The following is a 49589-nucleotide window of genomic DNA, read 5'->3' as shown; positions in this document are numbered from 1 at the left end:
GGAGGGCTCCGGTCATGCCCCGATGGACGAGGGCATGAGCGGTCAAGCCCGGAGGAGGCAGCGGAGCATAACCACGGAGGGCTCCGGTCATGCCCCGATGGACGAGGGCATGAGCGGTCAAGCCCGGAGGAGGCAGCGGAGCGTAACCACGGAGGGCTCCGGTCATGCCCCAATGGACACTGCAATCGTGAGGTTCCGGGGTAGAACGGCGCACCGGGCGGGCATCCGCTGGATCGGAGCCGCACTATGACGATCAGGACGCAGGCGACGGGCCGGGGGGCCCGCCGGGTGCAGGCCGCGGAACGGGTGAAATCGGGTGCGGCGCAACGGGCCTACGCACGCCGGCGTAATCGGGAGGGCGGGACCGACCTGCCGGGTATGCGCCGGGGCCGGCGCAGCGATCCGATGCCGCGCGGCCGTATGTCCTTCGTGGCCACCATTATCGCGCTGCTGGGCTGCGGCCTGGCGTTGACGCTGCTGCTCACCACCCGGGCCACCGAGGACAGCTATCAGCTCGGCGATCAGCGCCGCGCCAACCAGAAGCTGTCCGACGAGCGGGACGCGCTGCAACGTGAGGTGGCCTCGGCCGATTCGGCCCCCGAATTGGCCAAGCGCGCAGCCGAACTGGGCATGATCCCGGCCAAGGATCCGGCCCGGCTGGTGATCGGCCCGGACGGTCAGGTCACGGTGGTCGGCAATCCGCAGCCGGCTCAGGGAGCGCCCGCGCCGCCGCTCAACACGACGCCGTCGGCCGCCGCGCAGCCGCCGAAGCTGCAGCAGGCCCAGGGCGAGCGGGTGATCCCGGTGACCACGCCGCCCGCCCCGCCGACCACCACCGCCGCGAATCCCGTTCCGGCGGCGCCGGTCACGACTCCGCAGAACCCGCAGGTGCAGGCGAACGGAGCGCCCCGATGAGCCGCACCGCGGCGCCGGCGAACGGGGTTGGTCGATGAGCCCTACCCGCGCGGGGCGCGGGCGCGATTCCGGCCGGGGCCGGTCCGATTCCGGTCGAGGGCGGGTCGCCGCCGCCGGCCGGAGCCGGTCGGGTTCCGGCCGCGCCGGTTCGGGGCCGGGACGTCGGTCCGGGCCGCGGCCCGCTCCGGGACTGGACTCGGGCACGCGATTCCGGTTCGGGGTGGGCCGGTTGGTCATGCTGGTGGCGCTCGCGGTGGCGGCCATCCAACTGCTGTGGGTGCAGAGTGTTTCCGCGCCGAAGCTGTCCGCGGAGGCGGCCAGCCAGCGCACGGTGAAGCTGGCCGATCCCGCCACCCGCGGTCCGATCACGGATCGCTACGGGCGGTCGCTGGCGTTCACGATCGCCGCCAAGGCACTGACCTTCCAGCCGGTGCGGGTTCGCAAGGATCTCGCCGACGAGCATGAGAAGAATCCGAAGACCGCGCCGGATCCGGACGACCGGCTGGCGGCCATCGCCAAGTACGTGCACGAGAAGCTCGGCAATGACGCGCCCGAGAAGGACATCCTGGCCAAGCTGAAGAGCGATGAGCCGTTCGTGTACCTGGTGCGCAATGTGGATCCGCGGGTCGCGGCCGATATCAACCTGGAGTTCCCCGAGGTCGGCCAGGAACGCCAGGACATGCGCGAGTATCCGGGTGGTTCGCTGGCCGCCAATGTGATCGGCGCGACCGGCTGGGACGGGCACGGCCAGATCGGTCTGGAGTCCTCCATGGACGCGCTGCTGGCCGGATCGGACGGCTCGCAGACCTACGACCGCGGCTCCGACGGCGCGGTGATCCCGGGTTCGTGGCGCGACCGCCAGCCCGCGGTGAACGGCTACGGCCTCGAGCTCACCCTGGATTCGGATCTGCAGTACTACGTGCAGCAGCAGGTGCAGCAGGCCAAGGACCTCTCGGGCGCGAGCGCGGCCTCGGCGGTGGTGCTGGACGTGCACACCGGCCAGGTGCTGGCCATGGCCAATGACAACACCTTCAATCCCGCCATGGGACCGCAGTATTGGTCCACCACCGATCTGGGCAATCCGTCGGTGCAGGAGGTGTACGAGCCGGGCTCGGTGAACAAGATCGTCACCGCGGCCGCGGCCATCGAGTACGGCCTCACCACTCCCGATGAGGTGCACCAGGTTCCGGGCAGCATCTTCATGGGCGGTGTCACCGTGCACGATGCCTGGGACCACGGCGTTACCCCCTACACGACCACCGGGATCTTCGGTAAGTCCTCGAACGTGGGCACCCTCATGCTGGCGCAGCGCGTCGGCGAGGACCGCTATTTCGACATGCTCAAGAAGTTCGGCCTGGGCCAGCGCACCGGCGTCGGCCTGCCGGGTGAGAGCGCGGGCGTGGTGCCCGCCCGGGACCAGTGGTCGGGCTCCACCTTCGCCAACCTGCCCATCGGCCAGGGTCTTTCGATGACGACCCTGCAGATGACCAGCATGTACCAGGCCATTGCCAATGACGGGGTGCGGATTCCGCCGCGCATCGTGAAGGCCAAGATCGCCCCGGACGGCACCCGCACCGAGGAGGAGCCGCCGGAGGGCGTCAAGGTGGTCACCCCGCAGACCGCGCAGACGCTGCGCCAGATGTTCCAGGCCATCGTGCAGAAGGATCCGCGCGGTATCCAGAGCGGCACCGGCATCCCGGCCGCCATCGAGGGCTATCAGATCGCGGGCAAGACCGGCACGGCTCAGCAGATCGATCCGAATTGCCGCTGCTATTCCAGCGACCGCTACTGGATCACCTTCGCGGGCATGGCCCCCGCCGACAATCCCCGCTATGTGATCGGCATGATGCTGGATGCGCCGGTGCGCAGCTCCGACGGCAGCGGCGGCGGCTCGGCCGCGCCCCTGTTCCACAGCATCGCCTCTTGGCTGTTGCAGCGCGACCGCATCCCGCCGTCGCCGCCTGCCAAACAGCTGATTCTGCAGGCGAGTTAGAGCGGGGAGCGGATGGTTGTGACGCCCACCGCCGCCGGTGTGCGCACCGGCGGGTGACCGAACTCCGCCGTGCCGATCGCGCGGCGATCGAACACAGGTAACCTGACACGTCGATCCGGTCATCCGGACCGATTCATGCATATGACCGCCCTGGAGAGGAGCTTCGTGCCCGCGCAGTCGGTTCCGCGCAGCGGAGATCGAGCAGAGCCGCCGAGCGGAGATCGGGCACCGCAGGTGCTTCGGCCCGCCGCGCCGCCGACCACCGCCCTGCGCACGGTGGCGGAGCTGACGGGCGCGCGGCCCGCGGAATTCGCGGCAGCACTCGAGGACGTCCAGGTCACCGGTATCGAGCAGCGCTCGAACGCGGTGCTGCCGGGTGATCTGTTCGCCGGTCTGGCCGGAGCCCACGCGCACGGCGCACGCTTCGCCCACGACGCGGTCGAGCGCGGCGCGGTCGCGGTGTTCACCGATCCGGCGGGCGCGGAACTGATCGGCGAGATCGCCGTCCCGGTGCTCGTGCACGACGCGCCTCGCGCGGTGCTCGGCGAGTTGTCCTCGGCCCTTTACGGTGATCCGTCTCGCAAACTCCGCATCGTCGGTATCACCGGTACGTCCGGCAAGACGACCACGTCGTATCTGGTGGAGGCCGGGCTCGCCGCGGCCGGGCTGCGCACCGCCCTGATCGGCACCATCGAGACCCGTATCGGCGGCGTCCGGGTGCCCTCGGCGCTCACCACGCCCGAGGCTCCGCAGCTGCACGCCATGTTCGCGCTCATGGTCGAGCGGGGTGTGGACGCGGTGGTCATGGAAGTCTCCAGTCATGCCCTGGCGCTGGGCCGGGTGGACGGGGTGAGCTTCGCGGTCGGCGCGTTCACCAACCTGTCCCAGGACCACCTCGACTTCCATGCCGATTTCGAGGACTATTTCGCCGCCAAGCGCCGCCTGTTCATTCCGGACGGCCCGGCCTCGGCCGCCGCGGCGCGCCCGTCGGTGGCCGCGCGCACGGCTGTGATCTGCGTCGACGACCAGTGGGGCCGACGCCTGGCGGACGACGTAGCCGACTGTCTCGCAGCCGGATCCGGTGATACCACCGGCCGCCTGCGCACCGTGGCGACCCGGCCGGGCGTGCCCGCGGACTGGACCGCCGGCGCGGCCACCGCCGGGTCCGGCGGCACCCAGGAGTTCACCGCTTCGGGGCCGGATGTCAATGTGGATGTGCGGCTGCGGCTTCCGGGCGCGTACAACATCGCCAATGGAATCCTGGCGGTCGCCCTGTGCGCGGCGGCCGGGGTCGAGGCGGAGACTGCCGCTGCGGCGCTCGGCACGGTCGATGTGCCGGGCCGCATGCAGCGGGTGGATAGGGGTCAGGAGTTTCTGGCCGTGGTCGATTACGCGCACAAGCCCGCCGCGATCGAATCGGTCGTGGCGACCCTGCGCACGTGGTTGGCCGAACAAGGGGAGGGCCGTCTGGCCGTAGTGGTGGGCGCGGGCGGTGATCGCGATGCCGGCAAGCGGCCCCTGATGGGTGCGGCGGCGGCGCGCGGCAGCGACCTGGCCATCATTACCGACGACAATCCGCGCAGCGAGGACCCGGCCGCCATCCGCGCCGCGGTGCTCGCCGGTGCCGAACAGGTACCGGTCGCGGAACGCGGTGAGGTCCGGGAGGTTGGGGACCGGGCGGCCGCGATCAAGACCGCCGTCGACTGGGCGCAGCCCGGCGACGTGGTGCTGGTCGCGGGCAAGGGACATGAGACAGGGCAGGAGATTTCAGGCGTGAAGCATCCGTTCGACGACCGCGAGGTACTCGCGGCCGCCCTGTCGGAAAAGACGAGGGACCTGACGCTTTCATGATCGAGATGACTTTGCGGGAGATCGCGGAGGTCGTCGGCGGCACGCTGCACGACGCCCCCGATCCCGAGGCGAAGGTCACCGGCTCGGCCGAATTCGATTCGCGCCGTATCGGTTCCGGTGACCTGTTCCTGGCGCTGCCCGGTGAGCGCGCCGACGGCCACGACTTCGCGGCGCAGGCCGTCGCGCAGGGCGCGGTCGCGGTGCTGGCCGCCCGGCCCGTCGGGGTGCCCGCCATCGTGGTGACACCCCGCCCCGGGAACACGCGGGCCATCGCGCTGGCCCACGACACCGACGGCTCCGGCGCGGCGGTGCTGTACGCGCTGGCCGCCCTGGCCCGCGTCAGCGTGGACCGGCTGGTCCGGGCCGGGAACCTGACGGTGGTCGGGGTGACCGGTTCCTCGGGCAAGACCTCCACCAAGGACCTACTGGCGGCGGTCCTCGCCCCGCTGGGACCCGTTGTGGCCCCGCCCGGTTCGTTCAACAACGAGCTCGGCCACCCGTGGACCGTGCTGCGCGCCGACGCCGGCACCCGCTTCCTGGTGCTCGAGCTGTCCGCCCGCGGACCCGGGCACATCAAGGCCCTCACCGAGATCGCCCCGCCGAGCGTGGGCGTGGTGCTCAATGTCGGTACCGCGCACCTGGGCGAGTTCGGCAGCCGCGAGGTCATCGCGCAGACCAAAGGCGAACTCGTCGAGGGCCTTCCGGCCTCCGGCCTGGCGGTGCTGAACGCCGACGACCACCTGGTCGCCGCGATGGCCGAACGGACCGTCGCCCGCGTGGTGACCGTCGGCCACGCCGCGCAGGCCGATGTCCGCGCCTCCGACGTGGTGCTCGACGATCGGGCCCGCGCACGATTCACCTTGCACGCCAACGGCGAATCGATCGAGGTCCAGCTGGCCGTGCACGGTGAGCACCAGGTCGGCAATGCGCTGTCCGCGGCGGCTGTCGCCCTGGACCAGGGCGCGGACCTCGCGACCGTCGCGCGGGCGCTGTCCGGCGCGGCCCCCGTCTCGGCCCGCCGCATGGACGTGCGCACCCGTGCCGACGGTGTCACCGTCGTCAACGACTCCTACAACGCCAACCCGGATTCGGTGCGCGCCGCCCTCAAGGCGCTGGTCACCATGTCCAAGGCCGGGACCGAGCCGCGCCCCAGCTGGGCGGTGCTCGGCGAAATGGGTGAACTGGGCGAGGAATCCGTCCTCGAACACGACCGGATCGGCCGCCTGGTGGTGCGGCTGGACGTGGACCGCCTGATCGTGGTCGGCCAGGGCCGCCCCGTGCGTGCCCTGTTCCAGGGTGCGGTGCAGGAGGGCTCCTGGGGCGAGGAGGCCATCCACGTGCCCGATATCGAGTCCGCCATCGCCCTGCTCGACGAGGAATTGGAGCCGGGTGCGGTGGTGCTGGTGAAGGCCTCGAAGTCGGTCGGCCTGTGGACGGTCGCCGAACACCTGATCGGTGCGGAGCAGGAGGCCGCGCGATGACCCAGATTCTGCTGTCGGCAGCCATCGCGCTGACCGTCTCCATCCTGCTGACCCCCGTAGTGATCCGCTACTTCGCCAAACAGGGCTTCGGACAGGAGATCCGGGTCGACGGCCCGGAGAGCCACAAGGCCAAGCGCGGCACCCCCACCATGGGCGGCGTCGCCATCATGATCGGCATGTGGGCCGGCTACCTCGGCTCGCACCTGATCTCCATGACCTACGGCGAGCCGGGCCCCTCGGCCTCGGGCCTGCTGGTCATGGGCCTGGCCACCGCGCTGGGCTTCGTCGGCTTCACCGATGACCTGATCAAGCTGCGCAAGCAGCGCAACCTGGGCCTGACCGCGGCCGGCAAGTACATCGGCCAGCTCACCGCGGCCGTCGTCTTCGGCGTCCTGGCCCTGCAGTTCAAGAACATTCACGGTCTGACCCCCGGCGACAAGCGCCTGTCCTACACGCGCGACATCAATACGCTGTCCATGAGCGTGGTGGTCTTCCTGGCGTTCGTCTGCCTGCTGGTGGTGGCCTGGTCCAACGCGGTGAACCTGACCGACGGCCTGGACGGCCTGGCCGCCGGCTCGATGAGCCTGGTGCTGGGCGCGTACATGATCATCACCTTCTGGCAGTGGCGTAACTCCTGCTCCGCGCACGCGGTCGCGGGGTGCTACCAGGTTCGAGATCCGCTCGATCTGGCCCTGGTCTGCGCCGCGGGCGGCGCGGCCTGTATCGGCTTCCTATGGTGGAATGCCGCGCCCGCCAAGATCTTCATGGGCGACACCGGCTCGCTGATGCTGGGCGGTCTGCTCGCGGGCTTGTCCATCACCACCCGCACCGAGCTGCTCATGGTCGTCATCGGCGCGCTGTTCGTGGCCGAGGCCGCGTCGGTGGTGCTGCAGGTGGCGGTCTTCCGCGCCACGCGCAATCGCCTGTTCAAGATGGCACCGTTCCATCACCACTTCGAGCTGAGCGGGTGGGCCGAGACTTCGGTCATCATCCGGTTCTGGTTGCTGGCCGGTATGGCCTCGGCGATCGGACTGGGCCTGTTCTACAGCGAATACCTCTCTGCGGCAGGGTGAGTGAGCAATGTCCGAACATTCTCCGAGGGTCCTGCGATCGCCGGGGCCCATGCTCGAATTCCTACGTGGCCGTGATGTGCTGGTGGCCGGTTGGGGCGTCTCCGGACGCTCGCTGATCGAGCCGCTGCAGGACATCGGCGCGCGCCCGGTGGTCACCGACGGCGGCGAGAAGGCGCTCGCCGAGGCCGCCGAACTGGGTCTCGGCACCGCCACCAGTGCCGACCTGCTCAAACCCGATGCGCTGCAACGCTTCGCGCTGGTGATCACCAGCCCGGGCTGGCGGCCGGACTCCCCGGTGCTGGTCTCGGCCGTCACCGAGGGCATTCCGGTGTGGGGCGATGTCGAGTTCGCCTGGTGGGTCGATCAGGCCCGCATCTACGGTCCGGTCCGCAAGTGGCTGGTGGTGACCGGCACCAACGGCAAGACCACCACCACCCAGATGACGCACTCCATCCTGCGCGCCGCCGGGATTCCCTCGGTGGCCTGCGGCAATATCGGCCTGCCCATCCTGGACGCGCTGCGCCGCACCCCGGGCCCGCAGATCCTGGCGGTGGAACTGTCCTCCTTCCAGCTGCACTGGGCGCCGTCGGTGCGCCCGGAGGCCGGCGTGGTGCTGAACGTGGCCGAGGATCACCTGGATTGGCACGGTGGCCTGGACGCATACGCCGCCGCCAAGGCGCGCGCGCTGACCGGACGGGTCGGCGTGGTCGGCCTGGACGACGCCGTCGCCGCGGCGCTGGCGCGAAAGTCCAAGGCGCGCCGCACCGTCGGCTTCCGCATCGGCGTCCCCGCCGACGGCGAGCTGGGCGTGGTGGACGGCAAGCTGCTCGACCGCGCCTTCACCAAGGCCGCCATCCTGGCCGAGGTCGGTGACATCAGCCCGCAGGGACCGGCCGGTGTGGCCGACGCCCTGGCCGCCGCCGCCCTGACCCGATCCATCGACGTGGCACCGCAGTTCGTGAAGGAGGGCCTGCAGGAGCACAAGGTCGGCCCGCACCGGGCGGCCTTCGTGCGGGAGCTGTCCGGCGTGGAATTCGTCGACGACTCCAAGGCCACCAACCCGCACGCCGCGCGCTCCTCGATCCTGGCGCACCCCAGCGTGGTCTGGGTGGCCGGCGGTCAGCTCAAGGGCGCCAGCGTCGAGGACCTCATCGAGGAATGCCGCGAACATCTCGTCGCGGCCGTGCTGTTCGGCCAGGACGCGGCGGCGATCGCGGCCGCACTCGCGCGACACGCGCCCGATGTGCCGGTCGTGGAGCTGAATTCGGGGGACGATGCTCGGATGGGTGACCCCTTCACCGAGATCGAGCCCGAAGCGGTGATGGCGCGCGCGGTGCGCGTGGCGGCCGGCTTCGCCCATCGCGGCGATACCGTGCTGCTGGCCCCGGCCGCGGCGTCCCTGGACATGTTCGCCGACTACACGCACCGCGGCCGCAGCTTCGCCGGCGCCGTGCAGGCCCTGGACGAGAAGGACATCGGGAGAACCGAATGACGACGGCGACGCCGCGGCGGGCCGGGAACCAGACCCAGCGACCGAGAATCGGATGGTTCGGGGCCTGGCTGGCCCGCCCGCTGGCGTCGTTCCACCTCGTGGTGGCGATCGCGGTGCTGCTCACCGTGCTCGGCCTGGTCATGGTGCTCTCGGCGTCCAGCGTGGAGTCCTACGCCGACGGCGGTTCGGCCTACAAGCTGTTCATCCAGCAGGCGGTGCTGGCCGCCTTCGGCGCGGTGCTGTTCTATATCGCGCTGCGGATTCCGATGCGGGTGATGCGCCGGCTGTCGTTCCCGGTCTTCGCGCTGTCGGTAGTGCTGCTGGTGCTGGTGCTCATCCCCGGCATCGGCAGCGAGGTGCAGGGTTCGCGGCGCTGGTTCGACCTCGGCGTGGTGTCGGTGCAGCCCTCGGAGATCGTGAAAGTCACGCTGGTGGTGTGGGGTTCGCACCTGCTGGCCTCCCGGCAGACCGAAAAGGCCGGGTACAAGGACATTCTCATGCCGCTGGTGCCCGCGGGCCTGCTGGTGTGCTTCCTGGTCGTGCTGGAACCCAACCTGTCCACCACCATCGCGCTCGGCATCGTACTGACCTCGCTGCTGTGGTTCGGCGGGCTGCCGCTGCGCATGTTCGTGACCATCGCGGTCTCGGGCGGCGTGGCGGCGGCGATCCTCGCGCTCTCGGCCGGCTACCGGTCCGACCGCATGCGCGCCTTCTTCAGCCCGGGCGACGACCCGCAGGGCATCGGCTACCAGGCCAGGCAGGCCATGTACTCGCTGGCCGACGGCGGCATCTGGGGTCGCGGCCTGGGCCAGTCCCGGGCCAAGTGGAGCTATCTGCCCAACGCGCACAACGACTTCATCTTCGCCATCATCGGCGAGGAGCTGGGGTTCCTCGGATGCGCGCTGGTGCTGGGGCTTTTCGCACTGTTCGTCTACGCCGGGTTGCGGATCGCGACCCGCTCGGTGGATCCGTTCATCCGGCTGCTCACCGCCTCGGCCACCACCTGGATCACCTGTCAGGCGCTGATCAATGTCGGCTATGTCGTCGGTTTGCTGCCGGTGACCGGCCTGCAGCTGCCGCTGGTGTCGGCGGGTGGTTCCTCGCTGGCCATCACGCTGCTCATGTTCGGCATCATCGCCAATGCCGCCCGGCACGAGCCCGAGGCGGTGGCGGCCCTGCACGCGGGCCAGGACGGCCGCTTCAGCCGGCTGCTGCGCCTGCCGAAACCCGAGCTGTACTCGCCCGCGCGGGCGCAGGCCTCCCGGGCCCGCACCAAGGCGAAGGCGAAGGCGAAGGCCAAGGTGAAGTCCGCCCCGCAGCGGCGCGCGCTACCCTCGGGTCGGGGCCGGGGCGGCTCGGAGTCGTCGTCGCGGCGGTCGATAGATTCGGATTCGGCCCGGCGCACCAGCCGCTCCACGGAGTCGTGGCGCAGCACCCGGGCCTGGGAACCCAACTATCCGATGAAACACGCGAGGGAACGGGGTAATTCGAGGTGACAGTGGAGCGGCCGGACAGTGATGTGGGAACCGCCGAGGCTCACACCGACCTACCCGACCATCTGCAACGCGTGCACATGATCGGCATCGGTGGTGCCGGTATGTCCGGGATCGCCCGAATTCTCCTGTCGCGTGGCGGCATGGTCTCCGGCTCCGACGCCAAGGAGAGCCGCGGCGTGCTGGCCCTGCGGGCGCGCGGCGCCCAGGTGCGCATCGGCCACGACGCCGGCGCCCTGGACCTGCTGCCCGGTGGGCCCACCGCCGTGGTGACCACCTACGCTGCCATCCCCAAGACCAATCCCGAACTGGTGGAGGCGTATCGGCGCGGCGTGCCGGTGCTACTGCGTCCGGCCGTGCTGGCCTCGCTCATGCAGGGCCACAAGACGCTGCTGGTGTCGGGCACGCACGGCAAGACCTCGACCACCTCCATGCTGGTGGTGGCCCTGCAGCACTGCGGATTCGACCCGTCCTTCGCCGTCGGCGGCGAACTCAACGAGGCCGGCACCAACGCCCACCACGGCACCGGCGGCATCTTCGTGGCCGAGGCCGACGAGAGCGACGGGTCGCTGCTGCAGTACGCGCCGGACGTCGCGGTGGTCACCAATATCGAGTCCGACCACCTGGACTACTTCGGTACGGACGAGGCCTACGTCCAGGTCTTCGACGACTTCGTGGACCGGCTCGAACCGGGCGGCCGCCTGGTGGTGTGCGTGGACGATCCGGGCTCGCTGGGCCTGGCGCAGCGGTCGGTGGCCCGGCTGGCCGAGGATCCGCGCGGCATCCAGGTGATCGGTTACGGCTCCGGCGATTTCGCCACGTCCGGTGTCCCGGTCGGCGCGCAGCTGCTGTCCTGGGAGCCGCGCGATGTCGGCGGCGTGGCCGTCTTCCAGCTCGCCGACGAGCATGCCCCGCGCACCCTTCGCCTGTCGGTGCCCGGCCGGCACATGGCGCTCAATGCGCTGGGCGCGTTGCTGGCCGCCCGCGCGACCGGCGCCGATATGGGCGAGATCATCCAGGGCCTGGAGGGTTTCGGCGGGGTGCACCGGCGCTTCCAGCTCACCGGACGCGAGAACGGCGTGCGCGTCTTCGACGACTACGCCCACCACCCGACCGAGGTGCGCGCGGTGCTCTCCGCCGCCGCCGAACTGGTCGCGCAGGAGGCGCGCGACGGCGCGCGCTCACGGCCGGGCCGGGTGATCGTGGTGTTCCAGCCCCACTTGTACAGCCGCACCGCCACTTTCGCGACCGAGTTCGGCGCGGCGCTGTCGCTGGCCGACGAGGTGGTGGTGCTCGATGTGTACGGCGCGCGTGAAGAACCGCTGCCGGGTGTGAACGGCGCGCTGGTGGCCAACGCGGTCACCAAACCTGTGCACTATCAGCCGGATATGTCCCGGGTCGGCAAGCAGGTGGGCGCGCTGGCGCGGCCCGGCGACGTGGTGATCACCATGGGCGCGGGCGATGTGACCATGCTGGGCAGCCAGATTCTGGACGGGCTGCGCGCGCGACCCTCACACGGGCGGTGAGCCACCGTGAGCTCGGGTGGGGGAGCGGCGGATCGGCGGGATCCGGCCGCCGGCGATAGCTACGACGCGGACGATTACGACACCGAATCCGGTGCGGCAGCGGACAACAGCGCCGAATCCGCGGGCGAGAGCGCGGTGGCCCGGCGGGCCCGGCTGCGCCGTGGGCGGGTCCGCCGCGAATCGCGGATCGTGACGGCGTGGCAATCGCGCCGGGTGCGGTGGGGCGCCCTGGCCGGGGTCGTGGTGCTGATCACGTTCGGACTGGTCGCCTGGTTCACGCCGTTGCTGTCGGTGCGCACGGTTCAGGTGGAAGGGCTGAGTGCCGTTCCGGAACAACAGATTCAGGACGCGTTGCAGGTGCCGGACGGTCTGTCCATGATGCGGCTGGACACCAATGCCATGGCCGAACAGGTGTCGCAGCTGCCGAAGGTCCGTTCCGTCCGGGTGCAGCGGGTGTTCCCGTCCACGGTCCGGGTGACGGTGGTGGAGCGCACCCCCGTGCTGTACTTCGACAGTCCCGACGGCGCCCATCTGCTCGATTGCGACAGTGTGGAATTCGCGATCGAGCCGCCGGGACCGGGGATACCCAAACTGGTGACCGATCATCCGGGCGGATCGGATCCGGTGACCAAGGCCGCGGTGGCCGTCATGGCCGCGATTCCGATTCCGCTGCGCGACCAGGTCGGCGTGGGAGCGGTTGTGGCCCGCTCGGTTTCGGATATTGCCCTGGAGTTGCGTGATGGCCGTACCGTGCTCTGGGGCGGAACCGGGGACTCCGCGCGCAAGGCCGCGGTGGTCGGACCCCTGCTTTCCCAGCCGGGCAAGGTATTCGATGTTTCGAGTCCGAATCTGGTCACGGTAAAGTGAGCGATACCCATTGGGCTGCCGAAATTTTCGGTGGTTTGCCGGAAGGGCACCGTCGGTTCCGATCCAGGGCCGGAGGGCAACCGTCCACGATACGATGCTCGGGTGGGTCGGACGAGTCGAATCACACAAGATTCTGATACTCGGTTCGGCGCGCCTGCGCCCGTAACGCGGTGGCTGCGAATACCGTTCGGCACCAGTCGGATACTTGACATAACGCTGAACCTATGGTTGAGGGTTTATCGGACCGAGACCATAGTGCCGGTATTTTGCGAGTAGCCGAAGACGACAAGCTGTTTCAGATCGAAGGAAGGCGAGAGCCCATGACGCCCCCGCACAACTACCTTGCTGTGATCAAGGTCGTCGGTATCGGCGGCGGCGGCGTGAACGCCGTCAACCGGATGATCGAACAGGGACTCAAGGGAGTCGAGTTCATCGCCGTCAACACCGACGCGCAGGCGTTGTTGATGTCGGATGCGGACGTGAAGCTCGATGTCGGCCGGGAACTCACCCGCGGTCTGGGCGCCGGCGCCGATCCGGAGGTCGGCCGCAAGGCCGCCGAGGATCACAAGGACGAGATCGAGGAAGTCCTCAAGGGCGCCGACATGGTCTTCGTGACCGCCGGCGAGGGCGGTGGCACCGGTACCGGCGGCGCGCCCGTCGTGGCCTCCATCGCGCGCAAGCTCGGCGCGCTCACCATCGGTGTTGTGACGCGGCCGTTCTCGTTCGAGGGCAAGCGCCGCAGCAACCAGGCCGAGGCCGGCATCCAGGCGCTGCGCGAGTCCTGTGACACCCTCATCGTCATTCCGAACGACCGGCTGCTACAGCTCGGCGACGCGGCCGTGAGCCTGATGGACGCCTTCCGCTCCGCGGACGAGGTGCTGCTCAACGGTGTTCAGGGCATCACCGACCTGATCACCACCCCGGGTCTGATCAATGTCGACTTCGCCGACGTCAAGTCGGTCATGTCCGGTGCGGGTTCGGCCCTCATGGGCATCGGCTCCGCCCGCGGCGAGGGCCGGTCGGTGAAGGCTGCTGAGGCAGCGATCAATTCGCCGCTGCTGGAGGCCTCCATGGACGGCGCGCACGGCGTGCTGCTGTCCATCGCGGGCGGCTCCGACCTCGGCCTGTTCGAGATCAACGAGGCCGCCTCGCTGGTGCAGGAGGCCGCGCACATCGAGGCCAACATCATCTTCGGTACGGTCATCGACGATTCCCTCGGCGATGAGGTCCGCGTCACCGTGATCGCCGCCGGCTTCGACGGCAGCGGTCCCTCCCGGCGCATCGAACCAGCGGTCAGCCGGTTCACCAATACCAGCGGCACCGCGAGCGCCAGCGCCGGAAGCGTCGGCCGCTCACACGAATACACCTCGGCCCGCACCCCCGAGCCCGCTCCCGCGCCGCGTCCCGAGCCCGCGCCGGCCCCACAGCCGATCGCCGAGCGTGGCCCGGCTCCGTCCTACAGCGCGCCCCGGCCGGCCGTGGACCCGACGGTCGCGGGCAACAATCGCGGCCACATCCAGCCCCCGGACGCCGATGACGACGACGTCGACGTCCCCTCCTTCATGCGCCGCTGACGTTGCGCCCCTGACGGATTCACCCATCGCGCCCGTTCCGGCTTCCGGAGCGGGCGCGATGTCGTTCCCGGGCGTGATGCGGTTCCCGGGCGGTGGTGAGTTCGGGGTTGCCCGCCGGTGACTACTACCCTCGAAGGCATGACAGGAGCGGCACCGGTATTTCGGACCAGACGGGTTGTGACGACGCGGGCGGGCGGGTTCTCGGCCGCGCCGTACGACTCGTTCAACCTGGGCGATCACGTGGGTGATGATCCGGAGGCGGTGCGGCGCAATCGGGTTCGGCTCGCGGAGAACATCGGACTCGCGCCGGACCACCTGGTGTGGATGGAACAGATCCACGGGCGGAACGTGGAGATCGTGGACGGGCCGCGGACCGAGCCGGTGCCTGCCACCGACGCGCTGGTGACCACCCGGCGCGATCTCGCGCTGGTGGTGCTGACCGCCGACTGCGTGCCGATCCTGCTGTCCGACGACGAGGCCGGCGTCATCGCCGCCGTGCACGCGGGACGGATCGGCGCGCGGATCGGGATCGTGCCGCGGGTGCTGGAGGCCATGATGTCGGTGGGTGCGAAGCCCGAACGCATCGGCGCCTTCCTCGGCCCGGCGGCCAGCGGTCGCCAGTACGAGGTGCCCGCCGCCATGCGCGCCGATGTCGAGGCGCATCTGCCGGGCAGCGCGACCACCACGGCCAAGGGCACGCCGGGCCTGGATCTGCGCGCGGGCATCCGCCGGCAGTTGGAGGCGGCCGGTGTGGGCGCGGTCGCGGTGGATCCGCGGTGCACCATAGAGGACCGGACGCTGTTCTCGCACCGGCGCGACTCGCCGACCGGCCGACTCGCCGGTGTGATTTGGATGTCATCCGAGGGAGTTTCAGAATGACCGAAAGCTTCACCGCCGCACAGGGATCCGATGCGGCGCAGGTCACGTCCGGCGGTGGTCGCGTCGGCGAGCTCGCCACCGCCCTATCGGCACTCATCGGGCGAATCGACGCAGCGTGCGCGGCCGCGGGCCGGGCGCCGGGGTCGGTGCGCCTGCTGCCGGTCACCAAGTTCTTCCCCGCCTCGGATATCGAGATCCTCTATGGATTGGGCCGCCGCGAGTTCGGCGAGTCCCGTGAGCAGGAGGCGGCGGGCAAGGTGGCGCAGCTGCGACACCTGTCCCAGATACGCTGGGAGTTCATCGGACGGCTGCAGCGAAACAAGGTGAAATCCGTTGCACGCTGGGCCGATACCGTTTACTCGGTGGACAGCGAGCGGCTCGCGAGCGCCCTTGACGCCGGTGCGGAGGCCGCGCTGGACGACGGATCCCGCACGAACCCCTTGCGCGTGCTGCTCCAGGTGTCCCTGGACGCGGACCCGTCCCGCGGCGGCGCCCGCGACGCGGCCCTGCACGCGCTCGCCGATCAGGTCGCCGCCTCACGATCCTTGCAGCTCGCGGGCCTGATGGCCATCCCGCCGCTGGACGTCGAACCGGATGCCGCCTTCGAGCAACTGGCCCGCATCCACGCCGCATTAACAACCGTCCACCCCGATGCGAAAGAACTATCGGCGGGCATGTCCGGCGACTTGGAGTCGGCCATCCGCCATGGATCCACCTGCGTGCGTGTCGGTACAGCCCTGATGGGCGCACGACCGATAACCTCGGCGTAGCAAAGAAACCTCACCAGTCACATTTGAAACATATGCTTGGTGGCAGACGAGGACTGAGCAGGACAACACCCCAGGCCAACCGGGGCCGAAGGAAGGTCGACCAGATGAGCACGCTGCACAAGTTCAAGGCGTACTTCGGGATGGTTCCGCTCGAGGATTACGAAGACGATTACGTCGACGACCGCGGAGCCGCCCGGAGCGCCGATGAGCGTGGCCAGCGTCGTCCCCGGCCCTACGCCGAACGCGAGCGTGACTACGACCGATACGGCGAGGACCGCTACGACGACGAGCCCGCCTACGAGCCGTCCTACAAGGCGCCCTACAAGCCTGGGTACAGCGTGTCCCGCCGGGACGACTACGCCGACGATCTCCGCGAGCGCGATCACCGCGACCGCTACGACGCCGACGACCGTTACGACTCGCCCCGTCGTCCCACCCGCATCGACACCGCCCCGTCCAGCCGCACCCGTTCCATGGGCGGCAGCGCGCCCGCGGTGCGCGGCAGCACCCGCGGCGCGCTCGCGATGGATACCGATGCGGAGCGGCGCATCGAGGAGCTGCGGGAGCAGGAGCGCCGGATCGAGGCGGCCCGCCGTCCCCAGATCTTCGAGGACGGAGGCACCTTGTCCAAGATCACCACGCTGCGCCCGCGCACCTACGCGGAGGCCGCCATCATCGGTGAGCGCTTCCGCGACGGCACCCCGGTGATCATGGATCTGGTCGAGATGAGCAACTCCGACGCCCGCCGCCTGGTGGACTTCGCCGCGGGTCTGGCCTTCGCGCTGCGTGGTTCGTTCGACAAGGTCGCCACGAAGGTGTTCCTGCTCTCACCGGCCGACGTGGATGTCTCCGCCGAGGAGCGCCGCCGGATCGCGGAAAACGGCTTCTACAACCAGAAGTGACCCCAACTCTCGGGGATTGTCAGGGCCGCGCCCTGAAACCCGTTCGGAGGCTGTGCCTCCCGGGCCCCGAGGGAAGGGCCGGCCGCCAGGGGTAGCGGTCGAGGCGCCGATCACCGGCGTGGAGCTCAAAAGTAAACCGCGGCAAGGAATTGCGTCGCGTCAACGGGGGTTGCGAAATAGTCGCGGGGGAATGGTGGGGGAGTCTTGCGCCCGAGTTGTCGGGTATCCGAGTGCCACGATGTGTGGCGGTGCTGTCCGGGCGGGGTCCCGAAGCGGTCATACCGCATGAGTCGGGCTGTGACCGGGACGATCCGTGTTTCTATTTTGCCGATCATGGAATCTAGGGCACAGTGGTGCGGTGGCCCTGTTCCAGGTGTTGAACCTACTGCTGTTCCTCTTCTGGCTGCTGCTGATCAGCCGAGTCATCGTCGAGTTCATCCGCAGCTTCGCGCGGGACTGGCGGCCGACGGGCTTCGTGGTGATCATCCTGGAGGTGATCTTCACGGTCACCGACCCTCCGGTGAAACTTCTGAGGCGTTTGATACCCCCAGTGAATCTTGGGGGAATTCGGCTCGATCTGTCCATTATGGTCCTGCTTTTCATCGTGTTCATCTTGATGACGATCACGGGCCAGGCAGGGCAGTCGATTGCTCAGGTATGACAGAATGGGCCGAAAGAAAGCTTGCCCAGATCTACCGCTAGATCTCCATACGAAGCGTGAAGGGATCGTTCCATGCCGCTGACCCCCGCCGATGTTCATAACGTCGCGTTCAGCAAACCGCCGATCGGGAAGCGCGGCTACAACGAGGATGAAGTCGATGCCTTCCTCGACCTGGTCGAGCAGGAGCTCTCACGCCTCATCGAGGAGAACGCTGACCTTCGCCAGCGAGTTGCCGAGTTGGACGCGGAACTGGCTGACGCCAAGAAGAATCGCGGCCCCGCGGTCCAGCCCGTGAAGGCGCCCGTCGCGCCGGAGCCCATCAAGGCCGCTCCGCCGCCGCCCCCGGCCCCCATGCCGGCTCCGGTCCCGGTGGCCGCCGTCAAGCAGGAAGCTCCCTCCGCGGACGCGAATCTGCAGGCCGCCAAGGTGCTTTCGCTGGCTCAGGAGATGGCCGACCGCCTCACCTCCGATGCCAAGACCGAGGCCGAGCAGCTGCTGGCCAACGCCCGGGCCAACTCCGAGCGCCTGGTCAGCGACGCGCGTACGCGCTCCGAGGCGATGATCGCCGACGCCCGCCAGAAGGCCGAGGCCATGCTGTCGGACGCGCAGACCCGCTCGGATTCCCAGCTGCGCCAAGCGAAGGAGAAGGCCGACGCCCTGCAGGCCGACGCCGAGCGCAAGCACACCGAGATCATGGCCACCATCACCCAGCAGCGCAGCGTGCTGGAGAGCCGGATCGAGCAGCTCAAGACCTTCGAGCGCGAATACCGTGTGCGCCTGAAGTCCTACCTGGAATCGCAGCTGGAGGAGCTGGAGAACCGTGGTTCGGCGGTCCCGGTCGACGGCGGCGAGTTCGGCCAGGATGCGTCCGGCAACGGCGCACTTCTCAAGGGCAGCAAGTAAAGTCGTAGATACGGCCAGCGATGCCAGGTCGCGCGGGAGGAACTCCCGGGTGGCGCGGTATCGCCGCCAACCTTTCGAGTCCTCCGATAGCCACCGCTATCGAAGCCCAGCGAGGGGGTGGTGTACTTGCTCGTGGTGACGCTCGCGCTCGCAGCCGTGGGTTTCGGCTTGCTGGTGACCGCACTGACCACCGGTTCGGTGATCTGGGCATGGGGCTGCATCATCGTGTGCGTGATAGGCGCGGTGCTGCTGCTCGTCAGTGCGTTGTCGCTGCGGACCGATGACGAGGACACCTCGTCCCGGACGGGCGGAAGACATGCGAAGCACTAGTGGGGCGGGTCCGCGGAATATCCGCTGGACCCGCCCCGCTAGACTGTAGAGAGCTATACGGCGTTGATCCGGCCATCACCGGGGAGCTTTCGGAAGAACGGCGGGTGCCTGCGTTCAGCAGTGAACGACAGGGTCTGCTCACTAGAACCGAACGGGTGAGCCCGTCACAGCTCACAACGAGAGGCTCGGTCCTGCAAGGGTTTTCGTGATCCTGGGGTCGGGCAAGCGGGGTGGTACCGCGGTTACGGCGCACCGAGCGCCGGCATCGTCCCCGTGCCCACTGTGCTGGCACGAGGAGACTGAGAGGCCGCTATGGCGGACGCTGCTTTTGAAGACGACACAGCCACTTCCCGAAGCGGATATCCCCGCGTTGACCTGAGCCGGACCTCCGGTCAGGTGTCGTTCCCCGAGCTGGAGCAGCGGGTCCTGGACTACTGGGCCGCCGACGACACCTTCCGTGCCAGCATCGAGAACCGTTCCGATGCAGAGGAATTCGTCTTCTACGACGGCCCGCCCTTCGCCAATGGGTTGCCGCACTACGGTCATCTGCTGACCGGATACGTGAAGGATTTGATCCCGCGTTTCCAAACCATGCGCGGCAAGAAGGTGGAACGACGATTCGGTTGGGATACTCACGGCCTGCCCGCGGAAATCGAAGCGGAGAAGCAGCTCGGTATCACGGACAAATCACAGATCGATGCCATGGGCCTCGCGGAATTCAATGCCGCGTGCAAATCCTCGGTACTTCGCTACACGAACGAGTGGCGTAACTATGTGACACGCCAGGCCCGGTGGGTCGACTTCGACAACGACTACAAAACCCTCGACCTTGACTTCATGGAATCGGTCATGTGGGCGTTCAAGTCGCTGTACGACAAGGGCCTGATCTATCAGGGCTTCCGGGTGCTGCCCTACAGCTGGTACGAGCAGACCCCGCTGTCCAATCAGGAGGCGCGCCTCGACGACTCCTACCGGATGCGGCAGGATCCGGCGGTCACCGTCGACATGGTGCTGCGGGTCCCCGCCGAGCACCCGCTGCACGCCCTGGACGGCGCCAATGCCCTCATCTGGACCACCACGCCGTGGACGCTGCCGTCCAACCTGGCGATCGCGGTACACCCCGACATCACCTACGCTCACGTCGAGGGCAAGGATGGCAAGCGGTATGTGCTTGCCGCCGAGCGGGTCTCGCACTACACGCGCGAGCTGGGCGAGGAACCGACTGTGCTGTCCGAGTATTCGGGCGCGGCGCTGGAGGGCCTGCACTACCTGCCGCCCTTCGACTTCTTCCTCGGCCACCCGAACGCGCACCGGGTGCTCAACGCCGACTACGTGACCACCGACTCCGGTACCGGCGTGGTGCATCTGGCGCCCGCGTTCGGTGAGGAGGACATGGATGTGGCCTCCGCCAACGGAATCGAGGTCGTGCAGCCCCTCGACCCGGGCGGCAAGTTCACCTCCATGGTGCCGCCCTACGAGGGCCTCATGGTCTTCGACGCCAACCCGGTCATCATCAAGGACCTCAAGGCCGCCGGAAAGCTGTTGCGGCACGAGACCATCGAGCACTCCTACCCGCACAGCTGGCGCTCCGGCCAGCCGCTGATCTACATGGCGGTGCCGTCCTGGTTCGTGGCGGTCACCACCTTCCGGGACCGCATGGTGGAGCTCAACAAGCAGATCACCTGGGTTCCCGAGCACATCCGCGACGGCCAGTTCGGCAAGTGGCTGCAGAACGCGCACGACTGGAACATCAGTCGCAACCGCTACTGGGGTGCGCCCATCCCGGTGTGGATCTCGGACGATCCGGCCTACCCGCGGGTGGACGTGTACGGTTCGCTGGATCAGCTGGAGCAGGACTTCGGCGTGCGGCCGAGCGATCTGCACCGGCCCGGCATCGACGAGCTGGTGCGCCCCAATCCCGATGACCCGACCGGGAAGTCGATGATGCGGCGCACGCCCGAGGTGCTGGACTGCTGGTTCGAGTCCGGCTCCATGCCGTACGCGCAGGTGCACTACCCGTTCGAGAACAAGGAGTGGTTCGAGGGCACCGCCACGGAGTCCATGGACGGCTCGGCCACGGAGTCCATGGACGGCTCGGCCACAGTGTCCATGGACGGCTCGGCCACAGTGTCCATGGACGGCTCGGCCACAGTGTCCATGGACGGCTCGGCCGTCGCTGCCGCGCACAGCCCCGGCGACTTCATCGTCGAGTACAACGGCCAGACCCGCGGCTGGTTCTACAACCTGCACATCCTCTCGACCGCGCTGTTCGATCGCCCGGCCTTCAAATCGGTGGTGGCGCACGGCATCGTGCTGGGCGACGACGGCCTCAAGATGTCGAAGTCCAAGGGCAACTACCCGGACGTCAACGAGGTCTTCGACCGCGACGGCTCGGACGCCATGCGCTGGTTCCTCATGGCGTCCCCGGTGCTGCGCGGCGGCAACCTCATCGTCACCGAGCGCGGCATCCGCGAGGGCGTCAGCCAGGCGCTGCGCCCGCTCTGGAACGCATGGACCTTCCTGCAGCTCTACGCCTCCAAGCCGGGTACCTGGCGTACGGACTCGCCGAATGTGCTGGACCGCTACATCCTGGCCAAGCTGGCGCAGACCCGCGACGTCATGACCGACGCCCTCGAGATCTACGACATCGCGACGGCCTGCGACGAGCTGCGCACCTTCGCCGACGCGCTCACCAATTGGTATGTGCGCCGGTCGCGTTCGCGCTTCTGGGAAGAGGACCGCGACGCCATCGACACCCTGCACACGGTGCTCGAGGTGACCACCCGGCTGGCGGCTCCGCTGCTGCCGCTGCTGACCGAGGTGATCTGGCGCGGCCTCACCGGCGAGCGCTCGGTGCACCTGGCCGACTGGCCGAGCGACACCGACCTGCCGCACGATGCCGAACTGGTGTCGGCCATGGACGAGGTCCGCACGGTCTGCTCCACGGTACTGAGCCTGCGCAAGGCCCAGAACCTGCGCGTGCGCCTGCCGCTCTCGGAGGTCACCGTGGCCGCCGCCGACGCGGAACGCCTGCGGCCCTTCGTGGATTTGATCGCCGACGAGGTGAACGTCAAGAAGGTCGACCTCACTACCGATGTGGCCGCGCACGGCCGCTTCGAGCTCGTGGTGAACGCCCGCGCCGCGGGACCGCGCCTGGGCAAGGAGGTCCAGACGGTCATCAAGGCGGTCAAGGCGGGGGAGTGGAGCGAGGCCTCCGACGGTACCGTCTCCGCCGCCGGTATCGCCATGCTGCCGGAGGAGTACACCCAGCGCCTGGTCGCCGCCGAACCCGAATCCACCGCCGCCCTGCCCGGCAATATCGGTCTGGTGGTGCTGAATTCGGTGGTCACCGAGGAGCTGGAGGCCGAGGGCTGGGCCCGCGACCTCATCCGCGACCTGCAGGAGACCCGCAAGTCCCTGGGCCTGGACGTCTCCGACCGCATTACGGTCGTGCTCGACGTCCCGGCCGAGCGCCTGGGCTGGGCGGAGACCCATCGCGACCTGATCGCGGGCGAAATCCTCGCCACCACACTGTCTCTCGGTGAGGTGGGTGCGGATGCCCCCGAGGTTGTCGGCGGCGTGAAGGTCTCGATCGTCAAGGCGTAGCCGAAGAGACAAGGGGCGGAACCGAACCGGTTCCGCCCCTTGCCCCTGTCACGTCAGGAGCGGGGACGCAGTCCGTCGAGGATGGGGTCCACCAGTTCCGGGACGTCGAGGACGTCGCCGACGCCGAGCAGGAACCGCAAGTAGACCGGGCCGTAGAGCATATTGGTCATGGTGAGCACTGACAGATCGTCACGGATCTGCCCAGCGCGGATGGCGGATTCGAGCCGGAGCGCACCCTTCTGTGCTCGGGGTTCGACGAAGGTCTCGCGGACCATCCGCATGAGCTTCGGGTCGTTCTGGGCCTCGGCGATGACACCGCGGTAGACGCAGCCCACATCGCCGGCCAGCATTCGGGCGAGGCCGCCGATCTGTGCCTTCAGATCGGCGGCGATGTCACCGGTGTCGGGAAAGTCGGTGGCCGAACCGATCTGGTCATTGATGGCTTCGAGGGCGATCGCGCCCTTGGAGGGCCACCAGCGGTAGATGGTCTGCTTGCCGACGCCGGCTTTGGCGGCAATGGCCTCGATGGTGAGTTTGCCGTAGCCATTCCGCACGGCGAGTTCGAAGGTCGCGTCGAGGATCGCCTGGTGGGACTTGGCGCTGCGCAGTTCGGGATTGGGCGGCTGGGGCATGGGTCCATCGTACCGCTGAACGAGACGGAACGTCTCGTCTTGACAGGTGCCGTACTGGGGGCTAACTTCTCCATGAGACGAGACGGACCGTCTCGCCGACTATCGCGAATACGGTCGCTAGGAGCGCGCAATGACCACTCTCACCACTACCCCCGCCACTGTCGCTGCCACGAATGCCGCTGCACCCATTGCGGTTCCGTCGGTGCATCGGCGCGCGCTCATCACCTGGATGGCCGTGTACCCGACCATCACCATCGCTCTGGCGCTGCTCGGCCCCGAGATGACGAGCCTGCCGGTGTTCGTGCGGACCCTCGTTCTGACCGTGATCGTGGTGCCCACTTCGGCCTACGTCCTGATCCCGATGCTGATGAAGGCCAACCACCACCTGACCCTGCGGCTGCACCGCTGATCGCCGGTGAACGCCGCATCACTGGCCAAAAGCAAACTCAGAGCGCCTTCCCGGGATTCGAGGGACGGGCGCTCTCGGTTTTTCGGGATCCAATCGCCTGTGCAGGTGTTTTCTGAGGTTTGTGACGAGGGCTCGCGACACGCCGACTCGGTTCCCTTGTGACGCATGTTGCGTGTGCGCTAGAACGGCTATCAATTAGCTAATTGTCTTGCTCGGGATGTTGCCGCGGTATCGCCGATGGAGGGGCACGCATATGACTCGAAGGCAGGTTCACCGTTTCGCATCTTTCGTCACGACGATCTCGGCCCTGGTGCTGACCGCCGCGCTCTGGGCGGGCCTGACGCACGCGGACACCGGCTCTGCGTCGTCGGGGTCGGGATCCGGGTCCGCCTCCGGCAGCGCCAGCGGGTCGGCCTCGGGCAGTGCGAGCGGTTCCGCGCAGCTGCCGGTGGCCAGTCCGCGGGCCATGGCCGCGCTCGCGCTGGCGACCACCCAGACCGGCAAGCCCTATCGCTGGGGAGGCACCGGCCCGAACGACTGGGACTGCTCGGGCCTGGTGCAGTGGGCCTTTCGCAGCGTCGGCATCGATATGCCGCGCACCACCTGGCAGCAGGCCGCCGCCGGACTCGAGGTGCCCGTCGGCGCCATGCAGGTCGGTGACGTTGTCGTCCTCAACGACGACGCCTCCCACGTAGGCATCTACGCGGGAGGCGGCAATGTGCTGAACGCGTACGACTGGGGTGTGCCCGTCGGCCTGACTCCGCTGAGCCAGTTCGACATCTACACCATTCGCCGCTTCTACTGAATCGCCTTACTCGACAACCAGTTCCACGGGGATGTTGCCGCGGGTGGCCTTGGAGTAGGGGCAGACCTGGTGGGCGGCCTCGACCAGTTCGCGGCCCTTGTCGTTCTGCAGCTCCTCCGGCAGCTCGACGTGCAGCGTGACGGAGATGCCGAAACCGGTCTCCTCGTCCTTGTTCAGGCTGACGTCGGCGGTCACCGAGGTGTCGCCCAGCTCGATGCCCTGGTTGCGGGCGACCGCCTGCAGCGCGCCGGCGAAGCAGGCCGAGTAGCCCATCGCGAACAGCTGTTCCGGGTTGGTGCCGTCACCGCTGCCTCCGGCCTCCTTGGGCTGGGCCAGCTTCAGGTCGAGGTAACCGTCGGAGCTGACAGAGCGGCCCTCGCGGCCGACGGAGGTAGCGGACGAGGTGAAGAGCTTAGCCATTTCGAAATCTCCCTAGACAGACTTGTCTGTTCAGACGAGACTCAGCGTAGACAGATCTGTCTGCTATCGTCAATACCGAAGCCCGATGAGGGGAAGGAGTGCAGGTCAGCCATGAGCGAAGCCCGTGATCGCCTGCTGGACACCGCGACCCGGTTGTTCTATGCCGAGGGCATCCACACCGTCGGCATCGACCGCATCATCGCCGAGGCGGGAATCGCGAAGGCTACCTTCTACCGACACTTCAAGACCAAGGAAGAGCTGGTCGTCGCCTACCTGGTGCGCGAATACGCCCGCCAGCGCGAGGTATTGGAGGCCATCCCCGGCGCCGGCACCGACTCCATCGTCGGCATCTTCGAGCGGCTGGGCGAGCTCAGCTGCGGACCGGGCTTCCGGGGCTGCCCGTTTCTCAATGCGGCCGTGGAGTTCCCGAATCCGGAGCACGCCGTGCGCAAGGTCGTCGACGACTATCGCGGCTGGTTCCGGGATCTGATGGCCGACCGGCTGCGCGCCGCGGGGCACACCGACATCGACGATGCGGCCCGGGCGCTGCTGCTGACCCGCGACGGCGTGGCCATCAGCGGGGGTGTGGGAGACGACGAGACGGTCCGGGTGGGCATCCGGACCGCCTTGTCACAGTTGGGTATTCGGTAGACCGGCCTCAGACGCCGACCGCCTCCTCCATCTCCTCCCGGGCCGCCATCGCGGACGCGGCGGACGGGCCATTCTCGACGGGCTCGGCGGCGTGGCGCGGCGCCGATTGTGCTGCGGCCTGCCGCTTTTCGGCCAGGCCCGCCACGATCATGAGCAGCACGCCCGCCGCGAACCAGAGCGCCAGGCTCGCCATCCGGCCGCTCAGTCCGGTGCTGTCGAAGTAGAGCAGGCTGCGTGCGCCCTCGACGAAGCCCGCGCCGTTCCAGAAGTGGTGCAGGGTGCCGAAGAAGTCGTTCTGCAGCCACGGGCTGTAGACGCCGCCGGAGCTGGTGAAGTTCAGCATGACGAACAGCACCATCAACGCCAGGGTGGTCCAGCGCGCGAGGAAGGTGTGCAGACCGATGCCGATGGTCAGGATGCCCGCGGAGTACAGCCACGACATGCCCCAGACCGCGCCCAGGTCGTGGTCGACCACGTGGAAGACCGGGCCCGCGAGGGCCAGGCCGATCAGACTCACCAGCAGCGAGGTGACCAGGCCGATCGCGCCGCGCAGCCACATGGGCAGCCCCGCGCCCGCCGCGCCGATGGCGGCGACGCTGCCGTAGGAGCCGATGCTCAGGGCGACCAACAGGAAGAAGATGCCCTGTGCGGTGGGGTCGCCGGAGCTGGGGGTGGTGACGTCGGTGACGGTCAGTGGTGCGTTCTGCAGCCCGGCGACCTGGCCGAAGACGGCCTCGGCGGCCATGGCGGTGGTGTCGGATCCGGCCTTGGCGACCAGCAGTTCGGGTCGCTGGGCGTCGGGGACGTACGCGCCGGCCAGGTCGCGGTGGCGCAGCTGGCTCACCGCGTCGTCGCGGGTGGGCACGGTGATCACGTCGAGGGCATTGCCGCCCTTGTCCTTCAGGGTCTGCGCGAGCACCTTGACCTGCGGGCTGTCGCCGACGATGGCCACCGCCAGGTGGTTGGGCGCGGGCTGGTGGAACGCGCCCAGGTACGCCAGCCCCATGCCGAGGCACATGAGCAGCGGGGTGAGCAGGTGTACGGCGACATGCCGGATCTGATGCGAGGCCATGGATTCTTCTCCAATAGTTGGTAAATACAACCAAGCTGTGGGTTGTAGTCTACAACCATGAAGAGCGCCGACGCATTCCCCGGCCGATCCGATGCGATCGAGGTCATACAGCGTGAACTCACCGCCTTCGCTCGGCGCGCCCGCGGGCGAGCGGCCGAACTGCATCCCGAGCTGTCGCTGGTGGCGTCCAGCATTCTCGACCTGGTCATCGAACGGAACGGGTGCCTTGCCGCGGATCTGGCCGGGCACTTCCACCTCGACAAGTCCACGGTCAGTCGCCAGGTGGCCGCGCTGGAACACGACGGCTACCTGGCCCGCGAGGTCGACCCGGCCAACCGCCGCAACCTGGTCCTGCACGCTACCGCCGAGGGCACACGGGTGGCCCGTGCCGCGGCGCGCAGCCGCAGCGCTGCGTTCACCGAACGGTTCGCCGACTGGGACGACGCGGATGTCGAGCGGCTCGCGTCCTATCTCGTGCGCTACAACGCCGCCGACCGGGGCTAGCGGCTTCGTCGGAAAGGCATCGAGGGCCGGAACCGGTCGCGGCTCAATCCGTTTCGGGCAGCTGCAGGCCCTTGGCCAGCACCGGCCACGAGGCGCGCAGCGCGTCCTGCCAGTAGCCCCAGGAGTGCGTGCCCGGCTTGGCGATGTCGAAGGTCGCGGGAATGTCCAACTGGTGCAGGCGGGTCTTGAGATTGCGGGCGCACCAGTCGCTGGCCGCCTCCAGAATGCCGCCGACCAGGATCTGTTGCGGCAGACCGCCGTCCGCCGGACCGAGGCTGCGCACATCCGCCACATTGTCGTGGCGGCCGGGCAGGCCGGAACCGTTGGAGACGTAGATCCCCAGGCCGCGCAGCGCCTCGGCGTGCACGTAGGGGTCGTTGGCAGCCCACTCCGGATCGTCCATGGGCCCGTACATGTTCACCGGATTGCCGCCGCCGATGGAGACCACCAGGTCGGTGAACTTCTGGCCGACCGGATCACTGATCTGGGCGCACCCGCTGTAGGCGGCGACGGCCCGGTACAGGCCGGGCGCGGCGATCGGAAGCTGCAGCACCGAGGTGCCCGACATGGACATGCCCGCGATGGCGTGAATCCCATTGGTGGCCAGGGCCGCGTCGACCAGCGGTGGTAGCTCCTCGGTGAGGAAGGTCTTCCACATGGGCTGACCCAGCCGGGGATCGGGGCTGCGCCAATCGGTGTAGTAGGTGAACGCGCCGCCGATCGGCATCACCACGTTCACGTTCTTGTCCATGAAGAACTGGGTGGAATCGGTATTGCGCTTCCAGGTCGCCGTGTCCTGGCCGCCGCCCGCGCCATTGAGCAGATACAGCACCGGGCGCGGCTCGGAGGTGTCGGCGGGACGCTGTACCTCCACCGGGATATCGGAGTCCATGGCCGCCGAGTGCACGTGCAGCGTCAGGTTCCGGGAGTCGTGCACCTCGAAGGTGGTGATGGCGGAGCCGTCATCGGACACCGCGGTACCCGCGAGGCTCGCCGTGCTGGTTATCGGGTCGGGTGGGGCGCCGAAGGCCGGACCAGCGGGTACGACCATGGTGAACGTAGTGACAAGAGAACAACTTGCCGCCGCGAGCAGTGCCGCCCGGGTGCCCAATCCGCCTAGCAAAACCGACCTTCGATCCAGAGGGGTATCCCGACCCACCGGCATGATCGCCGAAACCTGCCCCCATGTTTCGGGTTTCGACAAATTCGGTCTGGCGTGGTTGGGCGCACGGCACCTGTGCGCCGAACCTGGCGGCCTGTGGTGCGGCGGCGGCCTACTCGGCGACGAGCTGGCGCAACAGCGGACCGTACTCCGGATGTGCCAGCGCCGAGGCGAATTGCGCGGTCAGATAGTCGGCCGGGTTGCCGGTGTCGTACCAGCGCCCGCGAATCACCTGGCCGTACACCGGATTCTCGGCGGCGAAGACATTGATGGCATCGGTCAGATACACCTCGCCGGTGCGGTGGGTGTACCAGTGGTCTACCTGCTTGCGCAGTTCGGCGATGATGCCCGGGGTGACCACGTAGCCGCCGATGGCGGCGAAGGAGGACGGGGCGTCGTCCGGCTTGGGCTTCTCCTTCAGGCCGCTGATCCGCATCAGACCCTCGCCGACCGTCTCCTCGACCACCGGGACGCCGTAGCGCTGCGACTCGGACGGATCCATCGGCATGAGCGCCAGCACCGGCGCGTTGGTCTTCTCGTAGGCGTCGATGAGCTGCTGGGCGCGCGGCACCTCGGCGACGAAGACGTCATCGGGCCACAGCACCAGCATGGGCTCGTTGCCCAGGTGACGGGCCGCGTTCAGCACCGGGGTGCCGTTGCCGTAGGGGCCGTGCTGGTCCAGGTAGGTGATGTGGCCCTGCCGGCTCAGCTCACCGACCTCCTCGACCGCGTCGGCGAAGGCGGTCTTGCCGTCGGCGCGCAGCTGGGCGACCAGGGCGGGGTTGGGGCGGAAGTGGTCCTGGATCAACGATTTTCCGGCGCTGACCACGATGGTGATGTCGGTGATGCCGGAGGCCACGAGCTCACGGACGGTGTGTTCGATGACGGGCTTGTCGCCCACCGCGAGCATTTCCTTCGGGATCGCCTTGGTCAGCGGCAGCAGGCGCGAGCCGATACCCGCTGCGGGAATCACGGCCTTGCGAATCGTCATGGACGAATCATCACACATCCGGCAGGTCGTGCCTGTCGGTAGTCGCTTGTAGATTTCCCGGTGTGAATACGTCTGCCGACCCCGCGAACCGGGACATCGTGCCTGGTGGGGTCGGTTGTGCAGGGCCGGAGGGCAGGCGCGGCGGGCCGGCCGGGGCGGGGGCGGACACACAGCAAATCGACAGCGGATCCCGAGCTACGGGACAGCGGCGGTGGGTGCTGCATATAGATATGGACGCGTTCTTCGCCTCGGTCGAGCAACTGACCCGCCCGACCCTGCGCGGGCGGCCGGTGCTGGTGGGCGGCATGGGCGGGCGCGGCGTGGTGGCGGGAGCCAGCTACGAGGCGCGGGTGTTCGGGGCGCGCTCGGCCATGCCCATGCATCAGGCGCGGCGGCTGGTCGGCGGGTCGGCGGTGGTGATCCCGCCGCGCGGGGCGGTGTACGGCGAACTCAGCGGGCAGGTCTTCGACACCCTGCGGACCCGGATCCCGGTGCTGGAGACGCTGTCGTTCGACGAGGCGTTCGGGGAACCGGCGGAACTGGCCGGGGCCACTCCGGCGCGGGTGCTGGAATTCTGTGAGGAGCTGCGGGCGGCGGTGCGGGAGCGCACCGGGCTGGTGGCCTCGGTCGGGGCGGGCAGCGGCAAGCAGCTCGCCAAGATCGCCTCCGGGCTGGCCAAACCCGATGGGGTGCGGGTGATTCCGGCGGCCGAGCAGGACGGGTTCCTGTCGGCGCTGCCGGTGCGCAGACTGTGGGGGATCGGGCCGGTGGCAGAAAGCCGCTTGCGCTCACTGGGAATCGAGACCGTGGGGGCGCTGGCGGCGCTGCCGGAATCGGAGGCGTCCTCGATTCTCGGGGGCAGCATCGGGGTGGCGCTGCATCGGCTGGCCCGCGGCATCGACGACCGCCCGGTGGCCGAGCGCGCGGAGGCCAAGCAGATCAGCGCGGAAACCACCTATGAGACCGACATTCTCACCCTCGCCCAGCTGCGTCCGGCCATCGACGCCATGGCCGCCTCCGCCCATCGGCGGCTCACCACCGACGGCCGCGCGGCCCGCACCGTGGTGCTCAAGCTCAAGAAGATCGATATGAGCATCGTGACCCGCTCCTCCACGCTGCCCTACGCCACCGAGGATCTCGCCACCCTCACCGCCGCGGCTCAGCGGTCCGCCCTCGACCCGGCCGAGATCGGGCCGATTCGCCTGGTGGGAGTGGGTTTCGCCGGACTATCGGAGATTCGTCAGGAATCGCTGTTCCCCGAGTTGGATCAGACGGTCGACGCCGATGGCGCGGTCTCCGAGGAACCCACCTTCGCGGTGCCCGGTGGCCCGGATCCGGTGGTGCCGCCCGCGACCCGCTCCTTCGCCATCGGAACCTGGTACCCGGGACTCGATGTCGAACACCCCGAATTCGGGCACGGCTGGGTGCAGGGCGCGGGCCACGGGGTCGTGACCGTCAGGTTCGAAACCCGTTCCACGGGACCGGGTCCCGCCCGCACATTCCCCGCCGAAGACCCCGCCCTCACCCGCGCCGACCCGCTGGGCAGCCTGCGCTGAGCCGGTTCCGGCGCCTTCCGGGGATCCGGGAGCTGGGCCCCGTCCTCCTTACTTTTCGGGGTATCGGGGCTTGTCCGTCGTTGAGCCCGAATGCGCGAATTATGAGGATTCAGCCTGAAAATGCCGCGCCATCCGTCGCGGACGCGGCTTCTGAGACGCCGCGTTGGTAGTGTCGCGTGTCGTGCAGCGCCGCCGGTCGGGTGTAGCTGGCACGTTGTCGAACGGACCTACTCGAACGCAAAGGACGAGCAGTTGAAGCTTCAGAAGACTGGACGCATCGCCGTCGCCGCACTGGCTGTCGTGACCGTACTCGGGCTGTCTGCGTGTGGGAGCGGTGACAAGAAGGAGAGCAAGCCCGCCAAGGTCACCACCTCCAAGACCACCGCGGCGCAGACGAGCTACCCGCCGGCCCCGACCGCGGCGGACCTGAACACCGCGCTGCAGAAGGCGCTGGATCCGAGCATCCCCGACTCGGAGAAGCTCGACATGATGCAGGGCGTCACGGCCGACCCGAGCCTGCCCAACCGGCTGGCGGAGGCCTACAAGCAGAACAACGCCACCATCACCGTCACCAACGTGACCGACCTCGGCAACGGCACCATCACCGCCGACGCCCAGATCGCGATCAACGGCGGCGCGCCGCAGCAGGCCGTTGTGCCCTTCGTGGCCGAGGACGGCAAGTGGAAGGTCCAGAAGGAATGGATCTGCAACGCGCTCTCGCTGGCCAACCAGACCTCCCCGGCCTGCAGCTAGTCCCGTGTGACCGGTCCGGCATCGAGCGGCGGATGCCGGACCGGGTTTCGCCTGTCCCACAACGGTTTTTGTCAAGAAGACGGCGAAACCTGTCAGGGTGGCGTTAATTCGCGGCCGTGGATCTGTTGCCCGGGGTTCACCAACTGTCATCGTCGATCTCCCATCCATCGGCGAAAGGGCAGTAGTGGCAACGAAAGTCGGTGTTACACCCGCGCAATTGCGCGGTGCCGCAGGGCGGATGCGCGCCCTCGAGGATCGCGTCGACGGGATTCTCGCCACACTCGAGCGCTCGCTGGCCCAGCGTGGTATGGCCTGGGGGGATGACAGCTACGGCAGCGCCTTCGCCGACGGCGCACAGGGGTACAGCGCCGCGCATTCCAATCTGCATGACGGAATCCGCAATATGGCAACAACATTGGGCTCGTATGCGCAGGGGCAGGACGAGGCCGCCGACTCGCTCGAGCGGATGGACCACGGTAACGCGAACCGCTACCGGTAGGCCGGATGTCCATCGACATGCCGGGCGAGCTGCAATGGCTCGGCTGGGTCGCCGGTTCGGCATGGCCGCAGGGCGACGAAGATCAGATGTGGGGCATCGCCGAGGACTGGCGGGCCGCCGCGAGCCAGCTGCGCGATCTGCTGCCTGATCTGGAGACCGCCAAGAATGCCACTGTCGACGCCTATCCGTGGGGTGACGGCCTCGACGCCATGACCGCGGCCCTGAACAAGCTCGACTCGGGCCCGCAGAGCTTCGAGGCGCTCGCCGACATACTCGATCAGGTCGCCGAAGCAGCCGACCAGCTGGGCACCGAGATCGAATACACCAAGATCATGGTCATTTCCTCGCTGGGCATGCTCGCGATCGAAATCGCCATCGCCTGGTGCTTTCCGCCCACCGCGCCCGAGGAAGAGGCGGCCGCCACCCTCATCACGCGCACGGCCATCCGGCTGCTGGGCGAGCACACCGTCACCACCATCGTCCGCCTCGCCGAGAAGCTGGGGGTCGCGGCGCTCGTCCGGTTCCTCGCGAAACACGTTGTCATCAGCACTGTTCTGGGCACCGGGCAGGACGTGGCCATTCAGGGGCTGCAGATCGCCGAGGGACATCGCGGCGGCATGGACTGGAACCGGGTCGCGATGACCGCGTGGACGTCGGCCGCTGCGGGCGCGGTCGGCGGGCCGGCCGGTGAGATCTTCGGCAAGGCCGCCGGCAAATTGCCGTTCGTCGGCAACCCTTTCGGCAACGCGGTCCGCGGTGCCCTGGTCGGTACCGGCGCCGGCATCGCGGGTGCCCTCGCCTCCTGGTTCGCGGGCGGTCTGCCCGAATACCTGCTCCACGGCAAGACCGACAACTGGAGCTGGGATCCCCGCGTGATCACCAGCGCCACCTCCTACGGCGTGCTGACCGGCGGGACCAAGGGTTACAAACTCCCGACCGTCTCCTCCGGCGCACATCCCGCCACCTTCGAAGCGCCCACCGGCCCCGGTCTGAGCCACAACGCCGGCGGTGACGGAAGCGCCCCCATGCCGTCGGGCGACCCCGCCGCAGCGCAACTCCACCCCCAGTCCGCGACCACCGGCACGGACCCCTCCACGCCCGATCCGGGGCACCAGTCCACCCGATCAACCCGAACCGCCCCGGCCACCGCCCCCGTAACCATGAGGGGGGAAGCGCCGAGCCCCCTCACCAACCTCTCGTCTTCCGGATCCGGCCCGCACTCCGGAACCCCGTCCGCCACGGGGTCCGGCTCACGGACGGGCAATTCGTCTGCGTCCCAGTCCGGTTCGCGTGGCGGCACCCCCGGCGAGCCCGGCACTCGCCGGGGGACCTCGTTCGGTGGCGAGCCGGGTCCGCGTGCTGGTACCCCGTCCGGCGGCGAGTCCGGTCCGCGTGCGGGCAGCGCGCCAAACCCGGAATCTGGTGTGCGTGGCGGGAATTCGTCCGGCGCCGAAGCTGGGCCCCGCGCGGGTTCCACCGCGACCGGAACCCCCGGCGGACGCGCGGCCGACCCCCGGGCTGCCGGTACGCAGACGCCTGACCCCGCGAACGCCTCGCACCCGGCGTCCGGTGGAACCGCCACTGAACCGCGTACCGGTTCCCCCACGGCCGGAGATGGCTCCACACCGGTCCCGACCCGCACTGAACCGGTGGCCGGGCGCGAGTCCGCGGCTGAGCCGGTGGCCAAGTCGGGGTCCGAGGCTGAGCCGGTTGCCGAGCCGGGGTCCGGGGCTGAGCCGGTCGCAAAGCCGGAGTCCAGGGCTGAGCCGGTTGCCAAGTCGGAGTCTGGGACAGAACCGGTCGCAAAGCCGGAGTCCGAGTCGGGACCGAGGCCCGCGTCCACTGTCGAGCCGACGGTCGGGTCCGCATCCGAGAGTCGACCGGAGTCGGGCGGTGCCGCCGGGCCGGAGGCGGGTACTCGCGAGACCGGCGGGAACCCGGAGACCGAACCTCGCGGCGCGGCCGACACCGCGCTGGATTCGCTTCGGGAGCAGGTGCGTTCGCTGGGCGTCGATCCGGAAGGGATGAGCCCGGAGCAGCTGCGGCGGGCCGGTATGAGCGCGTTCGTGCAGCGACTGTCCGAACTGGAAGGGGAGTACGACCACCTGAACCAGCGCGGGCTGGGCCCCGCAGAGCACTTCACGATCAAGGACCAACTCGACCAGCGCATGCAGGACCTGCTGGGCACCCGCAAGCAAATGACCGACGATTTTGGTCGCTACCATGCCGCGGTCGAAACTGCCGCCGCCCCTGCCCATTCCGAGCCCCGGCCCGAGCCGGGACGGCAGCTCGAGCAGACCGGGCCCGCCCAGGTTCGCCCGGGCGAGCCGCAGTCCGAACCCGCACCGGCTCGGCCGCAGAACGAATACGCGTCGCGCACGCCAGGCGAGCGTCAGCCGGCGTCCGAGGCGCAAGGTAGTGGAAAACCGGAGTCGGACAATACACCCGAGCCGCGGCCACAGTCCGAGCAGGGCGGCGAGTCGGGCGGTACACCCGAGCCGCGGCCACAGTCCGAGCGGAGCGGCGGATCGGGTAGTGCGCCCGAACCGAAGTCGCAATCCGAACAGGAAGGCGATCCGGGACGCGCGCCGGGGCCGCGACCACAGTCCGTGCACGGACCGGAGTCGGGTCATGGGCCGGACCCGGAGTCCGCGCAGGGGGCGGACTCCGGCCGCGGGCCGCGGCCGAATGCGGAGTCGGACGGTGCGCCGAACGCAGAATCCGTTCGACCGCAGCCGAGTACGACGCTGGGGTCGGCGGAAGCGCCGCGCCCGGCCACTTCCGGATCCGAGGCCCGGACCGCTCCTGAACGTTCCGCTCCAGCCGAGCCACGGCCCGCGCCTGAGCGGCGCGCGTCGGCCGAGCCGCACGTGGCATCGGGACTGAAGGGCGAGCCGCAGCCGACGTCCGCGGGCGGCGGGGAGCGGCCGGGCGAGCGGCCGCGTACGGCGGACGCCGCGCTGGATTCGGCTCGCGCGCTGCTGCGTTCGCTCGGCGTCGACCCGGAAGGGATGAGCCCGGAACGGATGGGCCGGGTCGGTATGGACGCGATCATGCGCCGTACCGCCGAGCTGTCCGACGAGCAGGCCCGCCTGAACGAGGCGGGCCGGGGCCCAGCCGAGTACTTCGAGGCCCGCGAAGGCATCCAACAGCGCATGCGCGACCTGGGTGACACCCGCAGGCAACTGCGCACCGACCTCGACGATTACCGCCGCGCCGCCCAACCTGAAACCCCCACCGCCCCAGTCCGTCTCGCCCCGGACCCCCGCCCCGCCACGGAAACCCGCCCGAACCCCGCACCCGAAGCCGCGCCGAAGCCCGCGGCCGAGCCGAGCGTGAAGCCGGCACCCGAGTCGGGTGCGAAGCCCGAGGCCGAGCCCGGCGTGCAGCCTGAACCTGAGCCCGGGACGAAGTCGGCGCATGAGGGTTCGGCCGAGTCGGCCGAACCGAACTCGGGCTCCGAGCCGAAGACCGCGCCCGACTCGAAGTCCGCGTCTGCGCCGAAGACCGAGTCCGAGTCGGGGGTGAGGCCTGATTCTGGGACTGAGATGGGCGCTGAGCCGGAGTCCGCAGGGCCGGGTGGGTCCACGCCCGACCCGGCATCGGCGGCTGAGCCGAAGGGTGCGCACGAGCGGGAATCCGCGGGGACGAAGCCCGATGGCGACACCGGGGCCGGGGCGAAGTTGGAGGCGCTGCGGGAGCAGGTGCGTTCGCTCGGGGTCGATCCGGATGGGATGAGCCCGGAGCAGTTGCGGCGGGCCGGGCTGGAGGCCGTGGTGCGTCGGCTGTCGGAGCTGGATGGCGACTACGGGCGGCTGATCGACGACTTCGGGCAGTTCAATGAGAAGTTCGGCGGCGAAACCGGGGAGGGTACAACGCATTCGGCACCCGATCCGGCGGCCGGCCGAGGCACCGACCCTGGGCATGTGCCACTGGACCCGTCGGCCGGTTCCCAGCCGACGCACATCGTCGAGCGGCAGCGCGCGGCGGATGCCGCGCTGGACGCGGTTCGCGCGCTGCTGCGTTCGGTTGGCGTGGACCCGGAAGATATGAGTCCGGAGCAAATGCGCCGGGCCGGTATGGACGAGATCTTGCGCCGCAGCGCGGAGCTGGATAATGACCGGGCCCGCCTGGACTCGGGGAAATTGAGCCAGTCCGAGGTGATCGAGGTTCTCGCGCGGATGAGGCAGGGCGCCGCCGAAATGCGGGATTTCCGCAGGCAACTGCGGGCCGAGCTGGACAACTACCACCGCGCGATCGCGCCCGGGTCGCGCCCGGACCCGACGCCCGGGCACACGACAGGCGCACCGGTGGGAAAGACTCCCGCCAACCCCGGGCCCGGGCCCGCCCGTCCCGTGCACGGCGAGGAATCGGCCTCGACGAAACAGCCTGCGGAGGCAGAGAACTCCGAACCCACTCAGCGGTCGGGAGCAAGCACAGAGCCCGGCGGCGAGCAGCGGTCCGGCGAGAACGAGCAGCCGGACCCGGGCGGAAACCAGGAGCCGACAAAGGAAACCGAGCCGCAGGAGAGCGACAAACCGACGCAGCGGATCGAGCCGAAGAGCAGCGAGGAGTCCGGGCAATCCGAGGCGACGGGCGCTGGGGAGAACGAGAACTCGCAGCCGCCCGGCGAGGCTTCGTCGTCGGCGAATCCGTCTGCGGCGGGCCAGAATTCGCAGCACCCGCAGCCGACCGGTGCGGGCGGGGCGAATGCCGTCGGCGAGGCGCACGGCCAAGGGCACGGTGACGATGATCCGCCGGACACGACGTCGATGATCCCGTACACGCCTCGGTACCTGTCCTACGACCCGATCCCGGAGTACACCGCTCCGGCGCCCCCGCCGGACGGCGTGTGGGAACCCGAGGAGCCGCCGAAGCCGACCCCGCCGCCCCATCCCCACCCGCCGAAACCCGTACCCCCGCACCCACCGGGTGGCGGTCACGGGCCGGGACAGGGACACCCTCCGGGCCACGGACACGGTCCCGGCCACAACCCGGGGCACGGTGGTGGGTCGCGTCATGGCGGCGAGCCCGGCCGTGGAGGTGGTGGTAGCCCCGGGCGTCGGACCGATCGAGGGTCGGATGAGGCCGGGCCGCCGCTGGAGCAATGAGTTCGACAGGATGACGCGCCGGGACCTCGGCGCGGTCCCGGGCGGGCTGTGCTCCGGGGAATGATCCGAGTCAGCAGGCAGGACTTCGTGCACGGTCCGGGTCCGGCCTGGAGCGGCGGGCCGCAGCAGGGTGAGGTTGGTGGGACCGGCGGCCGTGCTGTTGGTGCTCGCCGCGACCGGGATTCGCTCTTCGGGCCCCCGCGCCGCCATGTCCGACGCGTTGGCCGGCGGTACCTGCGTGCTCTCGAGCGCGCCGGATCGCGGCGGTGACTGCGCTCGGGCCCTGGACGTACTCGGCAGGGGGTGCGGACGGTGGCTGCGCCGGCCTGCTGTGCTGAACGCGGTACAGCGGTTCGCGGTGGTCTGGATCGGGCGGGGAAATGTGAGCTGTCACACAGTTAATGGGGCGGGAGCATGGAGATTTGAGCGGGTGGGGTGGTGTGTTGGGTGTTCGGGGGAAAGAAGGTGTGGAGGGGGGAGCGGGGGAAGATGACTTCCGCTTAGGATCGGCGGTCGTGACCGACGTGTTGGAGAAGGCGGGGCAGGATGCCGCCGGGAGTGCTGGTGCTGAACCCGAGAGAAGGATTCGAGGGGGCTGGGCGCGGCCGACCGCTCTGATCGCCGGTGTGATCGCGGTGCTGGCGGCGGTGGCGGTGCCGTTGCTGCCGGTCCGGGTGGACCACACGACATTGACTTGGCCGCAGGGGAATTCGGCGCAGAGCATCGAGGCTCCGCTGGTGACGTACGCGCCGTTGAACTTCGACGCCACCATTCCCTGTTCGGCTGTGACGCAGCTGGGTTCGAAGGGCGGCACGCTGGCCGCCACCGCGCCCAATGGTGCGCCGGATCTCGAGAAGTACGGCTTCGTGGCCCGGGTCACGGCGGCATCCGCCACCGATGGTGTGACCACGCCGGGCAAGCTGGAAGCGGTCCTGCATCACAAGACGCTGGTGAGCGTGCCCGTCGACGAGCTCGGCGCGGGTTGCGCGCTCACCGTGCACTCGGATTCCACCTCCTCCACCGCGACGTTGAGCGGATCAACGGTCGCCCCGGTCACCCTGAACGGTGACTACCGGCCGCAGCTGGTCGGCATCTTCAGCGACCTGACCGTCTCCGACGGCGCCAAGGTCACCGCGCAGGTGGACAGCCGCTTCACCTCGACGCCGAGCACGATCAAGCGGATCGCCATCTGGACCGCCATCCTCGGCACCCTCATCGCCCTGTTCGCGCTGTTCCGCCTGGACCGCCTCGACGGCCGTCGCGCGCGCCGCTTCCTGCCGCAGCACTGGTGGAGCTTCAAGCCCGTCGACGCCGTGGTGCTGGGCACGCTGATCCTCTGGCATTTCATCGGTGCGACCACCTCCGACGACGGCTACCAGTACGGCATGGGCCGGGCCTCGATCCACGCCGGGTACATGGCCAACTACTTCGGCTACTTCGGTGTCCCCGAAACCCCGGTCGGCACTCCGTATTACGACCTCATCGGCCACATGGCGCAGGTCAGCCCGGCCAGCGTGTGGATGCGCCTGCCCGCCCTGCTGGCCGGCATCGTGATCTGGCTGGTGCTCAGCCGCGAGGTGATTCCCCGCCTGGGCGCGCGGATCCGCCGCGATCGCGTCGCCGTGTGGACCGGCGCGCTGGGTTTCCTGGCCATCTGGCTGCCGTACAACAACGGTCTGCGCCCGGAACCGCTGGTGGCGCTGGGTGTCCTGCTCACCTGGGTCTCGGTGGAGCGTGCCATCGCGACGGGCCGGCTGCTGCCCTACGGCGTGGCCATCATGATCGGCGCGTTCACCTGCACCGTCGGTCCGTCCGGCATCATCTGTTTCGCGCCACTGCTGGCCGGGATCCGGCCGGCCTGGCGGATCCTCAACCGGCGCGCGACCGTCCTGGGCAAGCCGACCGCCCCCGGCGCGAACGCCTTCACCATCCTGAGGGCCCGTTTCGGCGCCTACCTGACCCTCGCCGCTCCGCTGGCGGCTGCCGGTGCGGTGGTGCTGGCGATCATGTTCTGCGATCAGCCGCTGTCGTCGATGTTCGAGATGAGCCGGGTGCACACCGCGGTCGGCCCGGATGTGCACTGGGATGGCGAATACATTCGCTACCAGTACCTTTTCATGCCCACCATCGATGGTTCGCTGGCGCGGCGCTTCGGCATGTTCGCATTCTGGATCGGCCTGCTGGTGTGCGCGTTCGTGTTGCTGCGCAAGGGCGGCCGGATTCCGTTCACCGCGCCGGGCCCGGTGCGCCGGGTGCTCGGCACCGGTGTGGGCGTCATCGCGCTGATGATGTTCACCCCCACCAAGTGGACCCACCACAACGGCATCTACGCCGGATTGGCCGGAGTCATCGCGGTTTTGACCGCGGTGGCGGTCGGCCCGCGGGTGATGCGCTCCCCGCGTAACCGCGCGCTGTTCGCGGCGGTGATCGCGTTCGCGCTCGCGGTCGCGTTCGCCAGCATCAACGGCTGGTGGTACGTCTCGAATTGGAATGTGCCCTGGCGCGACAAGTCGGTGGTGCTGGCCGGGATCGAGGTCGACAAGATCTTCCTGGCGCTCACGGTGGCGCTGCTGGCCCTGGCCGGCTGGTTCCATGTGCGCGCGCCGGAACAGCCCGGCCCGCACCGGATCTCGAAGCTGGGCTGGCGCTTCATGGCGATTCCGCCGCTGACCGTGGCGGCCGCGTTCATGGTGCTGTTCGAGGTGGGCTCGCTGGCCAAGGGCGCGGTCGCGCAGTACCCGGCGTACTCGCTGGCGCGCTCGAATGTGGATGCGGTGCTGGGCAAGCCGTGCGGCATGGCCCGCGACGTGCTGGTCGAGACGGACCCGAACCAGGGCATGCTGAAGCCGCTCAACGGCGATGTGCTCGGCACCTTCACCGCGGACGTGGTCGGCTTCTCGCCCAAGGGGGTGTCCACCGACCTGCGCCCCGACGACGATGTCGACACCGGCGGTAGCGTCGCCAGCGCGGTCAGCAACCGCAGCAACGGCACGGTCGACGGAACAACTACCGCGCCACTGCCTTTCGGCCTGAATGCGAACACCCCGGTGCTGGGCAGCTACGGCAGCACCGATGCGGTCTCGACCCTGACGACGGGGTGGTACGCGCTGCCCGGTCAGCAGGACCGGTCCGGCATCATCGCCATCACCGCGGCCGGGCGCATCCGTTCGGCCGACAAGGACGGGGTCGTGACCCCCGGCCAGCAGGTCGAGATCGAGTACGGGGTGCCGGGCGCCGACGGTGTGGTCGAACCCCAGGGCCGGATCACGCCCATCGACATCGGCCCCGCGCCGACCTGGCGCAATCTGCGGGTGCCGCTGAGCGATATTCCGGCGCAGGCCACCGCGATTCGCGTGATCGCCGAGGACCGTGACAGCGATCCCAAGCAGTGGGTGGCGCTCACCCCGCCGCGCATCCCGCAGACGGTGACGCTGGAGGACTACGTCGGCCGGGACAAGCCGGTGCTGCTGGATTGGGAAGTGGGGCTTCAGTTCCCGTGCCAGCGGCCGTTCGATCACCTCGACGGCATCGCCGAGGTGCCCGACTACCGCATCATGCCCGACCGCGGTGGCGCGGCCATGACCACGCTGTGGCAGAGCCATGACGGCGGCGGCGCCCTGGGCTGGAGTGCGATGCTGTTGCGCCCGGTCACCCTGGCGACCTACCTCGACCACGACCCGCGCATGGATTGGGGTGAGCTGCAGCGGCTCGAGCGGATCGACGGTTCCGCGCAGACCGCCAAGCCCGTGGTGACCACCGACCCGCACAACGGTCTCTGGAATCCCGGCCCGATCAACGTGACCGGCTGGCAGTAGTCACCGCGACCGGGCGGCCGTAGCCGCCCGGCCCGCGACCGCGATCCGCACCCGTTTCCTCGTCGAAACGGGTGCGGAGGCGTTTTCAGACCGTGCTACCGGACCGTATGCCGGGCCTCAGCCCTGCATGTCGGCCATCCGCTTGGCCATCTCCTCCGGCTCGACATCCTCGACGTGCAGGGCGAGGGTCCAGCGGTGGCCCCACGGATCCTCGATGCCCGAGGTGCGGTCACCGTAGAACTGGTCGGCGGGCGGCTGTAGCTCCTGGGCCCCGCCCGACAGGGCGGCGGCGTGGGCGGCGTCGACATCGTCGACGTAGACGTACAGATTGACCGGGGTGCCGCCGACCGCCTTGGGATCCAGGAACCCCATGGACGGCGCCGGGTCGCTGAGCATGATCACCGAAGAGCCGAACTGCATTTCGCAGTGTGCGACCGTGCCCTCGGGCCCGGGCATGCGGAAGCGCTCGTCGGCGCCGAAAACGCGTTTGTAGAAGTCGATCGCCTGCGCGGCGCCATTGCAGGCGAGCGAGGGGCAGACGGTCGGGTAGCCGTCGGGAATGGGTTTGACATCGGACATCGAAAACCTCCATTCGAGGTTGTTGCCGGACGCGTCGAGCTTATGCCCAGGGGCCGACAAGAATTACTCGAATTTCCGAATGATCACCCGAATTGCCGCATATGCGGGAAAAGTTCCGTGACTACGGACCCGCAGCCCCCTGCAGCTTGTGCACCTGCGCTGCGGTCATGGCACCGAGCTGCTGTGGATCGGGTTCCTTCGCATCCGAGTAGGCGATCTGCACCACCGTCGAACCGACCAGCGTAATGCTCACATCGGTGTACAGCGTGAGACCGTCACTGGTGGTGCGCACTTGGAATGCGGTCGAGCCGTCCCCGGCCTGCGGCTGATTCAAACCGCCCAGCCGGAATTCCACTTTCGTATTGTCGGCATCCTGACCGGAATACTTGGTACAGCCCGGCAGAATGGACTGGACGGTGGAAAAAGCCTGCGCTGCTCCGCCATTCGCATACGACGCGGCATCGATATCCACACTGGCGAAATTCGGCCCGCCGAACTGGGCAGCGGCCTGCGCCGCCGACCCCGGAGCCTGAACGGCCATGGACGCCAGCACATTCGCGCACGGTGCCGGATCGGTCTTGGCGCCCGCCCCACCGGAACTCCCGGGCGGCGGATCGTCGAGCGCGGTGAACCCCGCGGGCATCACCGACACGTCCAGCAGCTCCGAGCGCAGTGTGAACTGGTCGAGAACCGGTGCGCCCCCGGGTGTTCCGGACGGTTGCACGGCCGGCCCCAGGCTCGGCAGCGCGGGCGCGGAATCCTTGTGGCTGCCGCAGGCGGTGGCGGCCAGCGCCAGGACCCCCGCGAGCAGCGCCAGCCGCGTCAGGCGCCCCACTGCACCTCCGTGCGCAGGGTCTGTCGCAGCGTCACCGAGCTGCGCGGGTCGCGGTAGGTCTGGTTGCCGCCCACCTCGACCGAACCGGAAACCGGTAGCGGCAGACCGAGATCCACCGCGATGGTGCCGGTGCCGTGCATGAGGTAGTCGACGATCTCCAGCTGGCCCGCCTCGTTGGGCAGATGCCACACAGTGGATTTCGGCGTCTGCACCACATTCAGTTCGATGGTGAGCTGGTTGCCGTCCCGCGACGTGAGGGTGCAGGTGGTCACCTGCTCCAGCGGCACGCTGCCGGAAACCTGTTGCCGCACCGTCCACACCGCGCCCACGCCCACGGAGTCGGGCGGGAACGCGATGGACTGGTACACGGCCTGATAGAACGCCTGCTCCAGCGCGGCCCGCGCGGAGTCGGAGGTGGCGGGCTTGGGCGCCAGCTTGAGTGCGGTGATCGCCCCCAGGTCGCTGACGTCGAAGCCGACGCGGGAACCGTCCGCGGGCAGCAGAGCCTTGGCGAGGGTCGGGTCGGGGGAGGTGACATTGCCCACGGTCAGTTCCACCCCGTCGGTGCCGGACTGCGCGGTGAGCGGAATGGTCATCGCAGGCGGGGAGATGTCGCGCAGCGCCTGCTGATTGATCTGCTGCTCGATGTGATGTTCGGTACTGAGCGTGACCTGCTGGGTGGTGCCCGCCTCGAGGGTGCGGCGCAGCGGCGAGCGGGGCTCGGCGCCCGGGTCGACGACGGTGGTGGTCACGGCCTCGATGGGCATGGTGACCTCTTTGTTGATGCCCACCGGTTCGGTGCCGTCGGCCTCGGTCGTGGTCTCCGTGCGATCGCTGCAGCCGACGCCGAAAGCGGTCAGGGTCACCGCGAGAACCAGGAGCAGGACTCCCGAGCGCGTGGTGCGCGTGGTGCGCGTGCCCGCGCCTCGCCGCGGCGGGCGCGGGGTGCCGGAACAGGGTGCGGTGGCTTTCGCCGAGCTGGGGGAGGAAGACAACACCGTCACGTCGAACAGGTTACGACGCGTTCCTGAAAAACAGCTGGGATCGTGTGGGGCCGTGGTTTCGGGGTGTTCAGAGGCGCCCGACATGAATAAGGAATGATGTCAGGGTGAGTACCGATCGGCCGCGCGAATCCGGCGCAGAGGAACCAGACATGTCGCCCGGGGGGATCAGCCCCGCGGCCGATGCCGGGACTTCCCCTGCGCAGCCGTTGCGTCTGCCGGTGCTCCTGCTCATCGCGGTCGTGCTGCTGGGTCTGGATCTGCTGACCAAGACCATCGTGGTCGCGACCATGACTCCGGGTAAGCCGATCTATCTCATCGGCGACAGCGTGCGCCTGACCCTGGTCCGCAACCCGGGTGCCGCGTTCTCGATGGCCACCGGCATGACCTGGCTGCTGACCCTGGTCGCGGCCGCCGTGGTGATCGGTGTCATCCGCATCGGCCGGACCCTGCGCTCGCTGCCGTGGGCCATCGGCCTGGGCATGGTGCTGGGCGGCGCGCTCGGCAATCTCATCGACCGTCTGTTCCGCGCGCCCGGCCCGCTGCAGGGTCATGTGGTGGATTTCATGGCGGTCGGCTGGTGGCCGGTGTTCAATGTGGCCGACTCCTCGATCGTGTGCGGGGCCATTCTGCTGGTGGCGCTGACCGTGTTCGGGTTCGAACCCGACGGCACCCGCATGCATCGGCAGCAGGCGGCGTCGAGCGCGGAGGGGAAGGCAGTATGAGAGAGACCCGCAGCATGCCGGTCCCCGACGGGCTGGACGGCATGAGAGTCGATGCCGGGCTATCGCGCCTGCTCGGGCTGTCGCGCACCGCGGTGGCCTCGATGGCCGAGGACGGTGGGGTCCAGCTGGACGGCGTCGCGGCCGGGAAGTCGGACCGGCTGACCGCCGGGGCCTGGCTGGAGGTCGAATTCCCGGAGCCCAAGCGGGAACTCACGGTGGAGGCGACCCCGGTGGAGGGGATGAAGATCCTCTACGCCGATGACGACATCGTGGCTGTCGACAAGCCCGTTGGGGTGGCGGCGCATACGGGCGTGGGCTGGACCGGCCCCACCGTGGTGGGCGGCCTGGCCGCCATGGGCTACCGCATCTCGACCTCGGGAGCCCATGAGCGGCAGGGCATCGTGCACCGGCTGGATGTCGGCACCTCGGGTGTGATGGTGGTCGCGCAGTCCGAGTACGCCTACACCCAGCTCAAGCGGGCGTTCAAGTACCGGACCGTGGAGAAGCGGTATCACGCGCTGGTGCAGGGCCATCCGGATCCGAGCAGCGGCACCATCGACGCGCCCATCGGACGGGCGCGCGGCAACGACTGGAAGTTCGCGGTCACCGCGGACGGCCGCCCGTCGGTCACGCACTACGACACCGTCGAGGCCTTCCAGTCGGCGAGCCTGCTCGACATCCACCTGGAAACCGGTCGCACCCACCAGATTCGCGTGCACTTCTCGGCCGTGCGCCACCCCTGCTGCGGCGACCTCACCTACGGCGCGGACCCGCGTCTGGCCGAGCGGTTGGGGCTGGAACGGCAGTGGCTGCACGCCCGCCAGCTGGGCTTCAACCATCCCGCGGACGGCCGCTGGATCGAGATCACCAGCGAGTACCCCGCCGATCTGGAACACGCCCTCGACGTCCTGCGCGCGCACTGATCCGGGGTCTCGAGTGGATGCGCTGACGCCGCGCCGCGCCGGGATCGCTGCGACCGCAGTGCTTTTCGCGATCCTGATCGTGGCGCTGGGGTGGGCGATCCCGCCCCGGTCGGCGATCATCTCCACCGACCGGCTGGGGCCGGAGAGTGGCGAGCCGGTGGCGCACTACCTGGAGCGGGCTCAGAAGTCGTTACAGGGCAGCGACTCCGACGGGCACTGGGCATTGCTGTCGTTCGCCGAAGGTGTCACCGCCGACCGCATCCCGGAATTCAGTGGCGGCCTGCGGATCTCGGAGATCGACTATCACGTGGCCGTCGATCGGGTGGCGACGCCGATCATTTCCATCGGTGTCCCCGCGGGCGATGGCGTGGCCGTGGCGTCGGTGAAATCCGCTGCCGCCCAGATGGAGTCGACGCTCACCTACGACGACCACTCCACCCGGGTGAAGAACCTCGTGGCGAGCCGCCTGCGTGCCGACTGCCCGTGCGTCGTCGCCATCGTTCTGCACGGTACGCTGGCGCAACTTCGAACCCTGGCCGCGCACCCGGGAGTCCGCGCCGTCGAGGCACTCCCCGCCGACGCATCCGCCGCCGTCTTCGCGGTATCCCCGCTCCTGCCCGAACAACTCGAATCCGCCAGCCCGCCGCTCGACGACGGCCCGGTCCCCGACAACTGAGCTACGTCACCGCCCGGTCCTCGACGACCAACGCCAGGCCGACGAGCTCCGCTCGGATCTTCCAGTGGCGGGCCGCGGGGTCGTCCGACGGCGGCATGATCGGCGCGTGGTGAGTTGTGGCAAAGGGCGGTGACATCCCGCCGCTCGTGACAGGGTGCCGGGGGAACGGTTCCCGTATGTTCGGTGGGGTCATGGTGATCTTTCTACTGGCGCTCGCGGGCTTTGCCTTCCTGGACTCGCTCGATGTGCTGCTGGTCGGCGTCACGACCGCGGTGGTCTATGACAGTCGGTTGAGCCGTCGCTCGCCGCTGCCCGGTGCGCTGAGCTTCCTCGCCGGAGTGTTCGCCGTCACAACCGCTTTCGGTATCACCTTCGTCCTCGGACTTCGATTCCTCACCGACCTGGTCAGTTTCGACATCACCCCGACGGTTCGCTACTGGGCCGAGTTGTGTGTCGGCCTGGCGCTGCTGGTGCTCGGCAGCCTGCGCATGTCGAAGGAGGGTGGGGCGGCGGTGCCCGTGTGGGCGTTGGAGGCGCGACGCAGGCCCTTGCTGCTGGGACTCGTGGGCGTCGCCATCGGACTGGGGCAGGCGCCCACCGCGGTTCCGTACCTGGCGGCACTGGCCATGATCTCGGCGCGCGATCCGCATCCGCCGATGTGGCCGCTGATCATCATCGGATACTGCCTGATCGCGCTCCTGCCGCCGCTGCTGGTTCTGGTCACCTCGACCCTGAAATCGACCCGGGCCAGGCGCTTCTACCGCGGACTCGTCCGCAGCCTGAAACGCTTCGGCCCTCTGTCGGTCCGCATCCTGCTGCTCCTGGCCGGTGCCGCGCTGGTCGCCGACACGCTCGTACACCATGCCTCGCTCTAGCGGGTCCCGGTGATGATGTCGAGCAGCCGGTCGTGGGTGAGGGGGTCGGCGGCGGCCAGCAAGCCGTGCGGGGGAGTGTGGAGGGGTTGCCCGGTGAGGCCGGTGACCGTGCAACCGGCCGCCCGGCACACGGCGATGCCGGCGGTGAAATGGACATCGTCGCGGAGATCGCGGTCCACCAGGTAGGCGGCGCGACGACCCGCTGCCACCCAGACCAGGGCCAGCGAGGTGGATAGAACGCGGGGATAGAAAGCGGCCGTGAAGGTTTCGTCGGCCATGACCCGGCCGGGGGAGAACCAGTCCGTATAGGGCGAGGGGTTGTCGGCGTCGATTTCGACCAGATGGCTCGCGGATTGGGCAAGCAGCGGGTGGTCAATACCGTCCCGGCGGACGGCGGCGGTGGTGCCGTCGGTCCAGAAGATCTCCCCGGAGAAGGGGTCCGCCACCGCGGCCGTCGTGACGGTCGCCCCGTCGCGCAGCGCGATATTCACCGCGACAAGCGGTGTCCCCGCAGCGAAATTCCGTGTGCCGCACAGCGGATCGACCAACCATGTGCGGCCCGAGTGGTCGCCGGTGGTACCGAACTCCTCGGCGAGGAATCGATCGCCAGGACGGGCGGACCGAAGAATGTCGAGAATGGTCCGCTCGGCGGCGAGATCAGCCTGGGTAGCGAAGTCATCGCCCTCTTTGCCGTAGCGGGTGACCGGGCCACGGAACTGATCCCGGATTACTCCGGAGGCAGCTTCCGCAGCTCGAATGGCAAGGGCGACATCAGATTCCTCCATACCTGGTACCTTACTGGGGTTGAATTCGAAATGGTTTGATGTCTGAAAACTGTTGTATCACACTCGAATTCGTATTCTATTGCGATCATGTGAGCGGTAGAATTAGTACATGGATTCGGAGGGTGAAACACTCGACACGTGCGGCATCGCCGAATTGGCAGCCGCCGTACAGAACCTGTCGAATTCGGTCCTGCGTGGCAACCTGACCGGTTCTCCGACGCTGATGTCGTGGAGTTGATGCAGCGCCTGGAGACCTGCAAACGTCAACTGTCGGCCCTGGATTCACGTTTGATCATCGAAGCGTGTAATCGTTCGCTGCCCGAAGGTAGTGGGGCCAAAGATGTGGTGCCGTTCCTGCGACAGACGCTGGGATTGTCGAGGTACGACGCGTCGGTGCGGGTGAAGATCACCCGCCAGTGCGGAGAGTTCTTCGAACCCTCCGGACACCTGCGCCCGGCCGTGTTGGAGAAGACCGCCGAAGCCTTTGAGGCAGGCGATATCTCACGCGATCATGTCCGCAACATCATCGACGTCATGACCCACCTGCCCGCGAACATCCCCGCCGAGACCCGCACTGAAGCCGAGGACGTCCTCGTCGGCCACTCGCGTGTCGGGTGGCCTGATGACCTGCCCAAGATCGGTCGCGACATCCTCGCCCGCATCGACCCTGACGGCAAGGTCGTCTCCGATGCCGACCGCCGTCGTCGGCGTGGCCTGATCCTGGGTCGTCCCGGCGTGGATGGGATGTCGTGGATCGAGGGCTGGATCACCCCTGAACTGCGCGCGCTGCTCGACGCTGTCTTTGCCAAGCTGGCGCGTCCCGGCATGTGCAATATCGACGACGTCGACAGCGTCACCGCCGCGGTCAAGGTCGTCGACTCGAAGATCCTCGAGGCCGCTGCGCGCCGTGACCGTCGTGACGCCGGTCAGCGCACGCATGACGCTCTGTTCGCGCTTCTGCAGCCCGGTGTCGACCCCGCCAAGCTCGGGTCCCACCGGGGTCTGCCCGTGCAGGCCATCGTGACCATGTCCCTCAACGACCTCGAGCGTGGGGCCGGGGTCGCGACCACCGCCTCGGGCGGGCACGTGTCCATCAACGAGGCGTTGAAGCTGGCCGAGGGCACCCGCCCGGTGCTGACGGTCCTGGATGCGGACGGGCTGCCGCTGTTCCTGGGTCGCTGCCAGCGGCTGGCGGCCCCGGCTCAACGGTTGGCGTTGATCGTCCGCGACAAGGGCTGCACCCGCCCCGGATGCGATGCTCCCGCGTCGATGTGCGCGGTGCACCACATCACCGACTGGGCCGAAGGCGGCCCCACGGATCTGACCAACCTGACCTTGGCATGTGATCGCTGCCATGCGCTGGTCAACGACAGTCCCGACGGTTGGAAAACCGTTGTCATGGGCAGGGATTCCCCTTATCGGGGGCGTACCGGTTGGATTGCCCCGATACGTCTCGACCCGACCGGCACCCCGCGGGTGAACGATCGACATCACGTGGGGCAGTGGGTGGTTGCTGCGATCGAATCCAGTCGCCTGAGGTGGGGTTCACGGGTGGCGTGATTCCCGGACTGTTCGCGCCCTGCTGGTGTGTGCAGGGACGGGGAGGTGTGGGTCATGTCGCCTGCCCTGCCGGGCTTGGGCTGGCGCCGGGTTGGGAGCCGTCTCCCGCCGATCCCGGCCCAGGGACTGCACGGATCACCTTTCACAGACACCCCCCACCGCAAACTCACCACTGGCCTACGAATTCGGCCTCCTGGTCTGCACCACAAGCCAAGACCATCGACGATCTGCACGGCACCGCCGACTACCACCAGCACCGGCTGTCGGTAATGGCCCCCGACCTCTCGGCCGGACGGCCATCCGCGAATCTCGAACGCCTGCCCCGAAATTCCCGCCACGACCGCACCCGCCGACCACAACCCCACGCCCGAGTCCCCGCACCGAGTAGGCGCTCCCTTGGCAACTGAGGCCCGCCGCTGCCGTCGTAACTGCCACCGCTATCGCACCGGCGACCTCAGCATCACCGCCAGGTCCCGCAGCTACGAGGAATCTGCTGAGTAACCCGCGTGTTGTTCGGATTCGTTGAGGATGATCATGGGGGTGCAGGGTGCGGGCGGGTCGAATCCGGAGTTGATGGACGCGGCGGCGTTGGTAGGGCATTTGGTTCCCGCGGGCAGTGTGTTCGCGTTGCTGGCGGAGCATCGACGGAAGTTGTTTCCGCGGGAGATGTTCGCTGATTTGTTTTTCGGGGCCGCCGGAGGGTGACGACTCTGCCGACGTGGAGGAGTCCGGCGATTCTGCCGAGCGCCAAACCGTTCGAATCCAATGTTGGCCTGGGTCACCGGAACCGGCGGTCCGGGTGAAGGGGTGGGATTATGCGGCGGGCCGGATGGTCGAATCCTGGGCTCGCCCTGACAGTTTGGTGGCGGTCAGTATGCGAAGTGCCAGCGGGTGGCGCCGTGGGGGTCGGTCAGGGCCACGCCTACCGCGGTGT

General features: G+C 68.7%; 43 protein-coding genes (1 of these 43 only partly in view). 32 read left to right on the top strand and 11 right to left on the bottom strand.

The window, feature by feature from the left end:
- Nucleotides 1–246: 246 nt before the first annotated feature.
- The 17 genes from ACIRRA_RS18140 to ACIRRA_RS18060 all read left to right on the top strand — a co-directional run bounded on the left by ACIRRA_RS18140 (nt 247) and on the right by ACIRRA_RS18060 (nt 22316).
- Entirely contained in the window at nt 247–915 is a 669-nt protein-coding gene (locus ACIRRA_RS18140) for a hypothetical protein (RefSeq protein WP_402768981.1), read from the top strand.
- A 34-nt stretch (nt 916–949) separates the two neighbouring features.
- Nucleotides 950–2908 carry a peptidoglycan D,D-transpeptidase FtsI family protein gene (locus tag ACIRRA_RS18135; RefSeq protein ID WP_402768978.1) on the top strand — a complete coding sequence of 653 codons (1959 nt, stop codon included), beginning with the start codon at nt 950–952 and terminating at the stop codon, nt 2906–2908.
- A 135-nt stretch (nt 2909–3043) separates the two neighbouring features.
- A complete protein-coding gene (locus ACIRRA_RS18130) occupies nt 3044–4759 on the top strand; it encodes a UDP-N-acetylmuramoyl-L-alanyl-D-glutamate--2,6-diaminopimelate ligase (protein WP_402768976.1) in 1716 nt (571 codons plus the stop codon).
- On the top strand, nt 4756–6240 hold the full coding sequence (gene murF, locus ACIRRA_RS18125) for a UDP-N-acetylmuramoyl-tripeptide--D-alanyl-D-alanine ligase (protein ID WP_402768973.1): 1485 nt from the start codon (nt 4756–4758) through the stop codon (nt 6238–6240). Before ACIRRA_RS18130 ends, murF begins: the two co-directional genes overlap by 4 nt.
- Nucleotides 6237–7313, top strand: a complete 1077-nt coding sequence (mraY, locus tag ACIRRA_RS18120) for a phospho-N-acetylmuramoyl-pentapeptide-transferase (RefSeq protein WP_354843024.1) — start codon at nt 6237–6239, stop codon at nt 7311–7313. Before murF ends, mraY begins: the two co-directional genes overlap by 4 nt.
- A 49-nt stretch (nt 7314–7362) precedes the next feature.
- Nucleotides 7363–8805 carry a UDP-N-acetylmuramoyl-L-alanine--D-glutamate ligase gene (murD, locus tag ACIRRA_RS18115; protein WP_402769296.1) on the top strand — a complete coding sequence of 481 codons (1443 nt, stop codon included), beginning with the start codon at nt 7363–7365 and terminating at the stop codon, nt 8803–8805.
- Nucleotides 8802–10301: a putative lipid II flippase FtsW gene (ftsW, locus tag ACIRRA_RS18110; RefSeq protein ID WP_357005462.1), complete on the top strand. Its 1500-nt coding sequence runs from the start codon at nt 8802–8804 to the stop codon at nt 10299–10301. The genes murD and ftsW overlap by 4 nt, the downstream gene beginning before the upstream one ends.
- Nucleotides 10302–10378: 77 nt before the next feature.
- The gene (murC, locus tag ACIRRA_RS18105; protein WP_402769293.1) at nt 10379–11824 is read left to right on the top strand and encodes a UDP-N-acetylmuramate--L-alanine ligase; all 1446 of its coding nucleotides are present in this window, start codon (nt 10379–10381) and stop codon (nt 11822–11824) included.
- Between the two features lie 6 nt (nt 11825–11830).
- Nucleotides 11831–12691 (top strand): cell division protein FtsQ/DivIB, encoded by an 861-nt coding sequence (locus ACIRRA_RS18100; RefSeq protein ID WP_402768970.1) that lies wholly within the window; start codon nt 11831–11833, stop codon nt 12689–12691.
- Between the two features lie 320 nt (nt 12692–13011).
- A complete protein-coding gene (ftsZ, locus tag ACIRRA_RS18095; RefSeq protein ID WP_402768968.1) occupies nt 13012–14265 on the top strand; it encodes a cell division protein FtsZ in 1254 nt (417 codons plus the stop codon).
- 138 nt (nt 14266–14403) lie between these two features.
- The gene (gene pgeF, locus ACIRRA_RS18090) at nt 14404–15144 is read left to right on the top strand and encodes a peptidoglycan editing factor PgeF (protein ID WP_402768965.1); all 741 of its coding nucleotides are present in this window, start codon (nt 14404–14406) and stop codon (nt 15142–15144) included.
- The gene (locus ACIRRA_RS18085; RefSeq protein ID WP_402768962.1) at nt 15141–15914 is read left to right on the top strand and encodes a YggS family pyridoxal phosphate-dependent enzyme; all 774 of its coding nucleotides are present in this window, start codon (nt 15141–15143) and stop codon (nt 15912–15914) included. The genes pgeF and ACIRRA_RS18085 overlap by 4 nt, the downstream gene beginning before the upstream one ends.
- 104 nt (nt 15915–16018) lie before the next feature.
- On the top strand, nt 16019–16816 hold the full coding sequence (gene sepF, locus ACIRRA_RS18080) for a cell division protein SepF (RefSeq protein ID WP_402768959.1): 798 nt from the start codon (nt 16019–16021) through the stop codon (nt 16814–16816).
- A gap of 358 nt (nt 16817–17174) precedes the next feature.
- Complete coding sequence (locus tag ACIRRA_RS18075; protein WP_040856625.1) at nt 17175–17477, top strand: YggT family protein; 303 nt, start codon at nt 17175–17177, stop codon at nt 17475–17477.
- A 72-nt stretch (nt 17478–17549) separates the two neighbouring features.
- A complete protein-coding gene (locus tag ACIRRA_RS18070) occupies nt 17550–18380 on the top strand; it encodes a DivIVA domain-containing protein (protein ID WP_354843003.1) in 831 nt (276 codons plus the stop codon).
- A 126-nt stretch (nt 18381–18506) separates the two neighbouring features.
- The gene (locus ACIRRA_RS18065) at nt 18507–18710 is read left to right on the top strand and encodes a hypothetical protein (protein WP_357005572.1); all 204 of its coding nucleotides are present in this window, start codon (nt 18507–18509) and stop codon (nt 18708–18710) included.
- 312 nt (nt 18711–19022) lie between these two features.
- Nucleotides 19023–22316: a class I tRNA ligase family protein gene (locus ACIRRA_RS18060; protein WP_402768955.1), complete on the top strand. Its 3294-nt coding sequence runs from the start codon at nt 19023–19025 to the stop codon at nt 22314–22316.
- Nucleotides 22317–22369: 53 nt separating this feature from the next.
- Here the strand turns inward: ACIRRA_RS18060 and ACIRRA_RS18055 are convergent, their stop codons facing one another.
- Nucleotides 22370–22948: a TetR/AcrR family transcriptional regulator gene (locus ACIRRA_RS18055; RefSeq protein WP_402768952.1), complete on the bottom strand. Its 579-nt coding sequence runs from the start codon at nt 22946–22948 to the stop codon at nt 22370–22372.
- A 130-nt stretch (nt 22949–23078) separates the two neighbouring features.
- Here ACIRRA_RS18055 and ACIRRA_RS18050 point away from each other — a divergent pair, with 130 nt between their 5' ends.
- Together ACIRRA_RS18050 and ACIRRA_RS18045 are read left to right on the top strand one after the other, a co-directional pair.
- Nucleotides 23079–23357, top strand: a complete 279-nt coding sequence (locus ACIRRA_RS18050; protein WP_402768949.1) for a hypothetical protein — start codon at nt 23079–23081, stop codon at nt 23355–23357.
- Nucleotides 23358–23610: 253 nt separating this feature from the next.
- A complete protein-coding gene (locus tag ACIRRA_RS18045) occupies nt 23611–24162 on the top strand; it encodes an NlpC/P60 family protein (RefSeq protein WP_402768946.1) in 552 nt (183 codons plus the stop codon).
- Nucleotides 24163–24168: 6 nt separating this feature from the next.
- Here ACIRRA_RS18045 and ACIRRA_RS18040 read toward each other — a convergent pair whose 3' ends face one another.
- The gene (locus tag ACIRRA_RS18040) at nt 24169–24582 is read right to left on the bottom strand and encodes an organic hydroperoxide resistance protein (RefSeq protein ID WP_402768943.1); all 414 of its coding nucleotides are present in this window, start codon (nt 24580–24582) and stop codon (nt 24169–24171) included.
- Between the two features lie 111 nt (nt 24583–24693).
- On the opposite strand from ACIRRA_RS18040, the gene ACIRRA_RS18035 reads away from it, so the two are divergent.
- Complete coding sequence (locus ACIRRA_RS18035; protein WP_402768940.1) at nt 24694–25233, top strand: TetR/AcrR family transcriptional regulator; 540 nt, start codon at nt 24694–24696, stop codon at nt 25231–25233.
- Between the two features lie 7 nt (nt 25234–25240).
- Here ACIRRA_RS18035 and ACIRRA_RS18030 read toward each other — a convergent pair whose 3' ends face one another.
- Complete coding sequence (locus ACIRRA_RS18030) at nt 25241–26305, bottom strand: hypothetical protein (RefSeq protein ID WP_402768937.1); 1065 nt, start codon at nt 26303–26305, stop codon at nt 25241–25243.
- A gap of 57 nt (nt 26306–26362) precedes the next feature.
- Between ACIRRA_RS18030 and ACIRRA_RS18025 the strand changes: the two genes are divergently transcribed.
- Entirely contained in the window at nt 26363–26809 is a 447-nt protein-coding gene (locus ACIRRA_RS18025; RefSeq protein ID WP_402768934.1) for a MarR family winged helix-turn-helix transcriptional regulator, read from the top strand.
- A 43-nt stretch (nt 26810–26852) separates the two neighbouring features.
- Here ACIRRA_RS18025 and ACIRRA_RS18020 read toward each other — a convergent pair whose 3' ends face one another.
- On the bottom strand, nt 26853–27860 hold the full coding sequence (locus ACIRRA_RS18020; protein ID WP_402768931.1) for an alpha/beta hydrolase: 1008 nt from the start codon (nt 27858–27860) through the stop codon (nt 26853–26855).
- A gap of 223 nt (nt 27861–28083) precedes the next feature.
- Nucleotides 28084–28962 carry a UTP--glucose-1-phosphate uridylyltransferase gene (locus ACIRRA_RS18015; RefSeq protein WP_402768928.1) on the bottom strand — a complete coding sequence of 293 codons (879 nt, stop codon included), beginning with the start codon at nt 28960–28962 and terminating at the stop codon, nt 28084–28086.
- Between the two features lie 230 nt (nt 28963–29192).
- On the opposite strand from ACIRRA_RS18015, the gene ACIRRA_RS18010 reads away from it, so the two are divergent.
- The 5 genes from ACIRRA_RS18010 (at nt 29193) to ACIRRA_RS17990 (ending at nt 40696) form a co-directional block, all read left to right on the top strand.
- Complete coding sequence (locus ACIRRA_RS18010) at nt 29193–30518, top strand: DNA polymerase IV (RefSeq protein ID WP_402768925.1); 1326 nt, start codon at nt 29193–29195, stop codon at nt 30516–30518.
- Nucleotides 30519–30770: 252 nt separating this feature from the next.
- A complete protein-coding gene (locus tag ACIRRA_RS18005) occupies nt 30771–31271 on the top strand; it encodes a hypothetical protein (protein WP_402768922.1) in 501 nt (166 codons plus the stop codon).
- 97 nt (nt 31272–31368) lie between these two features.
- Nucleotides 31369–31770, top strand: coding sequence for a WXG100 family type VII secretion target (locus ACIRRA_RS18000; protein ID WP_402768919.1), 402 nt, complete (start codon nt 31369–31371; stop codon nt 31768–31770).
- 5 nt (nt 31771–31775) lie between these two features.
- A complete protein-coding gene (locus ACIRRA_RS17995) occupies nt 31776–36881 on the top strand; it encodes a hypothetical protein (RefSeq protein WP_402768916.1) in 5106 nt (1701 codons plus the stop codon).
- Nucleotides 36882–37396: 515 nt separating this feature from the next.
- The gene (locus tag ACIRRA_RS17990) at nt 37397–40696 is read left to right on the top strand and encodes an arabinosyltransferase domain-containing protein (RefSeq protein ID WP_402768913.1); all 3300 of its coding nucleotides are present in this window, start codon (nt 37397–37399) and stop codon (nt 40694–40696) included.
- 117 nt (nt 40697–40813) lie between these two features.
- Here ACIRRA_RS17990 and ACIRRA_RS17985 read toward each other — a convergent pair whose 3' ends face one another.
- The 3 genes from ACIRRA_RS17985 to ACIRRA_RS17975 form a co-directional block, all read right to left on the bottom strand.
- Complete coding sequence (locus ACIRRA_RS17985) at nt 40814–41275, bottom strand: VOC family protein (protein WP_402768910.1); 462 nt, start codon at nt 41273–41275, stop codon at nt 40814–40816.
- Nucleotides 41276–41396: 121 nt separating this feature from the next.
- Nucleotides 41397–42110 (bottom strand): hypothetical protein, encoded by a 714-nt coding sequence (locus ACIRRA_RS17980; protein WP_402768908.1) that lies wholly within the window; start codon nt 42108–42110, stop codon nt 41397–41399.
- On the bottom strand, nt 42098–42994 hold the full coding sequence (locus ACIRRA_RS17975) for a hypothetical protein (protein WP_402769291.1): 897 nt from the start codon (nt 42992–42994) through the stop codon (nt 42098–42100). Before ACIRRA_RS17975 ends, ACIRRA_RS17980 begins: the two co-directional genes overlap by 13 nt.
- 269 nt (nt 42995–43263) lie before the next feature.
- Here ACIRRA_RS17975 and lspA point away from each other — a divergent pair, with 269 nt between their 5' ends.
- From lspA to ACIRRA_RS17960, 3 genes are read left to right on the top strand one after another with little or no spacing between them, the layout of a single operon-like run.
- A complete protein-coding gene (gene lspA, locus ACIRRA_RS17970; RefSeq protein WP_402768905.1) occupies nt 43264–43836 on the top strand; it encodes a signal peptidase II in 573 nt (190 codons plus the stop codon).
- Nucleotides 43833–44759 (top strand): RluA family pseudouridine synthase, encoded by a 927-nt coding sequence (locus ACIRRA_RS17965; RefSeq protein WP_357005524.1) that lies wholly within the window; start codon nt 43833–43835, stop codon nt 44757–44759. The genes lspA and ACIRRA_RS17965 overlap by 4 nt, the downstream gene beginning before the upstream one ends.
- A gap of 13 nt (nt 44760–44772) precedes the next feature.
- A complete protein-coding gene (locus ACIRRA_RS17960) occupies nt 44773–45435 on the top strand; it encodes a hypothetical protein (protein ID WP_402768902.1) in 663 nt (220 codons plus the stop codon).
- Between the two features lies 1 nt (nt 45436).
- Here the strand turns inward: ACIRRA_RS17960 and ACIRRA_RS17955 are convergent, their stop codons facing one another.
- Nucleotides 45437–45571: a hypothetical protein gene (locus ACIRRA_RS17955; protein ID WP_402768899.1), complete on the bottom strand. Its 135-nt coding sequence runs from the start codon at nt 45569–45571 to the stop codon at nt 45437–45439.
- A gap of 55 nt (nt 45572–45626) precedes the next feature.
- Between ACIRRA_RS17955 and ACIRRA_RS17950 the strand changes: the two genes are divergently transcribed.
- Nucleotides 45627–46310, top strand: a complete 684-nt coding sequence (locus tag ACIRRA_RS17950) for a GAP family protein (RefSeq protein WP_402769288.1) — start codon at nt 45627–45629, stop codon at nt 46308–46310.
- Here ACIRRA_RS17950 and ACIRRA_RS17945 read toward each other — a convergent pair.
- A complete protein-coding gene (locus ACIRRA_RS17945) occupies nt 46307–47095 on the bottom strand; it encodes an inositol monophosphatase family protein (protein WP_402768896.1) in 789 nt (262 codons plus the stop codon). The genes ACIRRA_RS17950 and ACIRRA_RS17945 overlap by 4 nt on opposite strands.
- 109 nt (nt 47096–47204) lie before the next feature.
- Here ACIRRA_RS17945 and ACIRRA_RS17940 point away from each other — a divergent pair, with 109 nt between their 5' ends.
- Nucleotides 47205–47333: a hypothetical protein gene (locus ACIRRA_RS17940; RefSeq protein ID WP_402768893.1), complete on the top strand. Its 129-nt coding sequence runs from the start codon at nt 47205–47207 to the stop codon at nt 47331–47333.
- On the top strand, nt 47333–48655 hold the full coding sequence (locus tag ACIRRA_RS17935; protein WP_402769285.1) for a DUF222 domain-containing protein: 1323 nt from the start codon (nt 47333–47335) through the stop codon (nt 48653–48655). Before ACIRRA_RS17940 ends, ACIRRA_RS17935 begins: the two co-directional genes overlap by 1 nt.
- A gap of 869 nt (nt 48656–49524) precedes the next feature.
- Here the strand turns inward: ACIRRA_RS17935 and ACIRRA_RS17930 are convergent.
- Nucleotides 49525–49589 carry the 3' portion of a pyridoxamine 5'-phosphate oxidase family protein gene (locus ACIRRA_RS17930; protein ID WP_402768890.1) on the bottom strand. The gene runs 457 nt beyond the window's last position, so the window shows 65 of its 522 coding nt (coding positions 458–522); the start codon falls outside the window, past its right edge — the gene reads right to left on this strand; it ends in the stop codon at nt 49525–49527.

The sequence above is a fragment of the Nocardia sp. NPDC101769 genome (assembly GCF_044766925.1).
GTDB lineage: Bacteria > Actinomycetota > Actinomycetes > Mycobacteriales > Mycobacteriaceae > Nocardia.
The sequence above is the reverse complement of the archived record's forward strand: the minus strand, read 5'-3'. Positions and strand labels throughout refer to the sequence as shown.

What these genes read in the sequence shown, in the direction of transcription:
- ACIRRA_RS18140 (WP_402768981.1), top strand. Translation starts at nt 247, where the DNA reads ATGACGATCAGGACGCAGGCGACGGGCCGGGGGGCCCGCCGGGTGCAG.
- ACIRRA_RS18135 (WP_402768978.1), top strand. Translation starts at nt 950, where the DNA reads ATGAGCCCTACCCGCGCGGGGCGCGGGCGCGATTCCGGCCGGGGCCGG.
- ACIRRA_RS18130 (WP_402768976.1), top strand. Translation starts at nt 3,044, where the DNA reads ATGCATATGACCGCCCTGGAGAGGAGCTTCGTGCCCGCGCAGTCGGTT.
- murF (WP_402768973.1), top strand. Translation starts at nt 4,756, where the DNA reads ATGATCGAGATGACTTTGCGGGAGATCGCGGAGGTCGTCGGCGGCACG.
- mraY (WP_354843024.1), top strand. Translation starts at nt 6,237, where the DNA reads ATGACCCAGATTCTGCTGTCGGCAGCCATCGCGCTGACCGTCTCCATC.
- murD (WP_402769296.1), top strand. Translation starts at nt 7,363, where the DNA reads ATGCTCGAATTCCTACGTGGCCGTGATGTGCTGGTGGCCGGTTGGGGC.
- ftsW (WP_357005462.1), top strand. Translation starts at nt 8,802, where the DNA reads ATGACGACGGCGACGCCGCGGCGGGCCGGGAACCAGACCCAGCGACCG.
- murC (WP_402769293.1), top strand. Translation starts at nt 10,379, where the DNA reads ATGATCGGCATCGGTGGTGCCGGTATGTCCGGGATCGCCCGAATTCTC.
- ftsZ (WP_402768968.1), top strand. Translation starts at nt 13,012, where the DNA reads ATGACGCCCCCGCACAACTACCTTGCTGTGATCAAGGTCGTCGGTATC.
- pgeF (WP_402768965.1), top strand. Translation starts at nt 14,404, where the DNA reads ATGACAGGAGCGGCACCGGTATTTCGGACCAGACGGGTTGTGACGACG.
- ACIRRA_RS18085 (WP_402768962.1), top strand. Translation starts at nt 15,141, where the DNA reads ATGACCGAAAGCTTCACCGCCGCACAGGGATCCGATGCGGCGCAGGTC.
- sepF (WP_402768959.1), top strand. Translation starts at nt 16,019, where the DNA reads ATGAGCACGCTGCACAAGTTCAAGGCGTACTTCGGGATGGTTCCGCTC.
- ACIRRA_RS18070 (WP_354843003.1), top strand. Translation starts at nt 17,550, where the DNA reads ATGCCGCTGACCCCCGCCGATGTTCATAACGTCGCGTTCAGCAAACCG.
- ACIRRA_RS18060 (WP_402768955.1), top strand. Translation starts at nt 19,023, where the DNA reads ATGGCGGACGCTGCTTTTGAAGACGACACAGCCACTTCCCGAAGCGGA.
- ACIRRA_RS18055 (WP_402768952.1), bottom strand. Translation starts at nt 22,948, where the DNA reads ATGCCCCAGCCGCCCAATCCCGAACTGCGCAGCGCCAAGTCCCACCAG.
- ACIRRA_RS18050 (WP_402768949.1), top strand. Translation starts at nt 23,079, where the DNA reads ATGACCACTCTCACCACTACCCCCGCCACTGTCGCTGCCACGAATGCC.
- ACIRRA_RS18045 (WP_402768946.1), top strand. Translation starts at nt 23,611, where the DNA reads ATGACTCGAAGGCAGGTTCACCGTTTCGCATCTTTCGTCACGACGATC.
- ACIRRA_RS18040 (WP_402768943.1), bottom strand. Translation starts at nt 24,582, where the DNA reads ATGGCTAAGCTCTTCACCTCGTCCGCTACCTCCGTCGGCCGCGAGGGC.
- ACIRRA_RS18035 (WP_402768940.1), top strand. Translation starts at nt 24,694, where the DNA reads ATGAGCGAAGCCCGTGATCGCCTGCTGGACACCGCGACCCGGTTGTTC.
- ACIRRA_RS18030 (WP_402768937.1), bottom strand. Translation starts at nt 26,305, where the DNA reads ATGGCCTCGCATCAGATCCGGCATGTCGCCGTACACCTGCTCACCCCG.
- ACIRRA_RS18025 (WP_402768934.1), top strand. Translation starts at nt 26,363, where the DNA reads ATGAAGAGCGCCGACGCATTCCCCGGCCGATCCGATGCGATCGAGGTC.
- ACIRRA_RS18020 (WP_402768931.1), bottom strand. Translation starts at nt 27,860, where the DNA reads ATGGTCGTACCCGCTGGTCCGGCCTTCGGCGCCCCACCCGACCCGATA.
- ACIRRA_RS18015 (WP_402768928.1), bottom strand. Translation starts at nt 28,962, where the DNA reads ATGACGATTCGCAAGGCCGTGATTCCCGCAGCGGGTATCGGCTCGCGC.
- ACIRRA_RS18010 (WP_402768925.1), top strand. Translation starts at nt 29,193, where the DNA reads ATGGACGCGTTCTTCGCCTCGGTCGAGCAACTGACCCGCCCGACCCTG.
- ACIRRA_RS17995 (WP_402768916.1), top strand. Translation starts at nt 31,776, where the DNA reads ATGTCCATCGACATGCCGGGCGAGCTGCAATGGCTCGGCTGGGTCGCC.
- ACIRRA_RS17985 (WP_402768910.1), bottom strand. Translation starts at nt 41,275, where the DNA reads ATGTCCGATGTCAAACCCATTCCCGACGGCTACCCGACCGTCTGCCCC.
- lspA (WP_402768905.1), top strand. Translation starts at nt 43,264, where the DNA reads ATGTCGCCCGGGGGGATCAGCCCCGCGGCCGATGCCGGGACTTCCCCT.
- ACIRRA_RS17965 (WP_357005524.1), top strand. Translation starts at nt 43,833, where the DNA reads ATGAGAGAGACCCGCAGCATGCCGGTCCCCGACGGGCTGGACGGCATG.
- ACIRRA_RS17955 (WP_402768899.1), bottom strand. Translation starts at nt 45,571, where the DNA reads ATGTCACCGCCCTTTGCCACAACTCACCACGCGCCGATCATGCCGCCG.
- ACIRRA_RS17950 (WP_402769288.1), top strand. Translation starts at nt 45,627, where the DNA reads ATGGTGATCTTTCTACTGGCGCTCGCGGGCTTTGCCTTCCTGGACTCG.
- ACIRRA_RS17945 (WP_402768896.1), bottom strand. Translation starts at nt 47,095, where the DNA reads ATGGAGGAATCTGATGTCGCCCTTGCCATTCGAGCTGCGGAAGCTGCC.
- ACIRRA_RS17940 (WP_402768893.1), top strand. Translation starts at nt 47,205, where the DNA reads ATGGATTCGGAGGGTGAAACACTCGACACGTGCGGCATCGCCGAATTG.
- ACIRRA_RS17935 (WP_402769285.1), top strand. Translation starts at nt 47,333, where the DNA reads ATGCAGCGCCTGGAGACCTGCAAACGTCAACTGTCGGCCCTGGATTCA.